The organism is Paenibacillus sp. F024 (genome assembly GCF_057814255.1).
Genome location: NZ_JBVASZ010000009.1, coordinates 57,672 through 115,342, shown reverse-complemented (window position 1 = coordinate 115,342; position 57,671 = coordinate 57,672). Strand labels below are relative to the sequence as shown.

Genomic DNA, 57,671 nt, shown 5'->3' with positions numbered 1-57,671 from the left:
ATGCGCCCCAGCGTACCGCCTTCTCCAGCGCTGCGTCGGTCGCCGTATCGCAGGCATGCAGCGTGACTACCATATCCACCTGCTGCAGTTCATCATATTGGGCGATGTCACCTACCATAAACCGCAAGCCTTCATAGCCTAGACGGTCTGCAAGCTCGCTGCAGTGGTTGATCACGTCCTCCTTAAGATCCAAGCCGACGACCCGAAGATCGATCCCCTGCATCACCTTCAAGTAATGATAAAGCGCAAACGTCAAATACGATTTGCCGCAGCCGAAGTCCACCATGTGCAGGGTCCTTCCTTGCGGCAGATGAGGCAATACATCGGCAATCATCTCCAGGAACCGGTTGATCTGCCGGAACTTATCGTATTTTTTTGCCAGCACCTTTCCCTCTGAATTCATGATGCCAAGCTCAACAAGAAAGGGAACCGGCTCTCCCTCCTCGATGACATAATTCTTTTTCCTGTTATGGGAGGCGGCCGCGGCCGCTTTCTTGGTCGGCGGCTTCTTCAGAATACCGGTCTTGCCTTTTTTGCTGATCAGCACCTGGTAATCCGCTTCTTCTGTCTGCAAAAGCCCTTGGCGGAATTGCACCGTGAACAGCTCTGCAAGTCTTGCTTCCGCGGCTTCCGGTCGCAAATTATCATGAAATACCTTCGGACCGCAAAACGAGCTGAACTGGTAGCTCAGCTCACCTTTTAGCTCCACAGGTTTGACGGTTACTTTCGTGCACCCGTTTCCGTCGGGTTCTCGGCGGCGAACCTGGCTGAGTGTCGCTTGAATCAGCGAACGTTCGCCGACCAGTCTATGAATTAGCTCCAATAGCTCATCTTGCATGAATAAGTCACTATCCTCACCGGTTTATTTATTGAATGCGGGAACCAAGCGTATGATTTTATCGTCGTCTTCCTTCGGGTTTCCCCGGCCGTCCCGGTTGTTGGTCAAAATATAGATCGAGCCGTCCGGCGCTTCATTCACCGCGCGGATGCGTCCAAGCTCCCCCTTGAGCAAAGCATCCGAAGAATGCACGCCCTTGCCATCCCCGGTCAGCACCACATGCAGCACCTGCGTGCCGCGGAGATTCGCCGTGAGCAAATGGCCTTTCCAAGGGCCTTGACGGATGAAGGTCATACCTGACGGCGCCCAAGTCGTAGTGCCGCTGTGCAGTATGGGCTTGGTCAGTGGACCGGGACCCGCCTTGTCCGCGTTGCCGGGCTTCGGCTCGGTTTCGTCTCCTTGAAGCAATGGCCAACCGTAATTGGCCCCAGGCTCAATCCGGTTGATCTCATCGTGCGCCGATTGCCCGTGCTCCGAGCTGTACAGCTGTCCCGTCTCCGGATGCCACGCCAAACCCTGCGGATTGCGGTGTCCCAAGCTGTACACCGGCGAGCCCGGGAACGGATTGTCCGCCGGAATGGAGCCGTCCGGATGAATACGGACAATTTTGCCTGCGAGCACGTCGATATCCTGCGCCATCGAAGGGGTCGCTGCATCACCGTTGGTTACATAGAGCATTCCATCCGGCCCAAATTTGACGCGTCCGCCGTCATGAATCCGGTTGCCGGGCATGCCGTCCAGCAGTACCTTGTCAAGAACAGCCTTGCCTCCGCTCTCCTTCAGCCGAACAACCCGGTTAAGCGGCTGATCTCCTTGCATATAGGTGTGATAGACATACATATAATGGCTTTCATTAAACTTAGGATCCAGAGCAAGTCCGAGCAGCCCGGCTTCGCCTTGGGTGTACAGCTTGTCGTCAAAGCGGAACACCGGCTCGTCGACAAGCTTTCCCTGATCGATCAGCCGCAGCGAGCCTCCACGCTCTGTAAAAAAGATACGGCCGTCCGGTGCGAATGCGATCTCCCATGGGATGTCCAATCCGGTGGCGACACTTTCTTGTGTATACGGAATGGAAGCTGGTACCGAAGCCTCCGGGACAGAAGAGCTATCGTTGCCCGAGGAAGGTGCGGTTTGTTGTCCCGCCTCGCAGCCGCTTAGTGCGAGCACGCCAGCCAAGCTTAGGATAATTACCAAAGATCGTCCGAACATAAGATTCCCCCCATCCCTTTTGTTTCCATTATACCCATACGAAGCGCAAAAAAGCGAACCCGTTTGAGAGTTCGCTTAGCCTGACTGCATTATTTGCCCAAAAACGACTCCAGCATCCATGCATGCTTCTCCAGCGAGCTGTGAATCGCAAGCAGCATATCTCCCGTCGTTTCGTCGTCCGCCGCCTCGGCGATCGCCATTCCTTCCTTCAGCTCGGCAGCCAGCGTATTGAAATCATTGGCGATAGCGCGGACCATCTGCTCCGCATTCTCACTGCCCGATGCCTCGTGCAATGTCGACTGCTCCAAAATTTCGCGCATGGTGGCTACCGGCTGGCCCTTGAGCGCAAGCAGACGCTCGGCGAGATTGTCCACGTGCAGAGCGGCTTCCGTATACAGCTCCTCAAACTTCAAGTGCAGCGTGAAAAACTGAGGGCCTTTTACATTCCAATGATAGTTGTGCAGCTTGATGAACAGCAAGCTCCAGTTCGCGATTTGCGTGTTGATTACTTCGTTTAAGTTTTTGGACATCGGGTGATCCTCCTTGAATTTTCCGTTTCGCGGGCATGAGGCATACTTACGAACGGTGCTACGTATTATCTTGTGCGGAACGCCGTCCGTTCATGTAGCACGCCTTCGTATACGTTTATTGATCCGTTTGGCCATGCTCGCCGGACAGCGTATGTTTCCTTATTACCATTTCGCTCGAAAGCAACATTTTCCTGCCGAAAAAAAGAAAAAGATGGTGATTTCATATGTACGATTAGCTGCTAAAAGCCAGATCGCCGCGGTTTCGATCGCTAGATTACGGGCCGGGTTTTTTCCAGATCCGGTATCCGCTCCGTACGGCATTTAATATAAATTCAGGAATCGGCACACGGCGAAACGGCGGAATGTACAATATATCGTACGCTGTTTTTAAGTCCCTCCACATGGTACAAGGCTCGGTGTTCAAAAAGTCCGATACATCCACTACGAAGCCGCGTCCATCCTTCATCATGACATTCTTGCCGTGGACATCGTGCGGATAGAGCCCCTTACTGATGGCATACGCCAATGCCTCGTCGATATCTTCAATCACCTGACGTGGAATCGGAATGCCGCGCCGGAAGCAATCATACAGCGTGATCCCGGTCAACCGGCGAAGCACCAGGTAGTTATCGCCCACATGAAGGCATTCGGAGAAAGCCGGATGCTTTCCGAGCCGCCTGTACACCTCCGCTTCCGCCTCCAAGCCTTCACGTCCCGGCGCATATACCTTCACAACGCGGTCCGGATAGGAGGGGTGCGCAAACACCCCTGCATAATTGCCCGCTCCGACCAGCCGCCACGGCTTCGGGTAGCTATGGACAATCACCGGATTGTGCGGCTGCTCGCTGGTCAGCTTCAGCCCGGGCAAAAGCTCCGATTCAACGAGTTCGATCCACCGCCGCCGCTCCTCATCAGCGTCTTCCTCTTCCAAAGGCTTTGCTATATTATCCGCCATAAAAGAATGTTGGTCTTCCTTTCACTCCGGGTTTGATGCGAAACATCCCTCCGGCATAAGGCTGTTCGGCCAACTGCTCCTCTGTGAGTCCCGATCGTGCCGTTGTGATGTACAGTTCATCGAAATGCTCCCCACCGAATGTACAGCAGCTAACCCTTGCCGCAGGCAAACGGACGGAGCCGATCTTCTCGCCGGTCCTCGGATTCCATCGGGATACCTGCCATCCGTCCCAGTGCGCTATCCACAGCATGCCTTCCTCATCCACGGTCATCCCGTCGGGGAAGCCTTCGTCTTCCGGAATGCCGACCACGGTACGGCCGTTGGAGATCTTCCCCTCCCGGGGAGAATAATCGTAAGCGACAACACGCTTGGTCGGAGTATCAATATAGTACATCGTCCGACCGTCCGGACTCCAACCCAGGCCATTGGAAACCGTAACGCCCTCCACCTCTTTGCGGAGGGTGCCGTCGGTTTCCAAACAGTATAATGCTCCCGTCGGTTGATCACCTCGCATATTCATCGTCCCTGCCCAGAAGCGTCCGGCCTCATCGCATTTCCCGTCGTTGAACCGGTTGCCTTCCACGCCTGCTTCGGGGTCAACCAGTCGGGTCAGTCGCTCCGTTTCCGGATCCATTGTGTATAAGCCGCACTCCATGGCCAGCACCAGCCCGCCGTTTACTCGAGGAGCTGCTGCGCCAACCATTTGATTCAGCTGAATCGTTCGATTCGATCCATCTGCCGGGTTAAAGAAATGGACCTGCTTTTTCTCAATGTCCACCCACAGCAGCAAGCCAGTGCGGTGGTCCCATGACGGTCCTTCTCCAAGCGTCGCCCTTGCATCCAAGATCAGCTCTGCCGTTTGCTGTATATGTTCCATGGACACGCCTCCTTGTGTGATGATCCGCCAGCATTCCAATTACTCCCATTGTAGCATAGAAGCTGCCGGAAAAGCGACGAGCCCGGCAAAGCTTCCGCTAACCGCAGGTACGGCTTGGGGTTTATGGAAACACGCGGTCTTGATCATGTTTAACCACAAACTTGGCCCGCGCATCTCTGCATGGAAAAGAAAAAAGCCGGGCGAATTCCCGGCTTCATCCGTTATTCCTCTATCGGCTTCAGGCTGTGCAAAGCGGCTTCATCCTCGGCAAGCATGTCGGCGGCAAGCTGTACCGGCTGTTGATTATGGCTGAGAGACGCTTGCTCGATCGCACGGCGGGCCCTCTCTACAGCTGTGTCGGCCTGTTCAATCATCTGCCCGGACGGATGTGATTCGGCCTGCTTTACGGCGTTGTGCGCCTTCTCCACCGAATTTTGAGCTTGTGAAATCGGATTTTGCGACTGCAGGCTGGAATCGTAACGGGACATTGGCGGTTCCTCCTTTCTCCCTGCTCTCCGGCAACCGTACTCCAGGAACGGTTACATCGGGTCGCTGTTAATGTGGGAAGAAACGGAGCATTTTATGCGAATCGGGAGACGGCAGCAAGTCCGGCTTGACCGGCCCCCGCCACAATGACATCAAATTCATTGTCCATAAGCGGCCTGCTCCCTTGTATTCAAACACGCATTTCTTCATGATTAATCCCGGAGGCTTCCACTTGTATCGTCGTATGATGGATGTTGAACCGGGTTTCAATGAGCTGTATAGCGCTTTGTAAAATGTGCTGGCTGTCCTTTCCGTCCTCAATGCGCAGGTGGCAGCTCAGTGAATCCAGCCCAGAGGTAATGGTCCAAATATGCAGGTCGTGCACATCGAGCACGCCTTCGATTTCTTCCAAGGCATTCTGCACCTCCCGCGTATCCAGCCGGACAGGCGTTCCCTCCATCAGAATGTGAACCGCATGCCGAATGACTCCCCATGCGCTCTTCAAAATCAGCAGCGCGACCAGCACGCTGACGATCGGATCGGCCACATACCAGCCGAACAGCAGCATCACCAATCCCGCAGCCATGGCGCCTACAGAGCCCAAAGCGTCCCCGATGACGTGCAGATATGCGCTGCGCAGATTGACATTGTTACGGACGTCGCCCTTACGCATCAAGGCCCAGGCACTCAGCAGGTTAGCGATCAGACCCACGGAGGCAATCAGCATCATCGATCCGCTGGCGACTTCAGGAGGGGCGAAGAAACGGCCAAAGGCTTCCCGTATAATAAAAAAGGCGATGACGAACAAGGTGACGCCATTGAACAGCGCCGCGAGAATTTCCACGCGGTAAAAGCCATAGGTTTTGCCGGAGGTAGCCGGTCTCGCCGCAAAGCCGATCGCGATCAGGCTGAGCAGCAGCGAACCCGCATCGCTCAGCATATGCCCGGCGTCGGAGAGCAGCGCCAGACTTCCTGTCACCAGGCCTCCGAAAAACTCAAGCAGCATGATGACCCCGGTAATGATCAAAGCGATGGTTAGTCCTTTCTTATTGCCTTCCCGGGCATGATCATGATGATGGTGATGATGACCGTGGTGGTCGTGATGATCGTAGTGGTGTCCATGATGACCGCATGATTGAGACAAGACGCATTCCCCCTGACTGTACAAATCAATAAGCTCCGCTATTATATGCCATAAGCTTGCGTTTGTTTGCTCATATATATCATATATGAGCAACTATTCATATGTTAATTATGAATCCGCCTGCCGGATTTGTCAATTGCAACATTTCGCGCCCAGCCAAACCGGGAACGATAGGCGCGAAACGATTAAAACAAGTCCAATTGACGAGGCGCAAACGGTTTAGTCGGCTGACCCAGCAGCCTCATCAGCTGGGCTGCATTGTGTGCCGCATCTCCTCCCGAATTGTTATTGAAGATGACGCATACTTCGTCCGTTTCCTGCTGCAGCTGCTTCAGATGGCTTTTCCACTCCAAAAGCTCGTCTTCATTGTACCGATACAAGTAGCGTACCTCGCGCCAATTGGCGCTTCCCCCCTGGTTCCAGCCCTCCGCATTCCGCCCGTGCATGCGAACGATCGTAAGCTTCCGGTCGGTAGGATGCAGTACCGTAGGGATCGATCCGACCCCGGCCTGAGGCTCGTCACAAATACTGTGAATCCAGCCCTCCCGCTTCATAAACGACAAGGTCTTCTCTCTCATATCCCCGTAAAACCAGCTCTGATGGCGGAATTCCAATGCCACGGGCAGATCGCCCATCCGCTTCTTGGCTTCCCGAAGCTGCTCTACATTCATCCTCGTACAATCGAACCATGGCGGATACTGGAACAGCACCGCTTTCAGCTTTCCCGCCTCCTGCACCGGACGGATCGAATGGCAGAACGCTTCAAACGTCGTCTCCAAATCAGAGAAGGGGTTCGGGCCTCGAAGATGGCCGGTCATGCCTTGATAGGCCTTGATCACAAACGAAAAAACGGAAGGGGTCTCGTTCACCCACCGTTCGTAGCTGCTTTCCGACTGTACGGCATAAAAGGAGCTGTCCACTTCCACCACAGGAAAATAACGGCTGTATACCTTCAGCTTATCCCGCGTCCCGACACTGCGCTCGTAGAGCTCGTCATGGTCTCCCCAGCCGGCAAGTCCGATTCGAATCATTCGCTCACCTCCACACCGGTTACAACTATTGTATCTTGTACTTATCCGGGTCACAAGCCGACAGCGCCCGGACCATCAGGCCGGTAAACCTATCCATTTCAACACTTTTGCACCCATTTCAACCGTTTTTCCGTATATTCCATGGAAAGGAGCGGATCGAATCATGAAGGCGAATGAAGAGCATAAAGACCATGATATAAGGGAAACCGAGGCGGAGCTCTCCAAGGCTCTGCTGGAAATTCAGAAATGGGAAGCGGAGCAGAAAGATTTATGGTTCTGGGAAAAGCTCGGGCGGCTTCCTTTCCAGCTTCTCGACCGGCTGACTCCAAAGCTTTTGCAGAAAAAAATCGGAGAAGCGGTGGATGAAATCGGAAGCTATATTCAAAACGGCGGCAGATATCTCGTATCGGAGAAAAGCGTGCTGAAGCGGCTCGAGGAGCACCGCAAGCACGCGGCGGGAGAAGAGGATCCCATGGTCCGCGCGTTAACGCTGGGCGATGTGACGTCTCTGCCGCTTGGGGTGATGGATCGTGCGGCGGACGAGCTCTCCAGAAGCGGCGCCCGGCTTGCCGCTGCACAAGGGGCCACGACGGGATTCGGCGGGATTTTTACGCTCGCCGTGGACATACCTGCGATGCTGGGACTATCGCTCAAAGTGCTTCAGGAGCTGGCGATCGTGTACGGCTACGATCCCAAAGCGAAATCGGAGCGGATCTTTATCATCAAATGCCTGCAATTCGTATCCTCCGACATCGTAGGCAAAAAAGCGGTGCTCGAGGAGCTTGCCGGCTTCGGCAGTGAGCGCCGGCACCATGAAGCGATCTCGCAGCTGCAGGGCTGGCGCGAGGTGGTCGCCGCTTATCGCGATAATTTCGGCTGGAAGAAGCTGTTCCAGATGGTTCCGATCGCAGGCATGATCTTCGGTGCGGTATTGAACCGCGGAACCCTTCAGGATGTGGCTGAAGCCGGCAAAATGCTGTATCGCAAAAGGCGCGTGCTGGAAAAGCTGGAGAAACTGGAGAACGATTCAAACACCTAACCGCTGCGACAGATGATTGGTGTCTTCCCCCACGCCTCAGCTTCACATATGCGAGCGGGCCGCCGGAACATTCCGCCGGCCCGCTCGCACGTTATTTCGCTGCAAGCATGTCGGCTGCAGCTCCCCTGATGGCATCGGCTATACGGCCAATAGCCGCCGCAGCCTGTGCCATCTCATCCTGAATGGATGCCAGTATCCCGTTCTGCTCGCGCAGTACGCCGGTCTGCTCCTGGACGGCTTCACGAACACCGCCGATGTCCCCTGCCATCAACAGCAGCACGGACAGCAAAGCGCCGATGCCGAATACGGCTGCGATAAGCCACACCCAGCCTTGATTGTTTCGTATATTTATTAGCCATTTTTAGGGGAACCTACACACCATTTTTCAAAATAAGCGGATAAGTTTCACTCTTTATGGAAGCGGGTAATATGCTGTAGGGACCCTAATTCGCAGCGCCAAAAACGATAGCGCTGCCGCTTATGTCGGGCGGCACAAAATGATGTTGAAGGTGGTGTTCCTTATATGGAAACGTTAGCTTTTATATTTATCGCCGCTGCTTGGATTTATTTCATGTACCGCCGCAGTACCAATTGGCAATCCATCCTCGTCGGATCGGAAGCCGAAGCCGAAGAGCTGCAGGCGAAGTACGATTATCTTAGAGAGCATCTGGTGAATTGCCGGTTGCGGCCTCATACGGATACGGGCATGAGCGCGATCCAAACCGCCGCCTCCGCCGTAAACCAATACCGCGATGAACGAATGCAGCTTGAGGTTCATAAAGAAGATATGGAAAAGGCCGAAGAGCTGCTTCAGCATTTTGAAAACCATCAGCTCAAACACTCGTTTCAGTAACGATAAAAATCCCCTGTGATCAGGAGCTAAGCTTCCTTTTACAGGGGATTTTCTTGCATTCAGCGAGAGGCCGTGCCCTAAATTCATAGATTCGTGCGGAAAAACCATTATAATTGCGGTTCATTTTGTGTATTATAGATGTTAATAGATTTTTGCAGTTATTCATGTTAGAAAGGTTGATATCCTGTGGAACCAACGAAACCTGCATCTGCATCATCCTCCAATTATATTAAAGCGATTATGGTTGAAGACTTAAAGGCGGGCAAAGTGAAAGAAATCGTGACCCGGTTTCCTCCGGAGCCAAACGGCTATCTGCATATCGGCCATGCCAAATCCATCTGCTTGAATTTCGAGCTGGCTGATGAATTCGGCGGCAGAACGCATCTGCGCTTTGACGATACGAATCCTCTGAAGGAGGATACGGAGTATGTCGAATCGATCAAAGAAGATGTCAAATGGCTCGGCTTTGACTGGGAGAAATTATTTTTCGCGTCCGATTTCTTCGAGGAAATGTATGATCGCGCCGTTTTGCTGATTCGTAAAGGCAAAGCGTATGTATGCGACCTGACGGCCGATCAAATCCGCGAAACCCGCGGAACGCTAACCGAGCCGGGTCAGGAAAGCCCGTACCGCAGCCGCAGTGTAGAGGAAAGCCTGGACCTGTTCGAGCGGATGCGAAAGGGAGAATTCCAAAATGGAGAAAAGGTGCTACGCGCCAAAATCGACATGGCCTCCCCGAACATGAACATGAGAGACCCGGTGCTGTACCGGATTTCACACGCCCATCATCACAACACCGGCGACAAATGGTGCATTTATCCGATGTACGATTATGCCCACCCGCTGGAGGATGCGATCGAAGGCGTCACTCATTCCATCTGCACGCTGGAGTTTGCCGACCATCGCCCCTTGTACGATTGGGTCGTTCGTGAATGCGAAATGGAATGCGTGCCTCAGCAGTATGAATTCGGCCGATTGAATCTGACCAATACCGTCATGAGCAAAAGAAAGCTCAAGCAGCTCGTGGATGAGAAGTTCGTCGACGGCTGGGACGACCCCCGGATGCCGACGATTTCCGGCCTGCGCCGCAAGGGCTATACGCCCGAAGCAATCCGTGAATTATGCCGCGAAGTCGGCGTGGTGAAAACGAACAACAGCGTGGTGGATGATAAACTGCTGGAGCATTTTATCCGCGAGGACCTGAAGCTGAAGGCACCGCGTACGATGGCCGTTTTACAGCCGCTAAAGGTTGTTATCACCAACTATCCGGAAGGCCAGGTGGAAATGCTGGATGCAGAAATCAATCCGGAGAACGAAGCGATGGGCATGCGTCAAATCCCGTTCTCCCGTGAGATTTACATTGAGCGCGACGATTTCATGGAGGAGCCGCCGAAGGGCTATCACCGTCTGTTCCCCGGCAATGAAGTACGCCTGAAGCACGCTTACTTCATCAAATGCGAAGAAGTGATCAAGGATGCTGACGGCAACGTGGTCGAGCTGCGCTGCACCTATGACCCCGAGACGAAAAGCGGCAGCGGTTTTACCGGCCGCAAGGTGAAAGGAACGATCCATTGGGTTGAGGCTACGAAGGCTCTGCCTGCGGAGTTCCGCCTGTATGAGCCGCTTATTCTCGATGAGAATATGGAAGAAGGCGAATCCTTCCTTGATAACGTCAACCCGAATTCGTTGGAGATCCTTCAAGGGTATGTCGAGGACAACATGAAAGAAGCGAAGCCGCACGATAAGTTCCAGGTGTTCCGCCACGGTTACTTCAATGTGGATCCAAAGCATACAACAGCCGCTCAGCTGGTATTTAACCGGATCGTATCGCTGAAAAGCTCGTTTCAGGTGAAATAAGCAAGGAAACGCCCCCGGAGCATAGGTGCCCATTGCTCCGGGGGCATTTTTTATCCTTTGATCGATCCCGCGAGTAAGCCGCGGATAAAATACTTGCCAAGAAACACGTATACCAACAGGGTCGGAAGAGCGGCCAGGAGCGCGCCGGCCATCTGCACGTTCCACTGCACAACCTGACTGCCGGACAAGTTCTGCAAAGCGACCATGATCGGCTGCTGCTTTTGTGTCGTAAGCGAAACCGCAAAGAGAAACTCATTCCAAATGTTTGTGAACTGCCAGATGCCCACAACTACAAATCCCGTAACGGAAAGCGGGAACATAATGTAGCGGAAAATACCGAAAAAACCGTTGCCGTCGATTTTCGCCGCCTCCAGCAGCTCGGTCGGTATACCTGCATAGAAATTCCTCAATATGAGCGTACAAATCGGTAGTCCGTACACGACGTGCACCAGCACAAGACCTGGAATCGAGTTATACAGCCCGATCGTCTGGAGAAATTGAATAAGCGGAATCAGAATGCTCTGATAAGGAATGAACATCCCAAAGAGCATCAGCGTAAACAAGGTATCGCTGCCCCGGAACTTCCATTTGCTCAGCACATAGCCGTTCAGCGCTCCAAGAATCGCAGAGAGCACCGTGGCCGGTACAGCAAGCAGCAGACTGTTCCACAGATGCGGCGCCAGCTTGCCGAAGGCTTCGCGATATCCCTCCAGATAAAACCCTGAAGGAAGCTCCCACATCTGGTCGAGCGTGATTTCGTTCATCCCTTTGATACTCGTGATGGCCATGACATATACCGGCAGCAAATAAAAAATCGCCATCAGAGCCAGCAGCGTATACAGCCCCCAGCGTCTCGCGTTCAGAGCGGTCGTCATGCCGACTCCTCCTTTCGCATGCTGGAAATCAGGTAAGGTACGATCAGCAGCGACACCAGCGCAAGCATAATCATCGAGATGGCTGCACCCTGGGCATAGTGGTTGCCGCGGAAGGTCGTCTCAAACATATAAACTCCCGGCACATCGGTAACGAACATCGCACCCGGTCCGGTCATCGCATAGACGAGGTCGAAAATCTTTAATGAAATATGCCCTAAAATAATAATCACGCTGACCGTAATCGGCTTGAGCTGAGGCAGAATGATCTGAAACCAGATCTCCCTTTCCTTCGCTCCGTCCACCCTTGCCGCCTCCCTTAAATCGTCCGGGATCGCGCGCAGTCCCGCCAGATACATGGCCATCGTGAACCCCGACATTTGCCAGACCGTAGCAATGGCTACGGCAATGAGCGCAAGCGGCAGGCCGAATTCGATCTGTCCGATGGAAATCGCGGGCACGATTTTGGTGCTGATATACCAATCCGGCACATGGGATACCCCCAGCGACTGCAAAATCAGGTTAAAGCCCGTGGACGGGTTGAGCAGCCACTGCCAGACGACGCCGGTAACGACAAACGACAATGCCATCGGGAAAATGAAAATGTTGCGGAACAGCACCTCCGCTTTGATTTTCTGATCGATCAGCAGAGCGAGCAGCAATCCGATGACCATCGTCGCCGCAATAAACAGGATCGTAAACGCCAGCGTGTTGCGCAGGTCCGATTGAAAGCGGAAATCCTGAAACAAAAAGGAATAGTTTTTCAGCCCCGCGAAGCTCATGTTCTTCACCAGCGTATTCCAATCGGTAAACGAAACGTAGCCGGTCCATGCGATAAAGCCATAAACAAACACGGCGACCGCTATAGCCGAGGGCAGGATCATGAGCACAGGGATCCACCGCTCCGAAGCCGATGTATTCATTGATCATTCACCTCCCAAAAACTAGACCCGGAACGGCCGGACAGCGGTCTTGCCGCCGCCTGCGCCTCCGGGTATACGCCATTACTTTTTGATGCCGCTTGCGGCCGCAGCCTGCTGAAGCGACTTCGTAAATTGATCGACATCGCCTCTGGTCACAAATATCGTCATGGCTTGGTTGGCTTGAGTCACGAAGCCCTCAGGAGCCGCGGAGCCGTGAGCCATGCTCGCCGTCAGCTTGCTTTTCTTGAAATCTTCAATCGTTTGTTGGCCGTACACATCGTATTTTTTGACATCCGCATCCATACGCGCCGGAATCGATCCTTTGAGCGGGTTGAACACATCCTGACCTTCCACCGATCCCAGTACGCTCAAGAAGGACTTGATCGATTCCGGATCCTTCACGCCCTTGGGCAGCCCGAACGTATCCGTGATGACCATAAAGCTTCCTGCAGAGCCCGGTGTCGCCACCCACCCGAAATCCTCATTCGGCTTCAGCTTGAGATCGGTGGTGAAGTATCCTTTCACCCAGTCGCCCATCACGTTCATGGCCGCTTCGCCCTTCGCTACGAGCTGGGCCGCATCCTGCCAGTTGCGCGCCGCGTGGTCTTTATTAACGTAACCGATCATTTTTTTAAAGGTCTCCGCGGCTTGCTTGACCGACGCATCCTCGAAGCTCAGCTCACCGGTCCACAGCTTCTTGTAATTATCAGGGCCAAGGGACCCGAGAAGCACGGTCTCAAAAAGGTGCGATGCCGTCCACGGCTCCTTATCTCCCAGTGCCAGCGGTGTAACTCCTTTCGCTTGAAGCGCATCCGCCACCTGGAAGAATTCCTCGAATGTTGCTGGTGCCTTCAGACCATGCTGATCCAGCACCTTCTTGTTATAAAAGAGCACGTTGCCCCGGTGAATATTGACAGGCACGGAGTAGATTTGGCCGTTTTGGCTGACCAGCTCAATCAGCTCCTTTGGAAATTTATCCTTCCAGCCTTCCTTATCATACAAATCGTTCAGCGGCTCCATCTTGCCTGCCGCAACCCACCCGGCATTCAGCTCCGCGCCTCCATGAACCTGGAATGTACCCGGGGGATCACCGCCCTGCATCCGGCTGGCCAGAACTGCTTTGGCATTCGTGCCCGCTCCGCCGGCGACGGCGGCATTGATGACTTCAATGTTCGGATTTTTCTCCTTATACAGCTGAATGAGCCCCTTCAAGCCGGCTTCCTCGCCCGCTCCGGTCCACCAGCTGAAAATCTCCACCTGCTTTTTTGCGTCCGTTTTGGCCGGTTCGGACGGCTTCGGCGTCTCTTGTCCCTGCGGATTCGTCGTTCCCGAACCGGAGCTGCAGGCCGCAAGCAGCAATCCGCTGGCCGTCATGACGGAAAGAACCTTTACCCTATTTCTTTTCATTTGTACTCTCCCCTTTGATATAAGTTCAATCGCATTTACTATATATATGGAGTTCTGTGATGGTATGCGCTTACAAAAACATCATATCAAGATGAAAACGCTTTAACATTGAAAAAAGTAAGCATTTCTTTGGCAAAAAACTGGATTGTTTTGATCGTGATGAAAACGGCTTGCCGCTCATTTTCATTTCCCAGCATTTTATTGGCGACACAGCAAAAAAGTCCACTTCCTAAAGGAAGATGGACTTTCTTTGGTTTGGTCAAGCATGATCCGCTTCCGCCGCAAGCCCGGCTTGCTGCCGATACCGTGATGGGGTTACCCCTGTCGCTCTCTTGAAGGCTCGGCTAAAATAATTCGGGTCATTGTAGCCGACCTGATAACAAATTTCTTTTAAACTGTACTGTTCATCCGCAAGCAGCTCCTTGGCCTTGTCGATGCGCAAACGGGTAATATGGTCAATGAACGTCTCTCCTGTTTGCAGCTTGAACAGCTTGCTGAGGTAATAGGGATTCAAGCCCGCGTGGTCCGCCGCCTGTTCCAGCGAGATGTCTTCCCGGTAATGCTTGCCTATATACTCAACAGCCCGGTCCAACACCGATTTGGCCCTTCGGCCCCGTTCCTCCTGAAGCTCATCCAGCTGCCGGTCCATGTCGTCTCCTCGCGGAAAAAAGCCGACCTCCAGCCCCTTGGCCGCCTCCGCCGCCTCATCAGGCAGCCGATCGAACGGCCGCAGCGGTTCCGCCCCTTCCGAAGCCGCCGCATACAGTGCCTCCCTAAACGAACCGCGCAGGCCCCCGATACCCGGTTTTACGGTTCCCAGGCCGAGACTGGCACGGATCATCAACTGCTCGGTCACAAAGCCGCTCAGCTCCTTTCCCCACTGCAGAGACTCCGTGCGGAAGGTGAAGAACGGCTTACCTTCATCCCCGTTCACAAGAAACAACGCGATCCATCTGCCCACCACAGGACCGACAACAGCATACGGCACAGCCGCTTTGGCCCGGCTTCGTACGGCTTCGTACAGCTGCTCGCCGCCCATACCGACGGGCGTATCGATCGTCCCATCCTCCTTAACCGGCAGTGAAATCACGCAGGCGCATCCGCCGACGACGTTCAAATCCAACAGGCCGAACAAAGGCTCCAGATGATGGACATGCAAAGGATCGAGCATCAGGGACAGCGCAATTTCCTTCTCCGCAAGCGGCATGAACTCCATCGCCCGTTCGCTCAAACGCAGCTCTTCCTCCCGCTTTTTGCGTTCCACAGCGATTTCTTCCACCAGCTTGCCCAGAATATCGACAATCTGTTCCCGCTTCATCGGCTTCAGGAGATATTCCTTTACACCAAGTGAAATCGCCTCTTTCGCATAAGCGAAATTATCATATGCCGTGACGAGCACGAACTTCGCCTGAGGATGCCGCGATTTGATCTCCTTTACTGCCTCAAGGCCTTGAATGCCGGGCATCTTAATATCCATAAATACAATATCGGGTCTCATTTCGTCCGCCCGTTGAATGGCGAGCCGTCCGTTCTCCGCATGCGCGATATCAAACGTATCCGGCATGGCGCGCATGACAATCAGCTCCAGCCCTTCGCGTTCCAACGCCTCATCATCGGCGATCAGCAATCTGTACATCAGGCTTTACCTCCTCCGTAAGCAAAGGCAGTCTTAATTCCACCACCGTGCCCCGCCCCTGTCTTGTATTACCCAGAATGCTTACCAAATCCTCACGGCCGTAAAACAGCCGGATCCGCTTAAACACATTATGCGTACCTAGGCCCGTCGATGCCTTCTTCTCAGGCGGCGATTCACCCGCTATGCTTCCCACGCTTTTGACCGGCTGCTCGTCCTGCCGAATCAGAGCGAGCCGGGTCTCCTCCGGCATCCCCGCTCCGTTATCCTCCACCCGAACGATCACCTGGCGTTGAACCGGCTCCGTCCAAATGCGGAGTGCAATTTCCGCACCCTCCTCCATATTCTCAATCCCGTGCACGAACGCATTCTCAATGAGCGGCTGCAGCGTGAGACTTGGGATCAACTGGCCCAACGCACCTTCCTCAATTTCCGTTACAAACCGCACTCTATCGCGAAATCTTGATCCTTGAATGGTAAAATATTCCCTCGCATGCTCTACCTCGTCCCGGAGCGTGACGGGCTGATCGAGCTTGCGCAGATTGTAGCGCAGCAAATTGGATACAGATACGATCAAATCGCTTGTCCGGTCCGCTCCCTCAATCAACGCCAGCTTGGATAAGCTGTTGAGCGTATTAAACAGAAAATGGGGATTGATCTGGCTCTGCAGCGCCTTGATCTCCAATTCCTTAACGAGCCGGTCCATCTCCAGCCGCTCCTTGTCCCGGGCGATCAGCTCCTTCAAATTGTACAGCATGTGCCGGAACGTCCCGGTAAGAATACCGATTTCATCCTCGGTTTGCGATGCCGGAGGCTCCACATTGAGATTTCCCCGCGAGATCTGCTTAGCCGTCTGCACCAGTCGGCCGATCGGCTCCGTAATGCTTTTCGACAGCCAAATGGCAAACCAGATGCTCAGCAGGGTTCCGACGAGAAAGATCGCAAATCCAAGGCTGTTGATATGATTCGTATGCTCCATAATGCTCTGGTAATAGGGCTGGTAGTGAGTAAGCTCCAAGTCTACCAGGTGCTGCCCTTCCTGCTGGATAAAGCCGGCCGTTTTCTCCGTCTGCTCATAAAGAGAGACATAGGAGGATAACGTTCCCCCTTCCACGGATTGCACAACCGATGTTTCTTGTTCAATGAAGGTTTCCAGCAAATTCGTATAGTTGGACAGCTCCAGCGGATTCAGCTCGTTCCGGCTTGCCGTCAGAAGCGCATGCAGCTGCTTCAGCCGCTCTTTCCGTTCGGAAACCGTCTCCCGGTTAGAAGCGCTCGGTTCAATCAAATAGGTGCTTAGGGCACTCAAATTTTCTTCCGTTCCTTGTGCGACCTGTTTATATAGTAAAATCCGTTCCATCATGAGATTGTAGCTTTCCTGAACCGTTTTGCCGCTTTGGAAAATGAAAAAAGACACCGAGTTCATCAGCACGACGATCAGCGGGATAAAAACGAACAGCTTTCGGCGGATGCTCATCGCGAACCACCCCCGCTCAAATCCCCTTCAGTCAGGAGTCCCGTTTCGGTATAATGCTCCCGCGGCAGTACAATTCCCTGCTTATGCTCAAGCATCAGCTTTACGGCATCGTAGCCCATCAGATAAGGCTTCTGTACGACGGCTGCCTGAATTTCCCCGCGCTTGATCGCCTGCTGCGTTTCTTCCAAATCGTCAAAGCCGAAGATGAGCAATCCTTCCCGGCCGCTCTTCTTTTTCGCTTGCAGGATTCCGATCGCATCCAGCGCACTGGTTCCGATCATGATCGTTAAATTCGGATAGTTTCTCAGCAGATCCTCCGCCTGTTGGGCCGCCTGAATCCGCGAGATGTTGGATGCGCGCACCTCCACGACCTTTAACTCCGGATATGCCTTGATAACGGACAGAAATCCCTCCAGCCTTAACCGCTGATTGGCTGCTTCTTGGCTGCCGATGATGACGCCGATTTCTCCCCGGGTTCCCGCCGTCTTGACCACCGCTTCACCCAGCAGACGCCCGGACAACACATTATCGGTGCCGACATAGGTCAGCCTGGCGCTTTCCGGCGCATCGGTATCCACAGTCACCACCGGAATGCCGTGGGCCACCGCCCGATTGATCAGTCCGATGTATTCACTGTCGGCCATCCCCTGTGATAGAATGCCGTCGGCCTTGGCGGCGATCACCTTCTCCAGCAGCTTTTTCTGTTCCTGCGGATTGTTGCGGTAAGGGCCGATATATTCAATCTCCGCCCCCAGCTTAGAAGCTGCGTCCCGTGCCCCCTGTTCCACCGTCCGCCAATACGGATTGTCCAGCTCTTGGGAAATCAGCACAAGATGCGGACCCGACCGCTCGATCGGCGCCCCGCTCTCCATTTGTCCAACGATAGATTGGATAGCCAAGCTGGTCTGCATGAACTGCCAGAGCAGTAATAAAAATACGATAAACAGCGCGTACACGCCGATCGCCCATTTGTTATGCGACATGGTTCAGCACCTGACCTTTAACTAAGCGCCTGCGGACATGCTAACGCTTTCAACGGATGTGTAAGCCCATTATATGAGAAACACCCAAAGCCGTCCAGCCTGGTTAGGACAGCGAGGAGGACGTCTTGGCGGATATCTTGTCATGTCCAGGGGATTTTGGCGGTTCGGGAGTAACGGGGAAAAACCAACCTACCGGGGCGGCGGAAAACCGATGCCGCCCTGTCTGCATCGGTCATTACTCTTTTCGGGCGAAACGCCGGCGGGAAACGGCTTTGACCGCGATGAAGAGGGCCGCGGCGATGATCGCCAGCAGTGCCCCGGCCAGACGAAAGCCTTGGTCAGGAGATATGGCAGCGGCTCCTACGGTGAAGGAGCCCGCGACGACGCCGATGGAATAAAAGGCATAGAACAGCCCGAAAGCCTTCCCCCGGTCTCCTACGGGGACGTGACGGATCAAGAGGGCGTTCATGGAAGGAAACATCAAGGCAAACCCGATCCCGTATACCGTCATGACGGCAAACAGGCCCTCTTCCCGTTCGGTTAATGAAAGTCCAAGCAGGGCTGCAGCAATCGTCAGCATCCCGGCCAGCATGGTGTACAGCGACGGCACCCGGTCGAATATCCGGTTGGTCGGCAGCAGGAACATGCCGATCGCCACGATACCGAAGGTGCTTAGCAGCAGCCCCGCAGCCTGCTCGCGAAGAGCGAGCGCGTCCGCCTTTAGCGGCAGCATGTAAGTTAGCACGCCCATGGCGAACATCAAAGTGAACGCGCCGAGGTAAGATTGCATGACCGGAGCGCTGCGGAACAGGTGCAGCCACCCCTGCGTCGCTTCCTCCGAGGATGCCTCGTTTGGCACAGACGTCTTCCGCCTGCCGTAGAGGACCAGCCACGCCGTCAGCGCTCCGGCAGCCATCAACGCCGCTACCGTGAGAAATACCGTATGAGCCCCTGCCTTCGCTCTAAGAATGCCGCCCAATGCCGGACCGACAATCGCTGCAAAACCGACGGCAGCACCGGATATCGCCATATTTCTGCCCTGCTGTCCGTTCTCCGCAAGCCTGGATACGAGTGTGAAGGCACTGGGCACCAGCAGCCCCCCTGCAAGCCCGTGAACAAATCTGGCGGCAACCAGCTGCTCAGGCGTCCGTACGAACCAGTACAAGCCCAGAAGCCCTGCGGTAGCGGCCATGCCCAGAACAAGGACGATTCTGGCTCCGTAACGGTCGATCCAGCGACCGGCCAATACATTGCCGACCATATTCGTAAGCGAGTAAGCGCCTACGGCTAGTCCGATCATGAAGGGATCTCCCCCAAGACTTTGAGCCAGAGGACTAATAACCGGAAGCTGACTGAACATATCGAGAAAAGCGATGATAATCAGGAAGTACAGTACCGTTTTTTGGCTGGTCACCGGCGGCATGCCCCTTTCTTTTCTTATGCAATAGCTGAGATGAAAGAAAACTTTGATCCGTTATTCTTCTGTTGTTTCCATATTTCCATGCCTTAGGCATGATCGGCGGCCGGCTAATGCCAGCCGATATTACCGGACGGCGCGCGCATTCACGGTAATTCGACATGTTTCCACGTGGAACAAACACGCGTTCGGAAGAGATGCTTTGCTTAGTCCTTTTTGCTCCCTTTAACCCTAACGCATACCTCCATGGTACAAGGTTTACATCCCCTCGATCAACTCATGTTCGATGGAAAGCTGGTGCATCAGGCACTGCTCCATTTTCAACAGTTTAGGGCAGGCTGACTCAACGCCAAAGAACCGCGAAAGGTCGAAAGTCGTCCCTTGCACGGTTCCTTGATGTCAGATGAAATCCTGCGCTTTCGCCGCATGCTCTAAGACAGCACGTAGGTAGCCAGGACACTCTGCAGCTCATAAATGTTCAAGCACTTGTTAAACTGCTTTTGGATCGGGTCCGCACTTCCGGAAATCCAGATTTTCAGCTCTGCATCCAAATCAAAGCTCCCTGCGGTTTCAATGCTAAAATGCGTGATACTCCGATAGGGAACGGAATGATACTCCATTTTTCTTCCGGTCAAGCCCTGCTTATCAACCAGAATCAGCCGCTTGTTCGTAAAGATGAACAAATCGCGGATCACTTTATACCCCTTCTCGATCGTTTCGCCTCTGGCCAGTACTCCTGCGTATTCCTTCTGGAGATCAGCCGGATTCAATTCCGATGCGTTCCCCATAAGCCCGTCTAAAAATCCCATCCCATTCACCCCTGCCTCCGGTTTCTTCCAGATTAACATTCCGCCGCCAAGACCGCCACCTCTCATTTCGGCGTTTCATTACGGGGCTATGGTTCCTCCCGCTATTCCTGACATACAAAAAACGCTCTCCCCCGAATCACTTCAGAGAAAAGCGATGCTTTCATTTGAAATATTTCGATTCCAGCTTACGCCCGAACAGCCACATGAAAAAAAACACAGCGAGAATCAGGACGATTTTCAATGGCTGACTTAGCAAGCTGTCCAAATTATGTCCGGCAAACGACACGAGGAAGATCATCACGCCTTTGCCCAAGGCCGTAGCCACGACAAACGTATGCATGGGCACCTTGGAAAGTCCGGCGATAATGTTCACAAGAGAGGACGGTGTAAAAGGGAAGCATGCCAGCAAAAAAATGGGGGTAAATCCATGCTCCTCCAACCAATGCACAAATTTCTCCGATCTGGGATGTTTGCGCTCAATCCAGCCACGAAGCCTGCCGCCGAATTTACGGAAAATCGCAAACACACTCACGCTTCCGCACACCACTCCGATCCAGGACAGCAATACGCCTTCGCCTAATCCATACGCATTCACATTAGCGACCAGGATCGCCACCAAAGGAAGCACAGGGAAAAAGGATTCCGCCATCGGGGCTAAAATACCGGGAAGGGGCCCTAAGGCTTCGTATTGCTTTAGCCAATGCTCCACATCATGCCAATCCAATCTTGTCATCGTCTCCATCAAGTTCATCTCGCGTCGCTTCACCTCGGTATAGTTAATACAACTATACTATCCCCGATGGCTCAATGCAACGGGCGCCTCTTTTGCTAAGAAACCATCATTACCGTACGATCACAAATCGCATCCACATCCTGATAGTCATGACTTACGAACAAACAGGTCATCCCCGCTTTTCTCAAAATATCCCTAAGCTCGCTGCGGATAGAGACTTTAAGATCCGCATCCAGGTTGCTGAACGGCTCATCCATCAGCAGAATGGAGGGCTGCGGCGCAAGCGCCCTTGCCAGGGCAACACGCTGCTGCTGGCCACCGCTTAATTCATGGGGATAGCGCTTCTCAAAGCCCGAAAGCTGCACCAGCTCCAGCATTTCGGCAAGCCTTGCGGCACGTTCTTTCTTCGACAGACGGTGCAGGCCAAATTCAATGTTGCCTGCTACGGTCAAATGCGGAAACAAGGCATAATCCTGAAAAACCATGCCGACGCCGCGCTTTTCAGGAGGTATGAAGTCGCTATCGTCTACCACGGTGCGTCCGGAAATCGCAATGCTTCCGCCGGATGGCAGTTCCAACCCGGCAACAAGGCGCAGCAGCGTGCTCTTCCCGCTCCCGCTGGGCCCCAAAATCCCGACGATCTCCCCCTTTTCCATCTCGAAGGAAAAGCCGTCGATAACGGGCTTCTGTTTAGAGGAATAGGCGAATGAAAGTTTGCCAATGTTTACGATTTTCATGAATTCAACTTCTTCCCTAGTTGATGAAATACGATAACAGAGATCATACTGACGCCGATAATAAACAAAGATGGAATGGAAGCCTCATAGATTCGTTCGTCGCTTGCGTATTGGTAGGTCTTGGTCGCAAGCGTTTCAAAGTTAAAGGGTCTCAGCAGCAAGGCTAAAGGCAATTCTTTAATAATCTCCACGAACGTCATAATGACGCCGCTGAGTAAAGCGCCCTTTAGCAGCGGGGCATCCACTTTGAAAAAGGTCCTTGTTATTCCTAAGCCCAGCAGCCTTGAAGCTTCCGTATATTTCATCCCGATCTTCTCAAAACCGGCTTCGACCGCATTATAACCGGCGGCCATAAAGCGGACCACATAAGCAACGACCAGCATAACCAAAGACATGCTGAGCACGAGCGGAGCATTCCCCAAGCCCATGCGGGCGTATAGCGGAGCCAGTCCATGGTCAAGCCCGATGAACAAAGCCAATACTCCGATGGCAATAATCGCTCCAGGTACGGAATAGCCGGACGTTACCGATCTGGCCAGCACATAGGTCAATACGTTCGATTGTTGACGAACGACATTGGCTACAATCACGGAGAACACCATAATAATAGCCGTAGCCGTCAAAGCAAGGACCATCGTATTATATGTCAATTCAAAAAAGGCAGGGGTAAGCACATCGTGATAACTCCAAGTGGCCCATACGATCAGCTGAATGAAAGGGATAAAAAAGGAGCATGAAAAGATAATCCCGCAGAATAAGAAAGCAGCCGCGGCGCTCACGCCCTTCAGCTTTTTAGGTGTAAGCGGTCTCGACTTGCTTGTGGAAGCCGCGAAGCTTCTCTGATGCCTAAGCAGCCGCTCCGCCACGAACAACCCGACGACCCCCGCCATCAGCCATGCTGCCAAACGAACCGCCGAGTCGACATCATACATGCCGAACCAGGTCTGAAATATCGCCACGGAGATTGTCTGGATGCCGTAATAGCTCGACACGCCATAATCGCTGAGCACTTCGAATACGACAAGAATAACGCCGCCGATGATGGCAGGCCGGCAGATCGGAAGCACGATACTGAAAAAGATGGATACCGGTTTCCTACCCAGCAGTGCGGCGTTCTCAATATATGAGCCGCTCTGATTTTCCAGAAACGATCGGGTAATCATGTACACATAAGGAAACAAAAACATCGAAAATATGAAAATCGCGCCTCTCATCGACATGATGCCGAACCATTCCGGGTTGGGCGTCACCCCAAATTCATTGCGCAGTGTAGTTTGGACAAATCCGGTATAGCTCAGCATCGTGCTGTAGGTGTATGCCGCAATATAAGGCGGAACGGCCAGCGGCAGTACAAGCGCCCAGCGAAAAAAACGCCGGAGAGGAAAATCATAAGCGGCGATCAGCCAGGCCAACGTTACGCCCAGAAGCACGGTGAACAAGCAAGAAAACAACACAAGCCAAACCGTCTGGAACACATAATCCTGCAGTAAATACTGCCTGATGTGCTGCCAGTTTTCATTTGGCGGTTGGAACAGCGACACGAATATAGTAAAAATGGGCAGCAGAACGACCACTGCCCCCAGAAGGCTGGCATAAAGCCAGCCGTTTGTATGCTGTTTTATATTTCGTATTGCTGCTGCAAAGCGCATTCTTATTTCCAACCTACTTTATTAGAGATCTCAACTGCCTTCTTATTATGCTCTCCCAGCTTGGCAAAGTCAATTTGCTGAGCCTTAAATTCTCCCCACGATTTCAATAGCTCAGGCTTCTCTGCTTTAGGGTTCACCGGGAATTCGAAGTTTGTCTTCGATACCAGCTCCTGTGGTTCTTTGTCAGTTAAGAACTCGATCAGCTTTACGGCATTTTCTTTATTTTTGCTGTGCTTCACAAGACCCGCTCCGCTGATGTTTATATGCGTGCCGGTTGTGCTTTGGTTAGGGAAGAATACGCCGAGCTGCTGAGCAACCTTCACTTCTTCCGCATCTTTGGAGTTCAACATTTGCCCCAGGTAGTAGGTGTTCATAATCGCCACGTCGCCGGAGCCCGCAATGACTGCTTTCGCTTGGTCACGGTCCCCGCCTTCAGGCGCGCGGCCAAGGTTGGCTACGATGCCTTTAGCCCACTCTTCCGTTTTTTGCTCCCCATTTAATTCGATCATGGATGCAAGCAGTGATTGGTTATACAAGTTTGTTGAAGAACGTACGAGCACTTTGCCTTTCCACTTATCGGTGGCCAGGTCCTCATATGTAGAGAGCTGCTCTGGTTTTACACGGTCTTTGGAATATACGATAACACGGGCGCGTGTCGACAGACCGATCCACTCATTGTCTTTATCACGGAGCTGCGCAGGAACATTCGCATCAATGATTTCCGACTTCACAGGCTGCAGTACTCCGTTCAGCTTGGCGTTGTTCAGCACCCCGCCGTCCACTGTGATGAATAAATCGGCGGACGTGCTCTCTCCCTCACGCTTGATCCGTTCGATCAATTCCTCGGCCTTGCCTTTAACGACATTGACTTTAATGCCGGTCTTCTCCGTAAACTGAGCGTAAAGAACGTCATCCACCTCATAATGTCTTGCCGAATAAAGATTGACGACTTGCTCAGTTTTCGACTCCGAAGCTCCGGCCTTCGGGTCTTGCGGTTGAGCGGCTTGCTGCTCGCCTTGCGGCGCTGTTCCGCAGCCTGCCAAAAGCCCTACGCTCAAAATAGCCGCTATTGCGGATGAAAAGATTTTACGATGTTTCTTCAACTTCATTTCACTCCCCAAGTTTTTATGGTTGGTAATGAGAATCATTATCGTTTGTTTGCAATTTGGATTCTATCATGCACAAACTTACCTGTCAACCCAATTTTATAAACTATTTTTATTATTTGTTTTTATAAGCGGACCACGCACTTTGATTCTAGCGAGCAGTAAAAAGCTAGATTTTGGTATGATTTCATAGAATAGCTGAGAATGAGGAAGAAAAGTGAAAAAAAGCTGGGCAAAATGCCAATAAATTAATTATTCTGAATATTTACATTATTAAAATATTAATATATAGTAAAGGTAACAAAAGGAAAGGGGATAGCCCAATGAAGTAGGTTAGCGAAGCATGCCTCAGCCATTTCCTTGGAAGGAAAGGAGTTAAAAATTGCAATTACCGGGCATGCGGGAACCCACAGGTTGGACGTCATACGGTAGATTCACCAATATTATGCAACGCAAGTTGTTTGATCGGAGTGTGTTTTTGAAAAATTGAATACCGAGGGCATGAGTTTTTAGGGATTCCGGTTATCATGGATAAGCGGAATCCCTATTTCAATTTAGAATCCGTTTCGGCTATAAGCCCTTTCTCATTGGGTATGCATAGGACTTGTTTCTGTCATTTTACATGGAAAAGACACCCTTTCGGGTGCCTCGCGGTTTTATGAGATGATGTCGAACGATATCATAATCCGCGTCTTGAGCCAATTTCCGCACCTTGATCGACGGCATACGTGTCGGAATTCAGCGAATGATTGGATCGGAACGCATCGTAGACTTCATGGTCTTTATCACCTTGGGAATTGACCAGCACCAGAATACTTCCTTGTTTTACATAATCATTATATTTCTTGGCTTCCTCCTCGGGAATACCTAATCCGACGAGTGCGCCTACCACCCCTCCGGCGCCCGCGCCTACGGCTGCTCCGGTAAGTGCAGATGCGATAGGGCCGGCTGCAAGGATCGGGCCAACCCCGGGAATCGTCAATGCTCCGAGGCCTGCAAACAGTCCTGCAATTCCTCCCACCAATCCGCCGGTGGCCGCACCAGCCTTCACGCCTTCTTGAATGTTGGTTCCGGTCTGCTCCGTAACCGCAGATACATCTTCCTTATCCTTGGCAATAACGGAAATGTCCTCTGAGCGGTAGCCCTGCCTTTTCAGACCCTCAATCGCCCGAACGGCCTCCTGCTCCGATTGAAACACACCTACTAGCTTTTTCTCATTTCTCATGATTATTACCTCCCGATTCGTATCCTGTACCTGTGTCGACTAGTTCCGGTATCCGGATGACCAGGTGTCGCATTCCTTCTCCGCTTCATCTTTGGCATAACCGTACCGTTCCTGCAGTTTGCCGACGAGTTTCTCGCGGTCGCCCTCAATGACATCCAGATCGTCGTCCGTCAGCTTGCCCCACCTTTTCTGGGCTTCACCCTTGAGCTGCTTCCATTTGCCCTGCAGTACATTTCTGTCCATCACGATCACTCCTTGTATGATTTAGTTGGACTTACATGTACCTTACTTACCCTGGCCCAAGCGGATTCAATCACAAAATAGGCGACAGCAGTCTGGCACACGATTCTTTAAACCGGTTGAACAGCGGTCTTTTGTTATACATCTCCCTGGTCAACTGCGTGCTGTAGTTGAGGTCTTCCAAGAAAATGTCATGCAGCCTCGCAGCCGTTGGGGTATCATAAATGAATGCATTGACTTCAAAATTCAGCTTGAAGCTCCGGTTGTCCATGTTGGCCGTGCCTACCGACGCCACCCGTCCGTCCACGACGATCGCTTTGGCGTGAAGAAATCCTTTATGATACAGGTAGCACGTTCCCCCGCAATTCAGCAGCTCCCTGAGATTGGAGTAAGAAGCCCAATACACAATCCTGTGGTCCGGCTTATCGGGGAGCATGATTTTAACATCGACGCCCGATAAGGCAGCCATCTGCAAAGCCGTAAGCAGGCTGTCATCGGGAATGAAATAAGGGGTTTGGATATAGACGGTTTCCTTGGCCGCAAGAATCATTTTGATAAACGCATTCTTGATTTGCTCCCATTCGTTATCCGGTCCGCTCGCTACGATCTGGAGTCCGGCCACTCCCCGAGATACCTTCGCCGGAAAGTACCGGGCCTCAACAGGAAAATCACCTGCCAGCGCCAACATCCAATCGAGAAGGAATTGGGCCTGAAGCTGCAATACCGCGCTTCCCTGCAGCCTCAAATGGGTATCCCGCCAATACCCGAAGCGGCGGTTTAAACCCAAATACTCGGTGCCGATGTTCAAGCCTCCGATATACCCCCGGCCGCCATCGATAATGGCCAGCTTCCGGTGATTCCGGTAATTGACCCGCAGGTTCAGGTAAGGAACACGAGACGGGAAGAAGGCCGCTACCTCTCCACCCGCTTCCCTTAGACTTTGGAAGAAGCTCTGCGGCAGCCGGGACGATCCGATCGCATCGTACAAAAAGCGAACCTTCACGCCCTCTTTCGCCTTGCGGGCAAGCTCATCCACAAGCTTACAGCCCAATTCGTCATTCCGTACGATAAAATACATCAGATGGATATGATCTTTCGCTTCCCTGATATCCTGCAGCAAGGCCAGAAATTTGTCATTTCCGTCGGTGAATATATCGACCTTGTTGTCTTGGGTAAACAGGGCATTGCTGCTGGTCAGATTCATATAGATCATGTCTTGATAATAGGCGGCGGAGGGGTCGTTATACTTGATTTCTCCGCTGCGGAACTGCTGCTTCTGGAAGTCCACCAGCATATCGACGATTTGGCGCTTATCGTCCTGCACGCGGTACAGCTTCCGTTTGCTCAGGTTTTGTCCAAATACGAGATAAAGAATAAACCCGACCCCGGGCAGAAAAAACAAAACCAGCAGCCAGGCCCAGGTGACGGCCGCATTCCGTCGCTCAAGGAATATAACTGCGCCCGCAAGAAAAAGGTTTAATATCGAGATTAAAGAATACATATCCTGAAGCATCTGCATAAAAACACCCCGCTTAGAAAACGGCTCTTCAATATGTACCGCATATTTCCATTTAAACACAAACAAACCCCCACGTATATGTGAGGGTCATGGGTTGACTTAATAATTTTTGGTTTGCAGCTGGTCCAGGCTCTTAAATTCATACCCTTGCTTGCGGGCCTCGTCAATGATTTTGGCTAACGCCTCCGCGTTGTCTTTAGATACGGAATGAAGCAGGATGACCGCGCCGGGATGAAGCTGCGACATGACCCGCTCGTATGCATAGGCCCATCCTTTTTGCAGCTTTGGATCCCAATCCTTATAAGCAATCGACCAAAACACATTCGTATAACCGAACCCTTTGCTGGCCGCCAGCATCCGCTCGCTAAAAACTCCCCTCGGCGGGCGCAAATACGGCATTTCCTTTTGTCCGGTCAGCTCTGCCACTTGTGTTTTGACTTTATCCAGCTCTTCCTTCAGCTTCTGATCGGATACCCGGGTAAGGTCGGGATGGCTCCAGGAATGATTGCCGATGAGGTGACCCTCCTGCACCATCCGCTTCAACAGCTCGGGCTGGTCTTGGATATAATGCCCTGTCACAAAGAAAATGGCCGGTACCCGCTTCTCCTTGAGTACATCCAAAATTTTACCGGTATACCCGTTCTCATAGCCGTTATCGAACGTAAGATAAAGCTCCTTTTGCTTCGTATCGCCCAAAAAGATGGCATCGTGCTTCTGAACAATCGACCGAAACCCCTCTTCCTCAATCGATGGAAGCTCATGGTTCTTGCTCTTCTTAAACCCGAAATGATAAGGCATGCTCGCATGGGCTTCGGCCGAATAGGGCGCAAGCAAGCCCAAAAGCACAGCTAGTGCGGCGAGTATAGAGACATAACGCTTCATGAAACAATTTCAGCTCCTTAACCCATGATTTTGCTGGTGCGGCCGTTGGCTCCGGCCGTTGGCTAAAGAGTAATGTTCCACAAAAAGCAAAAAGTTATGTATTTACGAGGCAGGGTCCTCCCCATTCCAAATTTCGATCCTTCCTCCTGCAGCTTCTCCAGCTCACGCACCGCCCCGGTGACAACGGCTTCGTATACCTTCACTCCGTTCCGTAAACGAATCCTTCTGCATACCTCTTCCCCTTTCGCTAAAGATATCACGAATGACCCGTTTTTTTGTTACACAAAACATTAAAAAAATTCCAATGGTTAAATAATCGGCGGTTGCTTTCCCTCACCAAATCAGTCATACTATAGTAAAGTAAGTAACTGACGGGAGGTAAATATGTATGATACAAATCGACGTCTTTTCCGACATGGTGTGCCCCTGGTGCCGAATCGGCAAGAAAAATTTAGAGGATGCCCTGGCTGCATGGGATCATAAAGATGAGGTGGAGATCCGTTTCCGCGCGTTTGAGCTGGATTCGACGCTGCCGGCTGAAGGGCTGCCCTTTCAGGACGCTATGATCAAGAAGATGGGAGGCAATGCGGCTTCCTTAAAGCAAATGACGGACCGAGTAACCCAGGCGGGAGAAGCGGTGGGACTAACGTTCCGCTTTGATCAAGTAACCCGCATGCCGAACACCAGGCTGGCCCACAGGCTGACGGCTCTATTGTCCGCATCCGATCAGGAGGCTGTGGTCGACGCCATCATGAAGGCTTACTTCGAAGAAGGCCAGGACATAGCGCAGCTGGACATTCTGCTGAACATTGCCGCTTCGTGCGGCCATGTTCCGAGCCTACTGCGCGAGCAGCTTGAACAGGGGAATGGAACCGACAAGGTAACTGACGATCAGGAAACGGCCAGACAATTCGGCGTTACCGGCGTACCTTTCTTTGTATTCAACAACCGGTATGCCCTCTCCGGCGCTTATCCGTCCTCTGAGCTGATCAAAGTGCTCGAGAAAGTCGCATCAGAGTAAACAGGCAAACGAAAGAAGGACACCCCGGGCGGGTGTCCTTCTTTCGTTATGTACTTCTTCAGCTGAATGCGATCAGTATGACGCCAATGGTAATGAAGCTGATGCCGATTCCGCTGATCCAGCTTAGACGCTCCCCCAGAAACACAACGGCTGCGATCGTCGCAATAACGACGCTTAATTTATCGACCGGAGCGACCTGCGATACTTTGCCGAGCCGTAAAGCCCAAAAGTAAAACAGCCAGGAAGCCGCACCGGCGACTCCGCTTAAGGTGATGAACAGCAGCGTCTTTTTGTCTTCAAATATCGTCGGGAGCTTACTGATATTTCCTTGAAATGCCACTACGGCCACGAGAAATACCGCCATGATGACGGCTCTGACCGCCGTTGCCGTATTAGCATCCACCGACTGCAGCCCGATTTTGCCGAAAATACTGACCAGCGCGGCGGTTACAGCCGATAATAAAGCGAAAACCAACCAAAGATAGCCCATACGATCCCTCTTCGCAGTAAGATGGTAGTTCTTCTTAGGTTGGCCTTAAAGGGGGCCAAGTACTCATCGGCACATCGGCTGAACACTAAACCGGGACCAAAGCCCGCTAGTACACTGGGCTATGGTTTACTCGGCTTTGTTCATTTGAACCCCTCTCCCGCCCGTGATCTCTCGTCCAAGCCCAGGGACATTTTGGAGAGCAGCTCGCCTTTCTCCCAACTCACAAAGAGGTCCTCCCACACCACATGGTAAACATCATCGTTCGTCTCCATTACGATACCTCTTGCCCGATCCAGGGAAAAGACAACGCAGTCGCCGATCTCAAACAAAGGCTTCACCCCAATCTAAAGACGATTCCATGGCCACCTTTCGGGTACTCCCATTTGATATTCTGATGCGGACAGCCGATCCGGCAGCTCCCGCACTCATGACATCCCTCGTAGCCGACATGCATACGGATCTCCTCCCATTTATATACCTCGGCCGGACAGAAGATCGTGCATATTTTGTCAGGGCAGTCGTTCAAGCAAACATCCGCGCTCAATACATGAAGATGAGACTGTGTATCGGCGTTAAAACGTAGAAGATACTGCTTCTCCTCTATCGTTGCTGCTTTAGCCTGCTCACTCATGACTCACTTCATCACCTTCCATGCCCGGTATAGATCACGGGCGATTTTGAGCTTCTCTTTAACCGGTCCGATGTTTTCCCATATCTTCTTTTGCTTCTCTTTCTTGGAGGAGCCGTCTACGGTAAACATTTGACTCGCCGCCCGGTTCATCATGGGAATATACTGATCGAAATATTGAGGGAACCGATCGAAGTGATGGGTTGCATCCTTATATTTTTTTAGATCCTGGCCGACGAAGCTGTCCATCAGCCGCTTGCGGTAATGATCGAGCACGCGCTCGGAATAATCTCCCGCCTCTTTGGCCATTACGACGGTTTCGGCAGCCAGGCGGCCGGAGGTCATCGCCATGTTCGATCCCTCCCGGTGAATCGCATTGACAAGCTGCGCGGCATCGCCAACGACAAGGACTCCATCGCCGACAACCTTCGGCATGGAATAAAAGCCGCCTTCGGGGATCAGGTGAGCCAAGTATTCCTGCGGCTCTCCCCCTTGAAGGTAGGGGCGAATCATCGGATGATTTTTAACATATTCCAGCAGCTCGTATGGTTTTATTTTATGCTTGATGAGTCCCGAGAGTAACGTGCCGACGCCTATGCTGAGCGTATCTTTATTCGTATAAAGAAACCCGGTACCCAAGATCCCCTTGGTGGCATCACCGAACAGCTCGATGGTACAGCCTTGATCCTGCTCCAGGTTAAAGCGGTCCTCAATGATTTTGCGGTCCAGCTTAATAATCTCCATGGTGGCCAGCGCCACTTCATCCGGTCTGAACTCCCTGTGAAACCCGAGAGACTTCGCCAGCAGAGAGTTTACTCCGTCCGCCAAGACAACGACATCGGCATACAGGTCCCCGTCCGGACGGTCCGTACGCACACCTACCACGCGGCCGTTTTCTACGATGCATTCCAGCACCACCGTCTCGTTGATGAGCAATGCGCCCTGATCCACCGCCTTTTGGGCGAACCATTGATCGAATTTGGCGCGGAGCACGGTGAAATTGTTATAAGGCTCCCGCCCCCATTCCATTCCTTTATAACCGAAGGTAAGGGCCGATTCCTTATCCATCATCATAAACCGCTGCTCGACGATCGGCCGTTCCAGCGGAGCTTCTTTATAAAAGTCCGGAATGACATCCTCCATCATCTGCCGGTACAGCACGCCGCCCATCACATTTTTGGAGCCCGGATATTCGCCCCGCTCCAGCAGCAGCACCTGCACTCCGGCCTTAGCCAGCTCATAGGCACAGGCAATTCCCGCAGGCCCTGCGCCGACGACGATACATTCAAACCTCTCGGACATGCCCGTCCTCCTTTCCGCCCAGGGCCGTTCTGCACTCTTCAATCAGCAGAGGCAGGATTTCGAACGCGTCGCCTACAATCCCATAGTGGCAGTTCTGGAATATCGCCGCATTCGGATCCTTATTGATCGCGATGATGAATCCGGAGTTTTGCATGCCTACAATATGCTGGATGGCCCCCGATATGCCGATGGCAAAGTAGATTTTCGGCGTGACCGTCACACCGGTCTGCCCTACTTGATGATGATGCCCGATCCACCCCGCCTCGACCACATCGCGGCTGGCGCCGACCGCGGCTCCCAAGACCTCCGCCAGCTGATGAATCAGCTGAAAGCCTGCAGGTCCTCCCAATCCTTTTCCCCCGGCCACCACAATATCCGCTTCATCGATGCGCACTTTACGGGCGGTTTCCCGTACGATCTCCACTACTTTGGTTCGCACCTCTTCTTCCTGCAGCGGAATCGATTCTTCCACCAGCATTCCCGTTCGGCCAAACTCCGGGGACAGCGCTTTCATGACTTTGGGACGAACGGTAGCCATCTGAGGCCGGTACTTCTTGCACAGAATCGTCGCCATGATGTTGCCCCCAAAGGCAGGACGGCTGGCCAGCAGCAGACCGGTATCCTCCTCCACATCCAGCATGGTGGAATCGGCGGTTAAGCCTGTCGGCAAATCCGTCGCCACCGCGCTCGCTAAATCCTTGCCTGTCGAGGTGGCGCCGTACAGAATGATCTCCGGCTTATATTTCTGCGTGCACGCGAGCAGCGCTTTCATGTACGTTTCCGTACGGTAATGCTTATAAATCGGGGCATCGTACAAATAGAGCGTATCAGCGCCATAAGCAAATACCTTATCTGCCAAGGGCTTTACATCCTCCCCGATGACAACCCCGCCCAGCTCCGTCCCCCGTTTATCGGCCAGCCTTCTCCCCGCGCCCAACAATTCAAGCGAAACCGGAGCGACCTGGCCGTCCTTTACTTCGATATACGCCCAGACTCCCCTGTAATCCTCGAAGCTCATCAAGCTTCACCCCTTGCCTGGAACAATTCCTTCTTCTCCATCAACAAGCCGAGCAAGCGCTCCACCTGTTCCCTCGGTCCGCCTTCCAGCATGGTTCCCCCCTGCGGCTTCTGCGGCGCCCACACGGAGGATACGATCGTCGGCGACCCTTTTAATCCGAGCTGAGTCCGGTCTACATCCTCCAGGTCGCCTACGGACCATATTTGCGGCTGATAGCGTGCCGCCCGAAGCAAGTTAGGAAGTGGAGAATAAGGGACTTCGTTGATCTCTTTTTCCACGGAAAGCAAACAGGGCATTGTGGATCGAATGACTTCATAGCCGTCCTCCAGCTTGCGGTGCACGACGATATATCCTTGCTCCCGCTGTACCTCAACGATCTTCTTTACCGAGGTGAGCGGGGGAATATCGAGTCTCCTGGCGATGCCGGGACCCACTTGACCGGTATCTCCGTCAATGGTCATTTTTCCGCAGATGATCAGGTCGATCGGCCGGAGCTTGGCGATTTTGTCCAAAGCCTTCGTCAACGCATAGCTGGTGGCCAGCGTATCCGCACCGGCAAACGCACGGTCGGAGATCATATAGCCCTCGTCCGCACCGATTTCGATGCATTTCTTAATCGCCTTAACCGCCGGCGGCGGCCCCATGGTGAGCACCGAGACCGTCCCTCCGTACCTTTTCTTGAGCTGAACCGCCTCCTCCACCGCGTGAGCGTCATAGGGATTGAGGATCGCCGGCGCACTGGCGCGATCCATCGTATTGGTTTTCGGGTTCATCTTGATGATTTTCGTATCCGGAACCTGTTTAATGCAAGCGACAATATGGAGCATTGCAACATCACCTGCCTTATTATCCTAGTAAGTAGTCATAATTCAGTATATAAGGCTAATACAGATAAAATGCATGGGATTGCTTCTGCTTTACCCCCAGTGAGTTTCTTTAACGGCTCGAATGAGGTTCCGGAGGCCAAAGGTTTGGGATTAGCTTACATCCGGGTAAAACTGAAGCCCTTATCGACGGCGATAAGGGCTTCGCTATATGACAGCAAAAAGGACAGCCTCGTGGAGGCTGTCCTTTTTCGCAATGCTGTCTCATCGATGGAGACCTATGGACCTTACAGCTTTACAACGTTCTCTGCTTGAGGACCGCGGTTGCCTTGTACTACGTTGAATTCTACGCGCTGACCTTCGTCAAGCGTTTTGAAGCCGTCGCCTTGAATCGCGCTGAAATGTACGAATACATCGTTTCCGCCTTCAACTTCGATAAAGCCGAAACCTTTCTCTGCGTTAAACCATTTTACTGTACCTGTTTGCATGTGATAACCTCCAAGATTAATTTTTAACATGTTCCTTTTTTTCTGAGTCAAAAAAATTCACATATTGAAAAAAGTTCCATCTTCAAAATGATCCCCTTTTCAATATGTGAATTGTGGTTTCAAATTTCCAATTGATATTACCTTACCACAGATCATTCCACAATGCAACCGTCCAGCCCACCGATGAAAAAGACACCCGTTAGGGTGCCCTGATTCACAATGATTCCTGATGTGTATATATATCCTATTAGGCTTGTTTTGACGCTTCAATTTCAAGCAGCACTTTCACCTCGTCACCGACGAGCACGCCCCCGGTTTCCAATGCCGCGTTCCAGGTTAAGCCGTAGTCGCTGCGCTTCAGGGTACCTTGGCCGCTGAATCCGACTTTTTCATTCCCCCAAGGGTCCTTGCCTTGTCCCTCAAACGTAATGGAGAAGGTTTCAGTGCGAGTTACGCCATGAAGGCTCAGATTGCCGGTTACGTTGTACTCTCCATCGCCTTTTTTCGTAATTTGGGTCGATTGGAACGTCATCTTCGGGTTCTTCTCGACTTCAAAGAAGTCGGCTGAGCGCAAATGCGCATCTCTATCATTATTGCGGGTGTCAATACTGCTCAAATCGATACTGAATTGCACATCGGCTGTGGTCAAATCTGCTGGGTCGGCTTCAATATTCGCTTCAAAAGTATGGAAGGCCCCCTTCACCTTCGCAATCATCATATGTCTGATCGTAAATTCAATACTGCTGTGTGCAGGGTCGACAATCCATTTCGTCTTAGCCATTGTAACAACCTCCCAAAATATTTTACTTACTAATAATTATCATCTAATTATTAGTGCGTTGATATTAATTTTATTCTTTTATCCACCTTTTGTCAATCAATATTTTGGAAATGCATCCAAATTATTTTTTTGTTTCCTGCCATAAGAAAAAGCCTGCAGAATTCCATTCCATGTGGAATGGGATCTACAGGCTTCGACGCGTAATCTGACTCCATATTATTTGGCTAATCTCGCTATCCATGGAACCAAATGCTGTGCAATGTTCACATACTGAATCCGGGAAGGATATTTAATCTCCTGAGTCATAATCGAATGAACTTGGTACTCAAAAGTAATGAATAAATTGATGGCTACTAACCATTTTCTTAACCTTCAAAAGTCCAACGAATATCGTTTCTCCTTGTTTAAGTATTCACTCAATTCGAGAAAACGATTCGTGTTCTACACCGGTGATCACCGGTCCTTTCTATATTTTTTCTTATACCATTTCGCTTTCGGCTGCTTTCTTTTCTTTGGACAAGAACCAACCGCCGATTCCTATGCCTAACAGCACGCTCCAGAAGATCACCTTCCAGGTAACGCTTTTAGGGAACGTGTAGTCTAATACTCCTATATCCGGATGAGCAAGAGTCGATACGGCGAGCTTAACGCCTACCCACCCCACAATCAGGAAGGCTGCTGTTTCAAGTCCCGGCTTTTTTACCAGGAGATTTCCGAAATAGGATGCGGCAAACCGCATAATCACAAGCCCGATAATTCCGCCGGCTAAGATAACAAGAAACTGTCCGCCGTCAAGCCCTCCAATTGGGGGCAGGTTGGTTTCCGGCAGCATGACCGCCAATGCAACGGCCGCCAATATGGCATCAACGGCAAAGGCGATGTCGGCCAGCTCTACCTTCAATACCGTGATCCAGAAATTCTCCTGCTTATTCTCTACTTTCTTTTGCCGAGCCTGGTTTTTCAAAAATACATGCTTGATCAGATGATTCAAGGAAATAAAGATGAGATAAGCGGCTCCGAGGGCCTGTACCTGCCAAACATTGGCCAAAAATGAAATGATAAACAAGGATGCAAATCGGAATACGAATGCTCCTGCAAGTCCATAAAAGAGAGCTTTTTTCCGCTCTTTTTCCGGCAGGTGCTTGACCATGATGGATATGACCAGAGCATTGTCAGCAGCCAGAATCCCTTCCAAGGCGATAAGAACCAATAAAACCCAGCCGTACTCCAATAATAATCCGACGTCCAAGCTGATCTCCCCTAGTCAACAACGATTCTGTGCCTATTATTTCATATCAAGTAACAAAATATACCTTGACTGTGAGAAAGGTATGGTATCCCTTAGTCTGATTATTGGAATACCTCTACCCTCCGGCAACGATATCGCATGCTACAAAAATACGGTTGTCCCATAAAAAGCTGAGATCTGGGACGTCTCTTCTTGGCGGCTTTATGGTAAGCTGCTTCTCTTTAAAATTATAGCATGTCCCGCCGATCTTAATAAAGGACGATAATAGGCGAAATTCAACCCCTTCGGGTCAAATTCGCCTGAATTTGAAAACTATCGAACCGCCGCGTTATTGGGCTAACGGGAGCTCAACACATACTTCCGTTCCTTGATTATATGTACTCTGTACACGGATCGCACCTTCAAAATGGTCCAGAAGCTTCCTCACCATATAAAGCCCTATGCCTTGTCCGCTTTTTTCGTGATTGAATTTCCCGTATTTTTGAAATAAATTTTGCAGCTGGTGTTCATGCATCCCTACACCATGATCCTGTATCTTCATAACCACTTTCTTCCCGTCACCCACGGCCGAGAAGAAGACCTGCGATTGCTCATGACTGTACTTGATCGCGTTACTCAATAAATTAGACAATATTAATTTAAATCCGATCGCATTGTTTAAAAGCTTCTCGTTCCCTTTCAAATCGAGTGTATAAACCAGCTGAATCTCTTGGGTTCTCGCTTTGATGCTCATGAAATCGATTACTTCTTGGATATTCGGTAGAAGCGGGATCATCTCTTTATTCCACAGCAGTTCATTCGATAACATTTGTTCCGTATAGATAATATAAGAAATTTCATTGTCTATAATATCCACATAGTCGGCTATCGATTTCAATTTATCCGCACTGCCCGGACTTATTTGAGCCTCCGATTTAAGCACCATCGAAGCGTATGCTTTGATCACCGTGAGCGGATTGCGGACTTCGTGGGAAACCACATGAACAAAATCAAGCTTTTGTTTATATAAATCCATTTCGGATTGCATTTCGGACTGAACCGAAAGGGATGGAAAAATGACCGTTTCATCGGTATTCTTGTATAAATTGGAACGGATCATTTCATGGTCCGTCATTAGGTACTCATGACTTCTCATAAGCTTCGTAAGAAGTGAGGCCGGTACACTTTGGGCGTCATAGGCACAGACCGATACCAATCCCAATCCGTTCACATTGCCGTCTGCTATGGTTTCGTACTTCTCAAGCGTATCGACAATACCGTCTGCTTCCTTCCATTCCACATGAGCCCATGTTCGAATGGAAATCCGCCGTTCAAGGAAAGGCTTTAAAATGTCTTGAAAGTGACTAATAATGCTTTGATAATGAAAATCGCCATGAATTCCATAAAATTCGCAGCTGTCAAAAAAATGAACTTTACCCTGTTGTTCATCGGATAGAATCTGCTTCAGCTTCTCCTTAACCAAAAGGGTTCTTTCTTTAGAGTCAATAATTAAAATATGATGCTCCTGTTCCAGACCCGTAACAATATATGAAAGCGTATTATTTATGTAATACTCCAAATCATCGTAAAAATATAAAATATGCCCGCCGTTTGAGATTTGTAACTTTTTTGTTAATTGCATGATGGTATTTCCGTTCATATCAGCACCTCAAATGTAAAAAAGTTACAAAATTTTAGGGTACAGTGCTTCTTGAATGATTATATATTCACAAACATTATACAAAAATATTGTCGATTTTAAAATTCATATTTTCCAAGAGTGGACAAAAAAATTAGGCTCTCCTAAGCGGAAAGCCTAACTTTTTTTGCATTACTTCTTTGTCATCCATTCCGGTTTGGAGAAGCCTTTGAATTGTTCGTCGATTGTTTTCTCAAACTCCGGCGATTCAATTGCAGCTTTCAGATCCTTGGCAAATTGGGATTCAACATCTTTCGTATTTACAACCAGTACGTTGCGGTAGTTTTCCGCCATATTTTCCAGCTTCAAAGCAGCCGTCAAATCCATTTTGGCGGCAAGTGCAAAGTTACCCGGAACTGCAGCCAGATCAGCGCTGTCTACCGTACGCGGAAGCTGAGCGGCCTCGAGCGGTTTAACGACAAGCTTCTTCGGATTCTGGTCGATGTCCTTCTCGGAAATTTTCGACGGATCGGCATCCTTTTTGATCGTAACCAAGCCGATATCCTGAAGCATAAGCAGCGTGCGGGCCAGGTTGGCCGGATCGTTGGCTACCGTCAACGTGCTGCCTTCTTTGATTTCATCAAGCGATTTAAACTTGTTGGAATACAGACCCATTGGTGCAGTCGGTACATTGATAACTTCTTTCAGATCCAATTTATTGTCTGCTGCGAATTTTTTCAAATAAATAATGTGCTGGAACAGGTTGGCGTCAATCGAGCCGTTGGCAAGCGCCTTGTTCGGCTGAACATAATCGTTGAACTCCACAACTTCAACCGTGTAGCCCTTGCTTTCCATGATCGGCTTAATCGCTTTACCGACCATATCGCTGTATGGGCCGGCCGTCGCTCCGATTTTTAAAGCCTTCTTTTGCTCCTGCTTAGGTGCATCTCCTGCCGGGGCAGTGCCGCTGTTATTCGCAGCCTCCTTGGCTCCGCAGCCTGCAAGCAGCGATAATACCAATGTCAGAATCATAATGAGTACAGCGTTTTTTCTCACAGTTTTCCCTCTCCTTTTTACTTTACTATCTATCTCAACGCTTATCTACCTTACGCGCAGCCCAATCGCCGATATGTTGAATGATTTGAACCAGCACGATGAGCAAAATAACCGTTGTAAACAAGACTTGATTATCGTATCGGTAATACCCGAAGCGGATGGCCAGGTCGCCGATACCGCCGCCGCCGACGGTGCCTGCCATGGCAGAGAAGCCGAGCAGGCTGATCGCCGTGATTGTAAGCCCCGATATAATCCCCGATTTGGCTTCCGGCAGCAGCACTTCACGTATGATAAGCCACGGCTTCGCGCCCATCGCCACCGCCGCTTCGATTACGCCTTTGTTTACTTCACGCAGCGAGGCCTCCACCAGCCGCGCATAGAAAGGAATAGCCGCTACCGATAGCGGAACTGCCGCTGCCGTCGGTCCGATGGTCGTGCCGAGTATCCACTGCGTAAACGGCAGGAGCAGCACAAGAAGGATCAGAAAGGGGATGGAACGAACCATATTCGCCACAAAGCCTAACACGGCATTGAGCGCACGATTCTCGGAAAACAAGCCCCGGTCACTGACAAAAAGCAATATACCGATCGGTATGCCAAGCACGATGGCTGCACCGAGCGAGATGCCGACCATGTACAAGGTTTCATAAAAGGCCTTGAGCATATCGGGCAACAATTGAAGGAAATCGCTACTCGACACGGTTTACCACCTCCACTCCGCAGGATCGATCGACCAGATATTGCAGCGCGTTGTCGATCTCTTGAGATTCTCCCGTCACTTCCATAATAAAAGTGCCCAGAGGCTTATCCCCGATATACTCAATCTTGCCATGCAGGATATTCGCCTTGATTCCGCTCGATTTTAGCATGTCATGAATAATCGCTTGTTCGGCCGCTTCATCGCGAAATAGCACTTTAACCACTTTCCCGGCCGGATCAAGCTTGTCCCATAATTTCTGGGGAAGCTTGAACTCCAAGGTATTGGAAATAAACTCTCGGGTCAACGGCTGAATCGGGTTGGCGAAAATATCGTAAACCAAACCTTGTTCAATGATTTTTCCGTCCTGCATGATGGCCACATGATCACACAAGTCCTTCACCACTTCCATCTCATGTGTGATAAGGACAATCGTCAGCCCCAGGGTTTCATTGATATCCCGAAGCAGCGATAGTATCGATTGGGTTGTGGTCGGATCGAGAGCGGATGTCGGCTCGTCGCACAGCAGCACCTGCGGGTCATTAGCTAGTGCCCGCGCTATACCTACTCTTTGCTTCTGGCCGCCGCTGAGCTGAGCGGGATAATGATCGGCCTTATCAGCCAATCCCACAAGCTGCAAAAGCTCGGTGACCCGTTTGTCGATCACAGAAGGAGCTTTACCCGCGGCCTTGAGCGCGAACGCCACGTTCTCGAACACCGTTTTGCTGCTGATCAAATAGAAGTGCTGGAAGATCATCCCGATTTTTTGACGGGCAAACCTAAGCTCTTCCTTCGAAAGGGACGTCAAATCGACGCCATCAACCAAAACCTTGCCCGAGGTAGGCTTCTCCAGCAGATTGATACACCGAAGCACCGAGCTTTTACCGGCTCCGCTGTATCCGACAATACCGAAAATATCCCCTTTGCGGATGGTCAAGTTGACACGGTCGACACCGACCACAGCTCCCTTTTTGGTCTTATATTCTTTATGCAAATCAACAAGTTGAATCATATCGTCCCCCCAAGCAAAAACACCTTTTCCGCTAGAAAAAGGCGTCACCCATACGAAGTACACTACTTCAGCTTATCTTCATGTCGATAATAGCGGTAACTGTAAAATGGTACAGACTGAGTAAATCATACTACCTCGATAGGGTACTGTCAATAAAATGGATTGGACAAGTTGTCGAATGCCGGCAATGTCCACATTCTTTCGGTTCGCTTAAATGTACCCTGAAACCGAGGGCAGACATTAGTATCCTTTTAGATACTATGTTACAAAAAAGTTTGTACTTGTATTTAATAGTTAAATGACTAATAATAACCCTAATCTCCATTATAGCTGCCGCTGACCCTTTGTTCTATTGTAAAAGGCTGGACGGCTATCCTAGAGAGCATCTGTGGATGATTCAACCATCAATTGGTTAAACCTATTATTATTGCTCTGCAAAGAGGACAAGGAGTGAATTCAAATGACCGCATCAACGCCAACCGAATATTTCTCAACCCTTTTTTCAGAAGTCCAAATCGGCCGCTTGAAACTAAAAAACCGGATAGGGGTAGCCCCGATGACTCGAGTTACCGCTACCGACGACGGCCAAGCCACGGACATCATGCGGAAATATTATGAAAGCTTTGCCAAAGGCGGGTTCGGCCTCCTGATTACAGAAGGCGCCTATCCTGATGAAGCTTACAGCCAAGGGTACTTTAATCAATCCGGAATTGCGAACGATAAGCATGCCGCAGCATGGAAAAAAGTGACGGACGCCGTTCATCAAGCCGGAGCTAAAGTGATCGTCCAGTTAATGCATGCGGGAGCCCAAGGGCAAGGAAATACGTATAAAAATCAGTTTATCGCGCCTTCCCATGTTCCGGCCAAGGGAGAAAAGCTGCCGATCTATGTGGGAGAAGGTCCCTATGACCAGCCCAAAGAGATGACCAAGGATGATATCCGGGATGTGATCCGCGGCTTTGCCGAGGCGGCCAAACGGGCTAAAGACGCAGGCTTTGACGGCGCGGAGATTCACGGGGCCAATGGCTATTTGCTGGACCAGTTCTTAACCGATTATATGAACCAGCGTACGGATGAATATGGCGGTTCGACGGAAAAGCGCGTTCGTATGCTTATTGAGGTCGTGGAGGCCGTTCGTCAAGCGGTTGGCACCGATTTTATCGTAGGCATCCGCATTTCCCAAGGGAAAGTCAGTGATTATCATCATAAATGGGCCGGCGGGGAGAAGGATGCCGAAATCATCTTTTCGAGCTTGTCCAAAGCAGGCGTCGACTATATTCACGTAACGGAATATGATGCGACCAGACCGGCTTTTGATGGAACGGAGCTTTCCCTTGCGGCGCTCGCCAAAAAATACGGAACCGTACCTGTCATCGCAAACGGGAACCTGGAAGACCCTGAGAAAGCGGAGCAGCTGCTGGCACAGGGCGAGGCCGATTTGATTACCTTGGGCAAAGGTGCGCTGGCCAACCACGATTGGCCGCAGCGCGTAGCCAAAGGCCAGGCGCTTCAGGAGTTTAACCCTGAAATTCTGGGTCCCAAAGCGAATATCAAGGAGCAAGAAATCGAAGCCTAACGATCCTTCTTATTGAAGGAACAGCTGAAGTATTGAAAAAGCCGGTGTCCCGATGATTTCTCATCGGGACACCTTTTTGTTTGTCGGTTAGGGAGCCCTGTAAAAATCAGAACTCATCCCTCTTAGGGTGAAACACTCTTTGAATAGGTAAAGCTTGATTCGAGTAAGAGTATTGATATATATTATAACGTATAAGGTTAGGATACTTTACAATTATTGTTTTTAATACTATATATACCTCTGGTATATACGTTTCCAGGCCTGCGGAACTTGGGTTGTGCTAACAAAATTGCCATTTCTTCTTCATTTTCAAACGGAAATCCTTTAGCGGCTTTTCGTTGGCGCACCGCCCCTTGCCCAAACCTTTTCCTTCCTGAGCACATATCATAGTGCAGATCAGTTTTTACAGATTCCTGTAAACGGAGATGAAAAGATGGCACTTCCAAGCCAAAACCCTCCCAAAATCGATGTACTGATCCCCGCGATTGAGAAGGATTTGGGGACACTTCCCTATGTCATTGATGCCATAAGAAAGTATGTCAAGCATCCTATCGGCCGCATGATAATCGTTTCGCCCAACAGCCAAAAAATCAAAGAGCTATGCCGCCGGAAAGGGTGCCAATTTATTGATGAAACGACCGTCCTGCCGATCACCAAAAAACATATTCATTACCGTTCCAGCAAATGGGACCGGTCAGGCTGGCTTTATCAGCAGCTGTTAAAGCTCGGCGGCGACTCCCTCGGTACCCAAAAATTTTTCTTAGTGATGGATGCCGACACGGTATTGATTCGTCCCCACAGGTTTAGAATTGGCGGGAAAACCGTGTTTTATTGCAGAAATTGGAGCCAGGATGAATACTTCAAAACCTATAAAAAGCTGCTGGGCAAAAGGGCCGCCTCCCCCTCCTCCTTTGTAGCACACTATATGCTGTTTGAGAAATCAAAGCTTGCCGAACTGAAGAAGGCTATTGAAGACCGACATCATACAAGCTGGTATTCGGCCATCATAAGGAATACCAACAAGTCAAAGCCGTTCGGCTTTTCCGAATTCGAAACCTACGGAAACTTCCTCTACTCCAGATATCCCGGGCGATTCATACGGAAGAAGGCTTTGAACAAGAGCTTCAATATGAATGCTTCGCAGTTATCCCCAGCCAAAATCAAAATGCTGGCGAAATTGTACAGGTCTGTCTCCTTTCATAAACGGAAGTGGTATGCAAGAAAGCCTATGGGATCAAACCCATGACACCCTATCAAGTGACATGGAGAGGACCGGTAAGGAGAGCCAGCGGTCTAGGCTTAGCGAGCAGGGAATATGTTCTTGCTTTGCGGAGACAGGGTGTGAAGGTCAAAGTGGGCGGGGGAGCTCATCCTTTGACCGGGAATCACGACAGCCTCAAGACCCCTCTTGCGAAATGGAAACGAAAGCCATATGCTAACAACAAACCCAAGGTGTTAATCCATCATTATCCGCCAAACACCATTAACCTGAAAAAGGAAAGAAAACGTTACGATTACATCATCCTGAATACCGTATGGGAAACGACCCGAATCCCGCAAAGCTGGCTGCCTAATATCAATCAGTTTGATGCCGTTTTCGTCCCTTCGGTTCACAATATGAAAGCCATGAGAAACAGCGGCGTGAAGGTGCCTGTATTTATAGTCCCGCATGGAGTACACACCCATATCTACACGCCAAAGAATAAAAAACTGCCATTAAAACGGCTTTTAGGAAGGTTCATATTCGTATCCGTATTTGGCTTTCAGCACCGCAAAAATCCTGAAGCCTTACTAAGAGCCTATTGGGAGGAGTTTTCTTCCGCCGACCCGGTCGCACTAGTGATCAAAACGAACGGATACAGACGGCATGAAAACGAACATTGGATTAAAAGCCAAATCGACAATTACAAAAAAAAGCTCCAAATCCGCAAAAAAACGGCTCCCGTCTCCATGATTGCCCATCGTCTGAGTCCGCAGCAGCTTAAAGGGATTTATACGCTGGGAAACGTCTTTGTACTGCCTACGCGGGGAGAAGGCGTAGGCTTGCCGTTTCTCGAATCGCTATCGAGCGGCATTCCCGTGATCGCCACCGGATGGGGCGGACACATGGACTTCTTGCATTCCGGAAATTCCTTCTTCATCCGTTATCGGCTTGAACCTCCGGCGGTCAGCATGAACAGCAAGCACTCCATCTCACGTACGTTCCGCCATTTGTTTGCGCAAAAAGGACAGCGCTGGGCGGAAGCCGATATTCGAAGCTTAAGAAAACAAATGAGATTGGCCTATCAAAATCCGGCGCTTTGCAGACAAAAAGGAAGACAAGGCCGAAAGGATATGCTTCATCAATCTTGGGACCATGCCGGACTTGCATTGAAACAAGCTATCGAAAAGGTGATCCGAATCAAAAAACTTTAAAGTTCCCGAAAGCTTCCTGTAAGGAGGAATAGTCGTGCGAATCGTTTTGCTATCGGGCGGTTCCGGAAAAAGACTCTGGCCGCTCTCCAATGACATCCGCTCCAAAATTTTTCTTAAGCTATTGAAATCTCCTGACGGCGGCAAGGAATCCATGATCCAAAGGGTCTGCAGACAATTGGAATCGGCCGGACTGCTTCCATTCACATCGATTGTTACTCATCAAAGCCAGGTTGAAATTACCCAAAACCATATCGGCGACCGCATCCCCGTCATCAGCGAACCCCATAAAAGAGGGACATTCACAGCCGCTGCATTAGCTGCAGCTTATTTCCATTCCAAAATGCATATCGACATAGACGAAACCCTTTGTATTCTTCCCGTTGATTTATTCGTGGAGGATGCCTTCTTCCATATCCTTCACCAATTTCCTGATATTCTTGCCCGATCCAAAGCAGAAATAGCCTTACTGGGAAGCGCACCAACTCATGTCTCCACCCAATATGGATACATTGTGCCCAAGCGCAAGTACAAGGCGGGCTACCATTCGGTTGCCCAGTTTGTTGAGAAACCCGACTCCAGCCATGCAGGCCTCCTCATTCAAAAAAACGCTTTATGGAATTGCGGTGTTTTCGCTTTTTCCTTACAATTTATGCTCTCTTACTTAAGCAGCCTCGGTCTGCCCGTTGATTATGAACAATGGCTTGATCTTTATGAGCAGCGGCCTGAACTGAGCTTTGATCATGAAGTAGTGGAGAAAAACCGTCATTCGGTCGTGATCCCCTACCGAGGGATCTGGAACGACTTGGGCGGATGGGATACCTTAGCGAATCATCTCGACAGCAGCGTTATCGGTTTAGGCCAAGTGTCTGCGGACTCGTTGAATACCCATTTGGTCAATGATCTCTCCTATCCCGTTCATGTAATCGGTGTATCCGATCTTATTGTAGCCGCAAGCCCTGACGGTATTCTTGTCTCCAATAAAGCCAAAGCGAATCAAATCAAGCAGCAAATCAGCGGGGTCCGGAGAAGACCGATGTATGAAGAAAGAAGATGGGGGACCTATCAGGTATTGGACCATTCAAAAAGGGAAAACGAGATCGAAACCCTGACTAAAAAAATCGAGCTGCTTCCAGGCAAGCACATGAGCTATCATTCGCATCAAAAGAGAAATGAGATTTGGACCGTCATTTCCGGTTCCGGAGAGCTGATTTTGGAGGATCGGCTCAGCACCATTCAAACCGGTGACGTGATTCAAATCCCGTCCGGAGCCAAACATACGGTGAAGGCCATTTCTCCGCTTGCATTCATTGAAGTGCAGTTAGGAAATGACCTTGACGAGGACGATATCATACGGGTGGAGCTGACCTGGGAAAAAGCCGTAGAGCATGCTAAAAGAAAGAACCCGTCTTCTTAGCCTCCTGCCTTACAGCCGTTTCGTGGAGCGGGAAAAAGCCATACAGCAAAAAGACCGCCCCTGGCCATCGACATAGGGGCGGTCCCTTTTGAATTATACCTTAAAGGAAGACATTTGCTTTTGCAAGCTTACGGCCATATCCGATAGAGCAATGGCCGCTGCAGTAATTTCCTCCATAGATGCCAGCTGTTCCTCTGTAGATGCCGCCACCGAATGGGTATGGCCGGCATTTTCTTTGGAGATCGTTGTGATGCCCGTAACAGTTGCGGAAACCTCCTGTGCGCTGGCTGACATTTGCTCCGCCGTCGCGGCCATATCATCGATTTGGGCCCCGATCTGCTCCATGGCGGATAAGATTTCTTTGAAGTTTTCCTGGGTTTTACCAACGATCGTCAGCCCGTCCTGCACATCGGATGTGACTTGTTCCATCGATGTGGTGGACCGAACCATATGCTGTTGAACTTCATGAATTAACTCCGAAATCTTTGCCGACGATTGCTGCGATTGCTCGGCAAGCTTTCGCACCTCACCGGCCACAACGGCAAAGCCTCTACCATGCTCGCCTGCTCTAGCGGCTTCAATCGCGGCATTCAAAGCCAGCAAATTCGTCCGGGTGGCAATGTCGCTAATAACGGTGGAGATTTCCCCGATTTCTTTGGATCTTTGATCCAGCAGCTGGATGGCATCCCCGGTTTCATTCACTGATTGATGGATCGCATTCATTTGTTTAGCCGTGCGTTCTACAAATTCTCCACCCTGTAAAGCCTTTTCTGCGGTATGCTTGCCATTCTCCGCGATATCGGCTGAACGCTCAGCAATATTTTGGATGCCGATGGATACTTCCTCTAACGCTTTTTCGCTTTCTTCCACCATCAGAGTTTGGCTTTCGGCGCCGCTGGCTACCTGCTGAATCACCTCTGTGATTTCTTCTGTCGCTTTGCTGGATTGTTCAGCCCCGGCAGTGAGTTCTTTGGACGAAACGGCCAGCTGCTCCGATGTTTGCAGAACTTCAATGACCATGCTCCGTAAATTGGCTCTCATTTTATTAAAGCTGTTGGCCAGATCGCTAAGCTCATCACCGGCCTGATCAGCCGCCTCCGATGTAAAATCTCCATGCCCGGCCCGGTCCATAGCTATGGAAATAACGGATAATCTTTTTTTCAATCTTCTGGAGAACCACAGAGAAGCGAGTGCCGAAAGTGCGATCATCGCCATTAAGACGAAAATGAATATTTTCAGGAAAGAGTTTATCGTGTGGTCGATCATGTCTTGTGACGCGCCTACATAATAAATACCGACGATTTCCCCGTTCCCGCTCTTAATCGGCATGTATGCGGTTTGAAAGGTTCGACCGGCGACGTTAGCTTCACCGTAGTAGGGCTCTCCCTTCTTTAACACCACCTCCGCTACGGCTTCAGAGACTTGGGTTCCTACAGCGCGCTGCCCGTCCCTTATGACATTCGTAGCCACTCGCGTATCCCCTTGAAAGATGGTTACGGTATCTTTAGTTATATTGCCGATTTCGTCCACAAGCTCAAAGTTATCATTGATCACTGTCGCGCCTTTAACTAATTTTCCGTCCTTAACAGCCCAATCTCCGGCATGCTTGGTTGAAATATAACGGAAGCTTAATTCCAGATCTCCCTTTGCCTTTTCAATCGCGACTTCCTTGATGCCCACTTCGATTTGATGAATGACAACAGCCCCGGTTGTCACCGATAAAAATAAAATAATACCCAAAATGATCAAATTAATCTTTGTACCCAATTTAAATTTCCATTTTTTCTTATTCATAAGATGCCCCCTTATCTCTTTATATAAAATATTTGTCGACAATAACCACGTAAATCCTTAGTCATTCTTGATAAAGTTCATAAATTATTATTCATCCGTCGTTATATGTCTTACCATTGGACAATTGTCCATAAAAAAAGAGAAGCTTTCGCTTCTCTCTCGCTCCCTACAAGCCCATAGGAATGTGACCGGCGAGGATTATTTGATCTCCCATTGCAATGCAGGAATCGCGGTTTCCTTTTCAAAAGCGGCACCAAATTGATACAATACCGCCTCATCAAAAGGTCTCCCGATCAGCTGCATACCGATCGGTAAGCCCGTCTTGGAAAAACCGCATGGAATCGAAAGACTGGGCAGTCCCGTTAAATTGGTCGGTCCCGTTAACCGCAGCAGCGCGGCCCGTACCGGCTCGCTCTGTCCTTGAATGCGGATTTCCCTCTGCCCGATATCCGGAGGCAATATAGGGAGAGTTGGCGTAACCAACACATCCACCTGCTCGAAGGCACGACCAAAGGATTCCAGAGCGCGGCGGCGAATATCTTGTGCTTTCACGTATTCATACCCCTTGGGTTCCGCGCTTGCCTGAAGCCGCTCCAGCACTTCCGGATGATATTTTTCCGCAGAAGAATGGAGAAGCTTCTCATGAACGGCATAAGCTTCACTTTGGATCGTTTTCAGCTGAGCCCATGAAACTTCGGACAGCACCGGAATATCCACCGTTCGGATTTCTGCGCCCATGATTCTCAACAGATCGATGGCTTCCTCCATTTTGGCACGGATCTCGTCGTCAATAAGGTCAAAGAAGAAGCTTGATGGAATACCAACCGTCTTCCCGCGAATCGATTCCCCTATGTAACGCGCAAAATCCTCTCCCGGCTGCTGCACCGAATACGGATCCTCGGGATCGTGGCCGGCTAAGATGCCCAGCATCTCCGCGTTATCCTGAACGGTCCTTGTCATCGGTCCGATATGGTCCAGCGTGTATCCCAGCGGATAAACTCCGTGTTTGCTTACTCTTCCGAAGGTAGGCTTCATTCCGACAATACCGCAAGCCGAGGAAGGGATCCGGATGGAGCCGCCGGTATCGGTTCCTAAGGCTCCGAAGCAGAGCGCCGAAGCGACGGCCGCCCCGGAGCCGCTGCTGGACCCTCCGGACATTTTGGACGTATCATAGGGATTGCGCACCGGGCCGAAATAAGAAACATCCCCCATCGATCCATAGGCAAATTCATGTGTATTTAGTTTTCCGATCACGATGGCGCCGGCCTGCTTTAATTTGCGGACCACGCTGGCGTCCGCATCGGGTATAAAGTCCTTGTAGATCTCAGAGCCCATGGTCGTTTTTATACCTTTGGTGTAAATCAAATCCTTTAGTCCGACAGGAATCCCGTGGAGCGACCCTCTGTATTGACCCGCCATGATTTCAGCTTCGGCCTGCACGGCCTGTTCAAGAGCTTCCTCCGCAGCAACCGTAATAAAAGCATTGAGCACCGGATTGACGGTTTCTATTCTTTGCAGCAGCGGATTAACAATATCCTTCGGGGATACCTCCTTACTGCGAATCTTCTTCGAAAGCGTCGTGATATCGAGCTTTAACAGATTAGAATCGGACATTGTAAATCTCCTCTCACCTTAGATTGGAAAACCCCCGTATGCACGAGGGTTACCCTGGTATATATAAATATTTAGCGATTAGGCTGTTTTTTCCCTTCTGCCCGGTTTCACAAAGATCATGGCTACCATACCCACCGCTGCAGCAACGGCAGCCGCCACAAACATGGCCGTATAGCCGCTGCTGGCAACCAGTACTCCGGTCAGCGTAGGAGCGACAATCGTTGCAATATTGGTGATAAAATGAGTCACTCCGCCGAACGTTCCCGCTCTGGATGGTTCGGTATCGATGATGACCGTCCAATACACGGAATTAGGCAAGAAGTTAAACGCGTTCCCGATGGCCATGAGCGCAAGCACGGCAGCTACGCTGTCGACCGTTGGAATCAGTATAAAGCAGATGGCCGTAAGAAGAAGGGAAACGACGGCCAAACCAGAGCGGGCGATGCGCAGGCTCCCTGTTCTCCGGCGAAGGTAATCGGAAATTTTCCCCCCGAGAAGTACGGTCACACAAGCACCGATCCAAGGAATCATACCTAAATACCACAGGGAAGATAATTTAAAATCAAAGGTGTCCTGCAAATACTTGGGTGTCCAGGTCAAAATCAAGAAGTTCACGTATTGAAAGGCGAAATATCCGATGGCGTTCATCACCAGAGTCGGATTTTTAAAGAAATGATACCATGGCACATGAACCTTCGAACCTTTATTTACGACCTGCTCGGTTTTCAACAAGCCTTCTTGGGAACGAATTTCAGCCAATTCCTCCTTGGATACCTTCGGATGATCTTCCGGGTTGTCGGTGAACATCTTCATCCAAATGACGACCCAAATGATGCCGATGATACCCAAAACAAGGAACATCTTTTTCCAGTCCATAATGGACAGCAATCCGACAGCTACCGGCGCTGTCAGCAAAGCGCCCAGCGGGGAGCCGAGCAATCCAAGCGCCGCGGCAAATCCTCTTTCTTTAGGAGCGGCCCAGTTGGCCATCGTGCGATTGATGGTTGAGAACAGCGGACCTTCCGCTAAACCGAACAGCACTCGAAACAAGGCAAAGCCGGCGATCGCCGAACCGCCGAAAAGGGTCATTCCGATATAACCGGCATAAGCGGTTCCTATCTCAAACACGGACCAAGCGATCCCCGCCGCAATCCAGACAAACTTCGGCCCCTTCTTATCGGCCAGCATCCCTCCAAACAGCGCCCCGAACATGTAACCGTAGCCAAAGTAACCCAGGATTTCACCCCATGACTTCGGGTTAAGACCGAATTCTGCGATAATCTCGGCTTGAGCATACGAAATCGCTCCACGGTCAATGTAGTTAATAACCGTCATAAATACGATCATGCTAAAAATCAAATACCTGTACTTCAATCCTCTCACTCCTTGTCTCTAGTATGCATTTTTTGCAAGCGCTTTCTTGATGCCGAACTTTTTAGCGCTTCATAACTTTACTTTTTATTTATAACAAGGCTTAGGGATTTAGACAATATGTCAAAAAACAAAAAACTATGCAGTATCGCATAGTTGTTTTATAAAAAACCTATTAAATTCAGGATTTTCAACTATATTTATGGTTCCCATTTTGTTATGCATTTATACATATATGATTATGCAAAAATGCATACTCGATCATTATACCTTCCATCGGCTTAATTTTCTGCTTACGGTGGATTGATTTACTCCTAACACTTCAGCGATTTTCGTGGTCGAATGATACCGTTTTTGAGCCAATTGCAGCAGCTCCTTTTCCACTAAATCGACCGCTTCCTTCAAAGGCATGATCTGATGAATCTGGATGCTTTTATACTCCTTGGCATTCATATTCACATAGTCGGGCAAATGTTCTTCATGAATCCAATCTTCTTCCGTTGTGACCAACAGTCTTTCGGTCATATTCTGCAGCTCGCGGACATTTCCTGGCCAGGCGTATTCCTGCATTTTTTTTAACACCAGAGGATTGAATTTTCTCTTTTGTCCGTACTTTCGGTTTAATTGATCTGTAAAATGAAGGATTAAGGGAATGATGTCCTCTTTGCGTTCGCGCAGCGGGGGAATGGCAATGGGAACCACATTCAGCTGGTAATACAGGTCTTTTCGAAAATTGCCGGACTGCACCTTCTGCCCGATGTCTTGTGTTGTAGCGGAAATGATTCTTACATTGACCTCAATGGAAGAGTTCCCCCCCATCCGCGTAACCCTTTTTTCCTGGATGGCACGAAGCAATTTCACTTGTAAAGGCGATGGAATTTCATCCACTTCATTCAGAAATAAAGTTCCTTCGTGGGCCATCTCCAAGCAGCCTGACTTCACTTCCGCCGCACGCTCGTCGCCAAACAATTCGGTCTCCAGCAATGGAGGTGGAATAGCCCCGCAATGAACGGTAATGAACGGCCCTTCATAACGATGACTCCATTTGTGGATATACGAGGCCATCACTTCTTTGCCAACTCCCGATTCACCTAACAGCAGTACACTGGAATCCACCTTGGCTACCTTTTGAGAGAAAGAAACGACCTTTCCCATTTGTTCGCTCCGGTAGATCATTTCCTTCTCGAATTCCTTTTTGGAACGCAGGTCCATAATTTCTTTCCGGTAGCTTTCCGTTAATTGCTTGAGCAATTCAATTTCGGATCGAAGCTGACTAATCTCCGTAATATCCCTTGAGGCATTGACAACACGAATAATACGCCCCTCATCATCTTTAATCGGGGTGCCGACGACCTTCAAGCGGCGGCCGGTCTTAGTCGTTTGAATCATCGAGACCTGTTCTTGCTTCTCCAGGACAAGACGGGTAATGGAAGGATAATATACCCCTTCTCTTTCCAGCTCATATACGCTTTTTCCTACCAGCTCTTCTTCCTTGTACCCCCATAACGTTTCGCATGCAGAACTAACCCGAAGCGTAATTCCCCGGCCATCGGATACATAAATCACATCATAAGAGATATCAAAAATAGCCTTCAAATCGAAATTCAGATTTTTATAAAAATCCAGCTCCTCGACGACCTCCTTTAACTCGGACGCCTGCTGAAATACCAATACGGTACCTTTCCCCTGATCCCGTAGAAAAAAGGGGATCTGCTGAGCGGCAAACGTTTGATCACCCAGCTTAAATTGAAAACTTCTTTTTTGATCGAAAGGCTCAATACTTAAATCCCGAAGTACATCCGGCAAAAACACATCCTTCTCAAGCTTCAGCGGAAAGCGCTCGGCAGCATAACGATTCATAAGAACAATCCGCTCATCCCGATCCATACACATAATTCCAAACGGCAGCAGTTCTAACGTTTCTTGCTCCAAACCTTTCATAAGCATTTCCTCCCCGAAACACGAAAAACCCTCAATATTCATCCGTCTATCTATGTTTCATTTACTCTAACACAAAATCAGATTTTGTTAAACGAGAAGACATTCCCTTACTTGTCATGTCCAAGCAAAGAATCAGACCATCCGTGAAGGAAGGCCTGATCCCATGCCAAAAAGATATGATGCCGGTTAAGCTTTTATTTTGAAGTCAAAATATGCCTTGGCATTATTATAGGAGATGCCTTGAACAATGCTGCCCAGAAGCTCCATATCATTGGGAACCTCCCCATGCTCAACCCATTCGCCCAGCAGATTACAAACCAGTCTTCTAAAGTATTCATGCCTTGTATAGGACAAGAAGCTTCTGGAATCGGTAAGCATGCCGACAAAACGGCTCAGCAATCCCACGTTAGCCAACGTCTTCATCTGCTCAAGCATGCCGTCCTTCGTATCGTTGTACCACCAGGCCGATCCCAGCTGCATTTTCCCGGGTATGCCGCCGCCTTGGAAGGATCCCATCACGGTAGCCAGCACATAGTTATCTTTAGGATTCAAAGAGTACAGAATCGTTTTATGCAGGGCATTTTCCTTCTCCAAGGCATCCAGTAATTTACCCAGCGGGTAAGCAGGAGAGCTGTCATTGATGGAGTCAAACCCCGTATCCGGACCGGCCTGTTCATACATCCGCGTGTTGTTGTTTCTCGATGCGTTGATATGGAATTGCGTAGCCCAACCCAGCTCTGCATAAATTTTGCCTAAGAAAATTAAGGTATACGTCTTGTACTTCTTCTCTTCCTCCAGGCTTACCGCTCTTCCTTGTAAAGCATAGGAAAAAATTTCTGCCGCTTCCTCTTTTGTCGTTTCCGCATAAGGCACGTAATCTAACGCATGGTCAGAAACCGTACCGCCCACGCTGTGGAAGTATCTGGCCCTTGAATCAAGTGCGGCCAAGAATTGATCGTAGTTGGTAATCGGCTGTCCCGAGGCTTGCGCCAGCTTCTCTACCCACGGCAAAAACGTGGCTCGATTGATTTCAAGACCCTTATCCGGTCTGAATGCAGGCAGAACGGTCACGTCGAAGTCGTTCTCTTCCTTCAGTTTGATATGATATTCCAGGGAATCGGCAGGATCGTCGGTTGTACAAACCACTTTTACGTTGGACTTTTTAATCAGGTCTCTGGCACCGAAGCCTCCTCCATCGAGTAAAGCGTTTACTTTTTCCCAAATGATCGGCGCATTTTTTTCATTGATCAAGTCATAGATGCCAAAAAAACGTTGAAGCTCCAGATGAGACCATTGATACAGCGGATTTCCGATCGTCATCGGTACGGTTTTAGCCCACGCCAGGAATTTATCATAGTCGCTGGCATCGCCGGTGATATACTTTTCTTCTATCCCGTTGGCTCTCATGACTCTCCATTTGTAGTGATCTCCGTACAGCCACACTTCCGTTAAATTTTTAAAGGTTTTGTTCTCATAGATTTCCTGAGGATTCAAATGGCAGTGGTAATCGATAATCGGCATTTCTTTGGCATAGTTGTTGTATAAATGAACTGCGGTACCGTTGGTTAACAAGAAATTTTCATCCAAAAATTGTTTCATAACCATTCCACCTTTACCGTTTATAGATTTATGTTCACGTGTGCTTTAATAGTACTGCTTTTATAGCTGCATTACAACATAAAATTGTTCACGTTAACATTTGGTTGTAGAAAAATGGGCTTCCGCCGTAAGCGAGGTGCATCTCAACCGCTTTCCTGAAAAAAAGAAGGGCCTGATTTGCTTTTTGAAATGGCAAATCAGGCCCTTCGCTGGTTCATTTATGAAAGCTCATTATGGTTTGACAAATACCGTTTTGATGGAAGTGAAAAATTCGATTGCCGCTTGGCCTTGTTCACGGGAATGGGAGCTCGATTGCTTCATTCCGCCGAACGGAGCCTGCAGCTCAACGCCCGCGCTTTCCGCATTGACACGGACGAGGCCCGCATCCATATCCTTGATGAAGTTGAGCATGTTGCCGATATTGCGGGTAAAGATGGATGCGCTGAGACCGAACTTCACGTCGTTGGCGATCTCAATGGCTTCCTCCATGGTATCTACCTTAATCAACGCAAGCACTGGTCCGAAAATTTCCTCCTGCGCAATGGTCATGTCGGACTTGACGTTCTCAAATACCGTCGGCTGTACATAGAAGCCGTTCTCCAGGCCTTCGCCTTCAGGTTGGCTGCCGCCGTGAAGAAGCGTGGCCCCTTCCTCTTTTCCTTTTTGAATATAAGACAGCACGGTATCCAATTGGCTTTGGCTCGCGCAAGGTCCCATCCATGTATCGTTTTGCAGCCCGTGACCGACTTTAATTTCTTTTACTTTGGCCACAAGCTTTTGTTTAAATTCCTCATATACGGCACTTTGAACGATGACACGGCTGGTTGCCGTACATTTTTGACCTGTGGAGCGAAGTCCCCCGCTGATGGTCGCATCCACCGCGAGATCCAGGTCCGCATCGTCGGCCACGATCACAGGATTTTTACCGCCCATCTCCAGCTGATATTTGGCACCGCGCGCAAGCGCTCCCTGTCCGACCATTTTACCTACGTTGTCGGAACCGGTGAAGGTAATGCCGTTAATATCCGGATGATCGATAATGCCCTGACCGATGACAGAGCCGTTGCCTGTGACCATATTCAGTACACCTGCAGGCAGTCCCGCTTCGGCCATACATTCGACCACTTTGGCTGCGGTGACAGCCGTTTCCTGGGCCGGCTTGAGCACTACGGTATTCCCGTATACGAGCGCCGGCGCCATTTTCCAGATCGGAATAGCCACAGGGAAGTTCCAAGGCGTGATGACACCAACCACTCCAAGCGGAGCGCGTGTGGTGAACATCAAAGCATCCGCATCCGTTGACGGAATCACATCCCCGTTCTTGCGCATGCCTTCGCCGGCATAATAACGCAAAATCGCAATACCGCGGGCCGTTTCGCCCTTGGCTTCAGGGAAGGTCTTGCCCATTTCCCTTGTCATCGTTTCCGCCACTTCATCGATGCGCTTTTCCAAGGCATTCGCCATTTTGTACAAGTACTCACCGCGCGCCGGAGCGGATAGCTTTCTCCACGGCGTGGAAGCTTTTTTCGCAGCAGCTACGGCGCGGTCCAGGTCCTCTTTGCCGGATTTTTGAATGTAGCCGACAATTTCATTTTTATTTGCGGGGTTGATGCTCGCGTCCGTTTTGCCGGTAGAGGCAGCAATCCACTCCCCATTGATAAAGTTCAAATACGTTTTGGCTTCTGTTTGTACAGTCATTGTCTATCTTCTCCTTCCGAATATGAAATTAAAATGTTGGGCTGATGCGTCAAATACCGGAGTCATGCTGCTTGATAACACGATTTCCTTGTTTATTCAGCTTGCCCTGCAGCTGCTTTATTGGCCTTTAACGAAGTTTGTCAGTACGCCGATCCCGGAGACTTCACTTTCAATGCGGTCGCCATCCTGCAGCGTGAACTCGTTGGGAGGAACGATGCAGGTTCCGGTAAGAAGGACTGTCCCTTCAAAGATTTCATTATCTCTGATCAGGAAGGATACCAGCTCCTCGAGCTTTCTCTTTAACTGTCCGGTGCTTGCCGTACCGTCAACCACCTTTTCATTATTGCGGTAAATGCGGCATGCAATCTCGAACTTGTACGGATCCTCAACCGTTTCCGCCAAAAGGATGGCCGGCCCGATGGAGCACGATCGTTTCCAAACCTTCGCCTGCGGAAGATAGAGCGGGTTCTCTCCTTCAATGTCACGGCAGCTCATATCGTTGCCGACAGTATAGCCCAGAATCGTGCCTTTGCTGTCGATAACAAGTCCCAGCTCGGTTTCTGGAATTTGCCAGTTGGAGTCGCTGCGCAGGTATACATCGTCATTGGGACCTACGGTTCGTGCCGCAGTCGATTTAAAGAAAATTTCCGGACGCTCGGCATCGTATACTTTATCATAGAACGTTGTGGCATCCAGCTTGCCGCCGGTAGCCTCATAGTTTCTGGCTTCCTTGCTGCGGGCATAGGTAACGCCGGACGCCCATACTTCAGGGGCTTCAATCGGCACCAGCAGGCGAAGCTTGTCGAACGCCGTTGACAGCGGGCTGCCGGACTCCATGTCGCGCGATACAAGCTTTAACGGAGTCGTTCCCTGTGCCTTAGCGGCGTCCACCAGCTCCATAAAACCTTGATACGGCAGTGCAAATACTTGATTGTCGTTGGTTAATGCACCAACCGTAGGTACATCAGAATCGTTTAAAAATCGAATGATACGCATAAAATAGCCTCCCAAGTTAGTATATATTGAATTCCTTCAGATGCTTAGTACACTTCTTTTACATGATGAAATGAAGGAATGCCGAATCCCATCTGATCTGAAATTTCCTCTGCGGCCTGCTGCAGGGATTTTACGTGCTCCATCAGCTCCGCATCATTAACGCGTGCGATGAGCGTTGACATACTGATTGCAGCGATAACTTGCCCTGTATGATCCCTTACCGGTACGGCTATGCAGCGCACACCGGGCTCATTTTCTTCATTGTCTACGGAATAGCCTTGTCCGCGTACCTTTTCCAGTTCCTGCATAAAATAAGATTCATTCATAATGGTTTTGGGCGTATGTGACTTATAGACATAGCCTTTAAGCAATTGTTTTAACTCCTTCGGTTCCTTAAAAGCGATGAGTGCCTTGCCAACCGCGCTGCAGTGGATTGGAATTCGCTTGCCGATACGCGAATACCGGATAATGGCCTTGGGACCTTCCACTTTATCGATGTACACGCCCTCTTTGCCGTCCAGGATAACCAAATTCGTCGTCTGTCCCGAGCTGTTCGATAATTGGATCAGGTGCTTTCTTACTACATTCCGAATATCGAGATTATGCATGACGATGGTCCCTCTCTCAAGCAGCTTCAT

Annotated in this window: 56 protein-coding genes (2 of these 56 cut by a window edge); 8 read left to right on the top strand and 48 right to left on the bottom strand. The window is 50.4% G+C overall.

The features are described 5' to 3' along the window. From ACZYR9_RS11760 to ACZYR9_RS11725, 8 genes are all read right to left on the bottom strand, one after another. Nucleotides 1-838, bottom strand: the 5' portion of a protein-coding gene (locus tag ACZYR9_RS11760) for a class I SAM-dependent methyltransferase (protein WP_488978676.1). It extends 362 nt beyond the left edge of the window; only the first 838 of its 1,200 coding nucleotides appear in the window; its start codon is at nt 836-838; its stop codon lies off the left edge, out of view. A 24-nt stretch (nt 839-862) separates the two neighbouring features. Then, entirely contained in the window at nt 863-2,047 is a 1,185-nt protein-coding gene (locus ACZYR9_RS11755; RefSeq protein WP_488978675.1) for a PQQ-dependent sugar dehydrogenase, read from the bottom strand. Between the two features lie 89 nt (nt 2,048-2,136). Further along, nucleotides 2,137-2,577 carry a Dps family protein gene (locus tag ACZYR9_RS11750; RefSeq protein WP_488978674.1) on the bottom strand — a complete coding sequence of 147 codons (441 nt, stop codon included), beginning with the start codon at nt 2,575-2,577 and terminating at the stop codon, nt 2,137-2,139. A gap of 274 nt (nt 2,578-2,851) precedes the next feature. After that, nucleotides 2,852-3,532, bottom strand: coding sequence for a serine/threonine protein kinase (locus ACZYR9_RS11745; protein ID WP_488978673.1), 681 nt, complete (start codon nt 3,530-3,532; stop codon nt 2,852-2,854). Further along, nucleotides 3,522-4,409, bottom strand: coding sequence for an SMP-30/gluconolactonase/LRE family protein (locus ACZYR9_RS11740; protein WP_488978672.1), 888 nt, complete (start codon nt 4,407-4,409; stop codon nt 3,522-3,524). Before ACZYR9_RS11740 ends, ACZYR9_RS11745 begins: the two co-directional genes overlap by 11 nt. A 221-nt stretch (nt 4,410-4,630) precedes the next feature. Further along, nucleotides 4,631-4,897, bottom strand: coding sequence for a hypothetical protein (locus ACZYR9_RS11735; RefSeq protein WP_488978671.1), 267 nt, complete (start codon nt 4,895-4,897; stop codon nt 4,631-4,633). Between the two features lie 188 nt (nt 4,898-5,085). Further along, nucleotides 5,086-6,039, bottom strand: a complete 954-nt coding sequence (locus ACZYR9_RS11730; RefSeq protein WP_488978670.1) for a cation diffusion facilitator family transporter — start codon at nt 6,037-6,039, stop codon at nt 5,086-5,088. Between the two features lie 185 nt (nt 6,040-6,224). Next, a complete protein-coding gene (locus ACZYR9_RS11725) occupies nt 6,225-7,070 on the bottom strand; it encodes a DUF72 domain-containing protein (RefSeq protein ID WP_488978669.1) in 846 nt (281 codons plus the stop codon). A 163-nt stretch (nt 7,071-7,233) separates the two neighbouring features. Between ACZYR9_RS11725 and ACZYR9_RS11720 the strand changes: the two genes are divergently transcribed. Then, a complete protein-coding gene (locus tag ACZYR9_RS11720; RefSeq protein WP_488978668.1) occupies nt 7,234-8,109 on the top strand; it encodes an EcsC family protein in 876 nt (291 codons plus the stop codon). Nucleotides 8,110-8,200: 91 nt separating this feature from the next. Here the strand turns inward: ACZYR9_RS11720 and ACZYR9_RS11715 are convergent, their stop codons facing one another. Further along, nucleotides 8,201-8,434, bottom strand: a complete 234-nt coding sequence (locus ACZYR9_RS11715; RefSeq protein WP_488978667.1) for a hypothetical protein — start codon at nt 8,432-8,434, stop codon at nt 8,201-8,203. A 198-nt stretch (nt 8,435-8,632) separates the two neighbouring features. On the opposite strand from ACZYR9_RS11715, the gene ACZYR9_RS11710 reads away from it, so the two are divergent. After that, nucleotides 8,633-8,962 (top strand): hypothetical protein, encoded by a 330-nt coding sequence (locus tag ACZYR9_RS11710; RefSeq protein WP_488978666.1) that lies wholly within the window; start codon nt 8,633-8,635, stop codon nt 8,960-8,962. Between the two features lie 186 nt (nt 8,963-9,148). Further along, a complete protein-coding gene (locus ACZYR9_RS11705; protein WP_488978665.1) occupies nt 9,149-10,819 on the top strand; it encodes a glutamine--tRNA ligase/YqeY domain fusion protein in 1,671 nt (556 codons plus the stop codon). A 50-nt stretch (nt 10,820-10,869) separates the two neighbouring features. On the opposite strand, the gene ACZYR9_RS11700 is transcribed toward ACZYR9_RS11705, so the two are convergent. From ACZYR9_RS11700 to pdaA, 17 genes are all read right to left on the bottom strand, one after another. Next, entirely contained in the window at nt 10,870-11,694 is an 825-nt protein-coding gene (locus ACZYR9_RS11700; protein ID WP_488978664.1) for a carbohydrate ABC transporter permease, read from the bottom strand. After that, nucleotides 11,691-12,614: a carbohydrate ABC transporter permease gene (locus ACZYR9_RS11695; protein WP_488978663.1), complete on the bottom strand. Its 924-nt coding sequence runs from the start codon at nt 12,612-12,614 to the stop codon at nt 11,691-11,693. The genes ACZYR9_RS11700 and ACZYR9_RS11695 overlap by 4 nt, the downstream gene beginning before the upstream one ends. 81 nt (nt 12,615-12,695) lie before the next feature. Continuing rightward, nucleotides 12,696-14,021: an ABC transporter substrate-binding protein gene (locus tag ACZYR9_RS11690; RefSeq protein WP_488978662.1), complete on the bottom strand. Its 1,326-nt coding sequence runs from the start codon at nt 14,019-14,021 to the stop codon at nt 12,696-12,698. 86 nt (nt 14,022-14,107) lie between these two features. Beyond that, complete coding sequence (locus ACZYR9_RS11685; protein WP_488978661.1) at nt 14,108-14,284, bottom strand: hypothetical protein; 177 nt, start codon at nt 14,282-14,284, stop codon at nt 14,108-14,110. Further along, nucleotides 14,281-15,657: a helix-turn-helix domain-containing protein gene (locus ACZYR9_RS11680; RefSeq protein WP_488978660.1), complete on the bottom strand. Its 1,377-nt coding sequence runs from the start codon at nt 15,655-15,657 to the stop codon at nt 14,281-14,283. The genes ACZYR9_RS11685 and ACZYR9_RS11680 overlap by 4 nt, the downstream gene beginning before the upstream one ends. Next, complete coding sequence (locus ACZYR9_RS11675; RefSeq protein WP_488978659.1) at nt 15,632-17,131, bottom strand: sensor histidine kinase; 1,500 nt, start codon at nt 17,129-17,131, stop codon at nt 15,632-15,634. Before ACZYR9_RS11675 ends, ACZYR9_RS11680 begins: the two co-directional genes overlap by 26 nt. Next, nucleotides 17,128-18,114 (bottom strand): sugar-binding protein, encoded by a 987-nt coding sequence (locus tag ACZYR9_RS11670; RefSeq protein ID WP_488978658.1) that lies wholly within the window; start codon nt 18,112-18,114, stop codon nt 17,128-17,130. Before ACZYR9_RS11670 ends, ACZYR9_RS11675 begins: the two co-directional genes overlap by 4 nt. A 235-nt stretch (nt 18,115-18,349) precedes the next feature. Beyond that, a complete protein-coding gene (locus ACZYR9_RS11665; protein ID WP_488978657.1) occupies nt 18,350-19,537 on the bottom strand; it encodes an MFS transporter in 1,188 nt (395 codons plus the stop codon). A gap of 425 nt (nt 19,538-19,962) precedes the next feature. Further along, the gene (locus tag ACZYR9_RS11660; RefSeq protein WP_488978741.1) at nt 19,963-20,340 is read right to left on the bottom strand and encodes a PH domain-containing protein; all 378 of its coding nucleotides are present in this window, start codon (nt 20,338-20,340) and stop codon (nt 19,963-19,965) included. A 160-nt stretch (nt 20,341-20,500) separates the two neighbouring features. Then, complete coding sequence (locus ACZYR9_RS11655; RefSeq protein ID WP_488978656.1) at nt 20,501-21,091, bottom strand: TVP38/TMEM64 family protein; 591 nt, start codon at nt 21,089-21,091, stop codon at nt 20,501-20,503. Nucleotides 21,092-21,168: 77 nt separating this feature from the next. Then, the gene (locus ACZYR9_RS11650) at nt 21,169-21,810 is read right to left on the bottom strand and encodes an ABC transporter ATP-binding protein (RefSeq protein WP_488978655.1); all 642 of its coding nucleotides are present in this window, start codon (nt 21,808-21,810) and stop codon (nt 21,169-21,171) included. Then, a complete protein-coding gene (locus tag ACZYR9_RS11645; RefSeq protein ID WP_488978654.1) occupies nt 21,807-23,459 on the bottom strand; it encodes an ABC transporter permease in 1,653 nt (550 codons plus the stop codon). The genes ACZYR9_RS11650 and ACZYR9_RS11645 overlap by 4 nt, the downstream gene beginning before the upstream one ends. Nucleotides 23,460-23,461: 2 nt before the next feature. After that, nucleotides 23,462-24,568 carry a Fe(3+) ABC transporter substrate-binding protein gene (locus ACZYR9_RS11640; RefSeq protein WP_488978653.1) on the bottom strand — a complete coding sequence of 369 codons (1,107 nt, stop codon included), beginning with the start codon at nt 24,566-24,568 and terminating at the stop codon, nt 23,462-23,464. Nucleotides 24,569-25,244: 676 nt separating this feature from the next. Beyond that, the gene (locus ACZYR9_RS11635) at nt 25,245-25,790 is read right to left on the bottom strand and encodes a YflT domain-containing protein (protein WP_488978652.1); all 546 of its coding nucleotides are present in this window, start codon (nt 25,788-25,790) and stop codon (nt 25,245-25,247) included. Nucleotides 25,791-25,829: 39 nt separating this feature from the next. Beyond that, nucleotides 25,830-26,033 carry a CsbD family protein gene (locus ACZYR9_RS11630; RefSeq protein WP_488978651.1) on the bottom strand — a complete coding sequence of 68 codons (204 nt, stop codon included), beginning with the start codon at nt 26,031-26,033 and terminating at the stop codon, nt 25,830-25,832. Between the two features lie 70 nt (nt 26,034-26,103). Continuing rightward, nucleotides 26,104-27,549: a cardiolipin synthase gene (gene cls / locus ACZYR9_RS11625; RefSeq protein WP_488978740.1), complete on the bottom strand. Its 1,446-nt coding sequence runs from the start codon at nt 27,547-27,549 to the stop codon at nt 26,104-26,106. Nucleotides 27,550-27,648: 99 nt separating this feature from the next. Next, nucleotides 27,649-28,431 (bottom strand): delta-lactam-biosynthetic de-N-acetylase, encoded by a 783-nt coding sequence (pdaA, locus tag ACZYR9_RS11620; protein WP_488978650.1) that lies wholly within the window; start codon nt 28,429-28,431, stop codon nt 27,649-27,651. Between the two features lie 388 nt (nt 28,432-28,819). On the opposite strand from pdaA, the gene ACZYR9_RS11615 reads away from it, so the two are divergent. After that, nucleotides 28,820-29,452, top strand: a complete 633-nt coding sequence (locus tag ACZYR9_RS11615; RefSeq protein ID WP_488978649.1) for a DsbA family oxidoreductase — start codon at nt 28,820-28,822, stop codon at nt 29,450-29,452. Between the two features lie 58 nt (nt 29,453-29,510). Here the strand turns inward: ACZYR9_RS11615 and ACZYR9_RS11610 are convergent, their stop codons facing one another. The 13 genes from ACZYR9_RS11610 to ACZYR9_RS11550 form a co-directional block, all read right to left on the bottom strand. Further along, a complete protein-coding gene (locus ACZYR9_RS11610; protein ID WP_488978648.1) occupies nt 29,511-29,942 on the bottom strand; it encodes an EamA family transporter in 432 nt (143 codons plus the stop codon). A 140-nt stretch (nt 29,943-30,082) separates the two neighbouring features. Continuing rightward, nucleotides 30,083-30,214 (bottom strand): hypothetical protein, encoded by a 132-nt coding sequence (locus tag ACZYR9_RS11605; RefSeq protein ID WP_488978647.1) that lies wholly within the window; start codon nt 30,212-30,214, stop codon nt 30,083-30,085. A gap of 62 nt (nt 30,215-30,276) precedes the next feature. Next, nucleotides 30,277-30,573 carry a ferredoxin family protein gene (locus ACZYR9_RS11600; protein WP_488978646.1) on the bottom strand — a complete coding sequence of 99 codons (297 nt, stop codon included), beginning with the start codon at nt 30,571-30,573 and terminating at the stop codon, nt 30,277-30,279. Nucleotides 30,574-30,576: 3 nt separating this feature from the next. Continuing rightward, entirely contained in the window at nt 30,577-31,872 is a 1,296-nt protein-coding gene (locus ACZYR9_RS11595) for an FAD-dependent oxidoreductase (protein WP_488978645.1), read from the bottom strand. Continuing rightward, nucleotides 31,856-32,890: an electron transfer flavoprotein subunit alpha/FixB family protein gene (locus ACZYR9_RS11590; protein ID WP_488978644.1), complete on the bottom strand. Its 1,035-nt coding sequence runs from the start codon at nt 32,888-32,890 to the stop codon at nt 31,856-31,858. The genes ACZYR9_RS11595 and ACZYR9_RS11590 overlap by 17 nt, the downstream gene beginning before the upstream one ends. Beyond that, the gene (locus tag ACZYR9_RS11585; protein ID WP_488978643.1) at nt 32,890-33,717 is read right to left on the bottom strand and encodes an electron transfer flavoprotein subunit beta/FixA family protein; all 828 of its coding nucleotides are present in this window, start codon (nt 33,715-33,717) and stop codon (nt 32,890-32,892) included. The genes ACZYR9_RS11590 and ACZYR9_RS11585 overlap by 1 nt, the downstream gene beginning before the upstream one ends. A gap of 284 nt (nt 33,718-34,001) precedes the next feature. Then, on the bottom strand, nt 34,002-34,202 hold the full coding sequence (locus ACZYR9_RS11580) for a cold-shock protein (protein WP_054817005.1): 201 nt from the start codon (nt 34,200-34,202) through the stop codon (nt 34,002-34,004). 247 nt (nt 34,203-34,449) lie between these two features. Beyond that, a complete protein-coding gene (locus tag ACZYR9_RS11575) occupies nt 34,450-34,983 on the bottom strand; it encodes a YceI family protein (protein WP_488978642.1) in 534 nt (177 codons plus the stop codon). Nucleotides 34,984-35,461: 478 nt separating this feature from the next. Beyond that, nucleotides 35,462-36,232, bottom strand: a complete 771-nt coding sequence (locus ACZYR9_RS11570; RefSeq protein WP_488978641.1) for a TerC family protein — start codon at nt 36,230-36,232, stop codon at nt 35,462-35,464. Between the two features lie 328 nt (nt 36,233-36,560). Next, on the bottom strand, nt 36,561-37,853 hold the full coding sequence (locus ACZYR9_RS11565; protein ID WP_488978640.1) for an MEDS domain-containing protein: 1,293 nt from the start codon (nt 37,851-37,853) through the stop codon (nt 36,561-36,563). Nucleotides 37,854-38,042: 189 nt separating this feature from the next. Next, nucleotides 38,043-38,906: a MetQ/NlpA family ABC transporter substrate-binding protein gene (locus ACZYR9_RS11560; protein ID WP_488978639.1), complete on the bottom strand. Its 864-nt coding sequence runs from the start codon at nt 38,904-38,906 to the stop codon at nt 38,043-38,045. A 34-nt stretch (nt 38,907-38,940) separates the two neighbouring features. Beyond that, the gene (locus ACZYR9_RS11555) at nt 38,941-39,570 is read right to left on the bottom strand and encodes a methionine ABC transporter permease (protein ID WP_488978739.1); all 630 of its coding nucleotides are present in this window, start codon (nt 39,568-39,570) and stop codon (nt 38,941-38,943) included. A gap of 25 nt (nt 39,571-39,595) precedes the next feature. Beyond that, on the bottom strand, nt 39,596-40,615 hold the full coding sequence (locus ACZYR9_RS11550; protein WP_488978638.1) for a methionine ABC transporter ATP-binding protein: 1,020 nt from the start codon (nt 40,613-40,615) through the stop codon (nt 39,596-39,598). 460 nt (nt 40,616-41,075) lie between these two features. Between ACZYR9_RS11550 and ACZYR9_RS11545 the strand changes: the two genes are divergently transcribed. After that, nucleotides 41,076-42,191, top strand: coding sequence for an NADH:flavin oxidoreductase (locus ACZYR9_RS11545; protein WP_488978637.1), 1,116 nt, complete (start codon nt 41,076-41,078; stop codon nt 42,189-42,191). Nucleotides 42,192-42,388: 197 nt separating this feature from the next. On the opposite strand, the gene ACZYR9_RS11540 is transcribed toward ACZYR9_RS11545, so the two are convergent. Beyond that, nucleotides 42,389-42,637, bottom strand: coding sequence for a hypothetical protein (locus ACZYR9_RS11540; RefSeq protein ID WP_488978636.1), 249 nt, complete (start codon nt 42,635-42,637; stop codon nt 42,389-42,391). Here ACZYR9_RS11540 and ACZYR9_RS11535 point away from each other — a divergent pair. The 3 genes from ACZYR9_RS11535 (at nt 42,625) to ACZYR9_RS11525 (ending at nt 46,020) form a co-directional block, all read left to right on the top strand. Then, a complete protein-coding gene (locus tag ACZYR9_RS11535; protein ID WP_488978635.1) occupies nt 42,625-43,437 on the top strand; it encodes a DUF6492 family protein in 813 nt (270 codons plus the stop codon). The two genes, ACZYR9_RS11540 and ACZYR9_RS11535, sit on opposite strands and share 13 nt — an antisense overlap. A 95-nt stretch (nt 43,438-43,532) precedes the next feature. Next, nucleotides 43,533-44,606 carry a glycosyltransferase gene (locus tag ACZYR9_RS11530; RefSeq protein ID WP_488978634.1) on the top strand — a complete coding sequence of 358 codons (1,074 nt, stop codon included), beginning with the start codon at nt 43,533-43,535 and terminating at the stop codon, nt 44,604-44,606. Nucleotides 44,607-44,640: 34 nt separating this feature from the next. Further along, nucleotides 44,641-46,020, top strand: coding sequence for a sugar phosphate nucleotidyltransferase (locus ACZYR9_RS11525; RefSeq protein ID WP_488978633.1), 1,380 nt, complete (start codon nt 44,641-44,643; stop codon nt 46,018-46,020). Nucleotides 46,021-46,113: 93 nt separating this feature from the next. On the opposite strand, the gene ACZYR9_RS11520 is transcribed toward ACZYR9_RS11525, so the two are convergent. From ACZYR9_RS11520 to ACZYR9_RS11485, 8 genes are all read right to left on the bottom strand, one after another. Further along, nucleotides 46,114-47,814: a methyl-accepting chemotaxis protein gene (locus ACZYR9_RS11520; RefSeq protein ID WP_488978632.1), complete on the bottom strand. Its 1,701-nt coding sequence runs from the start codon at nt 47,812-47,814 to the stop codon at nt 46,114-46,116. A gap of 198 nt (nt 47,815-48,012) precedes the next feature. Further along, on the bottom strand, nt 48,013-49,428 hold the full coding sequence (locus ACZYR9_RS11515) for an amidase (RefSeq protein ID WP_488978631.1): 1,416 nt from the start codon (nt 49,426-49,428) through the stop codon (nt 48,013-48,015). A gap of 78 nt (nt 49,429-49,506) precedes the next feature. Further along, nucleotides 49,507-50,775, bottom strand: a complete 1,269-nt coding sequence (locus tag ACZYR9_RS11510; RefSeq protein ID WP_488978738.1) for an MFS transporter — start codon at nt 50,773-50,775, stop codon at nt 49,507-49,509. A gap of 288 nt (nt 50,776-51,063) precedes the next feature. Continuing rightward, nucleotides 51,064-52,740: a sigma-54 interaction domain-containing protein gene (locus ACZYR9_RS11505; RefSeq protein ID WP_488978630.1), complete on the bottom strand. Its 1,677-nt coding sequence runs from the start codon at nt 52,738-52,740 to the stop codon at nt 51,064-51,066. A gap of 186 nt (nt 52,741-52,926) precedes the next feature. Next, a complete protein-coding gene (gene uxaC / locus ACZYR9_RS11500) occupies nt 52,927-54,339 on the bottom strand; it encodes a glucuronate isomerase (RefSeq protein ID WP_488978629.1) in 1,413 nt (470 codons plus the stop codon). Nucleotides 54,340-54,570: 231 nt separating this feature from the next. Next, nucleotides 54,571-56,037, bottom strand: coding sequence for an alpha-ketoglutaric semialdehyde dehydrogenase GucD (gene gucD / locus ACZYR9_RS11495; protein WP_488978628.1), 1,467 nt, complete (start codon nt 56,035-56,037; stop codon nt 54,571-54,573). 117 nt (nt 56,038-56,154) lie between these two features. Beyond that, a complete protein-coding gene (locus tag ACZYR9_RS11490) occupies nt 56,155-57,033 on the bottom strand; it encodes a fumarylacetoacetate hydrolase family protein (protein ID WP_488978627.1) in 879 nt (292 codons plus the stop codon). Nucleotides 57,034-57,077: 44 nt separating this feature from the next. Continuing rightward, on the bottom strand, nt 57,078-57,671 hold the 3' portion of the coding sequence (locus tag ACZYR9_RS11485) for an IclR family transcriptional regulator (RefSeq protein WP_488978626.1). The gene runs 195 nt beyond the window's last position; only the last 594 of its 789 coding nucleotides appear in the window; its start codon lies beyond the right edge, outside the window — the gene reads right to left on this strand; it ends in the stop codon at nt 57,078-57,080.

Bases quoted from the DNA above. Each gene is read 5' to 3' on its own strand.
- ACZYR9_RS11755 (WP_488978675.1), bottom strand. From the start codon at position 2,047: ATGTTCGGACGATCTTTGGTAATTATCCTAAGCTTGGCTGGCGTGCTC.
- ACZYR9_RS11750 (WP_488978674.1), bottom strand. From the start codon at position 2,577: ATGTCCAAAAACTTAAACGAAGTAATCAACACGCAAATCGCGAACTGG.
- ACZYR9_RS11745 (WP_488978673.1), bottom strand. From the start codon at position 3,532: ATGGCGGATAATATAGCAAAGCCTTTGGAAGAGGAAGACGCTGATGAG.
- ACZYR9_RS11740 (WP_488978672.1), bottom strand. From the start codon at position 4,409: ATGGAACATATACAGCAAACGGCAGAGCTGATCTTGGATGCAAGGGCG.
- ACZYR9_RS11735 (WP_488978671.1), bottom strand. From the start codon at position 4,897: ATGTCCCGTTACGATTCCAGCCTGCAGTCGCAAAATCCGATTTCACAA.
- ACZYR9_RS11725 (WP_488978669.1), bottom strand. From the start codon at position 7,070: ATGATTCGAATCGGACTTGCCGGCTGGGGAGACCATGACGAGCTCTAC.
- ACZYR9_RS11720 (WP_488978668.1), top strand. From the start codon at position 7,234: ATGAAGGCGAATGAAGAGCATAAAGACCATGATATAAGGGAAACCGAG.
- ACZYR9_RS11710 (WP_488978666.1), top strand. From the start codon at position 8,633: ATGGAAACGTTAGCTTTTATATTTATCGCCGCTGCTTGGATTTATTTC.
- ACZYR9_RS11700 (WP_488978664.1), bottom strand. From the start codon at position 11,694: ATGACGACCGCTCTGAACGCGAGACGCTGGGGGCTGTATACGCTGCTG.
- ACZYR9_RS11695 (WP_488978663.1), bottom strand. From the start codon at position 12,614: ATGAATACATCGGCTTCGGAGCGGTGGATCCCTGTGCTCATGATCCTG.
- ACZYR9_RS11690 (WP_488978662.1), bottom strand. From the start codon at position 14,021: ATGAAAAGAAATAGGGTAAAGGTTCTTTCCGTCATGACGGCCAGCGGA.
- ACZYR9_RS11680 (WP_488978660.1), bottom strand. From the start codon at position 15,657: ATGTACAGATTGCTGATCGCCGATGATGAGGCGTTGGAACGCGAAGGG.
- ACZYR9_RS11675 (WP_488978659.1), bottom strand. From the start codon at position 17,131: ATGAGCATCCGCCGAAAGCTGTTCGTTTTTATCCCGCTGATCGTCGTG.
- ACZYR9_RS11670 (WP_488978658.1), bottom strand. From the start codon at position 18,114: ATGTCGCATAACAAATGGGCGATCGGCGTGTACGCGCTGTTTATCGTA.
- ACZYR9_RS11665 (WP_488978657.1), bottom strand. From the start codon at position 19,537: ATGCCGCCGGTGACCAGCCAAAAAACGGTACTGTACTTCCTGATTATC.
- ACZYR9_RS11660 (WP_488978741.1), bottom strand. From the start codon at position 20,340: ATGGGATTTTTAGACGGGCTTATGGGGAACGCATCGGAATTGAATCCG.
- ACZYR9_RS11655 (WP_488978656.1), bottom strand. From the start codon at position 21,091: ATGAACTTGATGGAGACGATGACAAGATTGGATTGGCATGATGTGGAG.
- ACZYR9_RS11650 (WP_488978655.1), bottom strand. From the start codon at position 21,810: ATGAAAATCGTAAACATTGGCAAACTTTCATTCGCCTATTCCTCTAAA.
- ACZYR9_RS11645 (WP_488978654.1), bottom strand. From the start codon at position 23,459: ATGCGCTTTGCAGCAGCAATACGAAATATAAAACAGCATACAAACGGC.
- ACZYR9_RS11640 (WP_488978653.1), bottom strand. From the start codon at position 24,568: ATGAAGTTGAAGAAACATCGTAAAATCTTTTCATCCGCAATAGCGGCT.
- ACZYR9_RS11635 (WP_488978652.1), bottom strand. From the start codon at position 25,790: ATGAGAAATGAGAAAAAGCTAGTAGGTGTGTTTCAATCGGAGCAGGAG.
- ACZYR9_RS11630 (WP_488978651.1), bottom strand. From the start codon at position 26,033: ATGGACAGAAATGTACTGCAGGGCAAATGGAAGCAGCTCAAGGGTGAA.
- cls (WP_488978740.1), bottom strand. From the start codon at position 27,549: ATGCAGATGCTTCAGGATATGTATTCTTTAATCTCGATATTAAACCTT.
- pdaA (WP_488978650.1), bottom strand. From the start codon at position 28,431: ATGAAGCGTTATGTCTCTATACTCGCCGCACTAGCTGTGCTTTTGGGC.
- ACZYR9_RS11615 (WP_488978649.1), top strand. From the start codon at position 28,820: ATGATACAAATCGACGTCTTTTCCGACATGGTGTGCCCCTGGTGCCGA.
- ACZYR9_RS11610 (WP_488978648.1), bottom strand. From the start codon at position 29,942: ATGGGCTATCTTTGGTTGGTTTTCGCTTTATTATCGGCTGTAACCGCC.
- ACZYR9_RS11605 (WP_488978647.1), bottom strand. From the start codon at position 30,214: ATGGAGACGAACGATGATGTTTACCATGTGGTGTGGGAGGACCTCTTT.
- ACZYR9_RS11600 (WP_488978646.1), bottom strand. From the start codon at position 30,573: ATGAGTGAGCAGGCTAAAGCAGCAACGATAGAGGAGAAGCAGTATCTT.
- ACZYR9_RS11595 (WP_488978645.1), bottom strand. From the start codon at position 31,872: ATGTCCGAGAGGTTTGAATGTATCGTCGTCGGCGCAGGGCCTGCGGGA.
- ACZYR9_RS11590 (WP_488978644.1), bottom strand. From the start codon at position 32,890: ATGAGCTTCGAGGATTACAGGGGAGTCTGGGCGTATATCGAAGTAAAG.
- ACZYR9_RS11585 (WP_488978643.1), bottom strand. From the start codon at position 33,717: ATGCTCCATATTGTCGCTTGCATTAAACAGGTTCCGGATACGAAAATC.
- ACZYR9_RS11580 (WP_054817005.1), bottom strand. From the start codon at position 34,202: ATGCAAACAGGTACAGTAAAATGGTTTAACGCAGAGAAAGGTTTCGGC.
- ACZYR9_RS11575 (WP_488978642.1), bottom strand. From the start codon at position 34,983: ATGGCTAAGACGAAATGGATTGTCGACCCTGCACACAGCAGTATTGAA.
- ACZYR9_RS11565 (WP_488978640.1), bottom strand. From the start codon at position 37,853: ATGCAATTAACAAAAAAGTTACAAATCTCAAACGGCGGGCATATTTTA.
- ACZYR9_RS11555 (WP_488978739.1), bottom strand. From the start codon at position 39,570: ATGCTCAAGGCCTTTTATGAAACCTTGTACATGGTCGGCATCTCGCTC.
- ACZYR9_RS11550 (WP_488978638.1), bottom strand. From the start codon at position 40,615: ATGATTCAACTTGTTGATTTGCATAAAGAATATAAGACCAAAAAGGGA.
- ACZYR9_RS11545 (WP_488978637.1), top strand. From the start codon at position 41,076: ATGACCGCATCAACGCCAACCGAATATTTCTCAACCCTTTTTTCAGAA.
- ACZYR9_RS11535 (WP_488978635.1), top strand. From the start codon at position 42,625: ATGGCACTTCCAAGCCAAAACCCTCCCAAAATCGATGTACTGATCCCC.
- ACZYR9_RS11520 (WP_488978632.1), bottom strand. From the start codon at position 47,814: ATGAATAAGAAAAAATGGAAATTTAAATTGGGTACAAAGATTAATTTG.
- ACZYR9_RS11515 (WP_488978631.1), bottom strand. From the start codon at position 49,428: ATGTCCGATTCTAATCTGTTAAAGCTCGATATCACGACGCTTTCGAAG.
- ACZYR9_RS11510 (WP_488978738.1), bottom strand. From the start codon at position 50,775: ATGATCGTATTTATGACGGTTATTAACTACATTGACCGTGGAGCGATT.
- ACZYR9_RS11505 (WP_488978630.1), bottom strand. From the start codon at position 52,740: ATGAAAGGTTTGGAGCAAGAAACGTTAGAACTGCTGCCGTTTGGAATT.
- uxaC (WP_488978629.1), bottom strand. From the start codon at position 54,339: ATGAAACAATTTTTGGATGAAAATTTCTTGTTAACCAACGGTACCGCA.
- gucD (WP_488978628.1), bottom strand. From the start codon at position 56,037: ATGACTGTACAAACAGAAGCCAAAACGTATTTGAACTTTATCAATGGG.
- ACZYR9_RS11490 (WP_488978627.1), bottom strand. From the start codon at position 57,033: ATGCGTATCATTCGATTTTTAAACGATTCTGATGTACCTACGGTTGGT.